Origin of the sequence: Mesorhizobium sp. M0968, assembly GCF_040319065.1 — a bacterium.
Classification (GTDB): Bacteria; Pseudomonadota; Alphaproteobacteria; order Rhizobiales; family Rhizobiaceae; genus Mesorhizobium.
This window is the reverse complement of sequence record NZ_JAMYNL010000015.1, coordinates 56972-113077: the sequence shown is the minus strand read 5'-3', so window position 1 is coordinate 113077 and position 56106 is coordinate 56972. Positions and strand designations below refer to the sequence as shown.

The following is a 56106-nucleotide window of genomic DNA, read 5'->3' as shown; positions in this document are numbered from 1 at the left end:
GCATGCCTACCGGACGGCGAGGTCACCGTTTGCCCATTGCTGAGTGATGATCTCGGCTTCTTCGGCGAACCTGCCAGCCTCGATCGCTTCACGAATGTCGCGCATCAGCTGCTGGTAATAGGACAGATTGTTCCAGGTCAGGAGCATCGCCCCAAGCGCCTCTTGCGAGCGCACCAGATGATGCAAATAGGCCCGCGAATAGTCGCGTGCGGCCGGGCAGTCGCTTGCCTCATCGAGCGGACGCGGATCGTCGGCATGGCGGGCGTTGCGCAGATTGACCTTGCCGCGCCGTGTGTAGGCTAGGCCGTGGCGCCCTGCCCGCGTCGGCATCACGCAGTCGAACATGTCGATGCCGCGCGCCACCGACTTCAAAATGTCGTCCGGGGTGCCGACGCCCATCAGGTAGCGCGGCCGGTCAGCCGGCAGCTCCGGGCAAGTGATGTCGAGCATCTCCAGCATCACCGCTTGCGGCTCGCCGACAGCCAGCCCGCCGATCGCGTAGCCCTTCAGCTCCATTGCCTTCAGCGCCTGCGCCGAGCGCAGCCGCAGATCCGGCACGTCGCCGCCTTGCACAATGCCGAACATCGCCTTGCCGGGCTGCTCGCCGAATGCCGTCTTGCAACGCTCGGCCCAGCGCAACGACAACTCCATGGCACGCTCGATCTCGTTCTGCTTGGCCGGCAGAGCCGTGCATTCGTCGAGCTGCATCTGGATGTCGGAATCGAGCAGCCCCTGGATCTCTATCGAACGCTCCGGCGACATCTCGTAGGCGCCGCCGTCGATATGCGAACGGAAGGTAACGCCGTTCTCGGTCAGTTTCCGCAGCTTCGACAGCGACATCACCTGGAAGCCGCCGCTGTCGGTCAGGATTGGATGCGGCCAGCGGGCGAATTCATGCAGGCCGCCGAGCCGCGCCACGCGCTCGGCGCCGGGTCTTAGCATCAGGTGGTAGGTGTTGCCGAGGATAATGTCCGAGCCGACGCCGCGCACCTGATCCATATACATGGCCTTCACCGTGCCGCCGGTACCGACCGGCATGAAGGCAGGCGTGCGGATTTCCCCGCGCGGCATGGTGATTGCACCACGCCGCGCCCTGCCGTCGGTCGCCAGCACCTTGAAGGTGAATGCGTCAGTCATTGAATTCCCTAGCCATCGAACTCCTTGTCGAATACCGGCGCGTCCGGGGCCTGCTTGTCGAGTGATTGCCGGTAGCGGATGCAGCCGCGCATGAATTTCGGCCACGGCGGCACGGCAATCGCCGGGTCGGTCTTTTCGGGCAAAAGTGACCAGAGGTCGGGATGGTGCCAGCACAGATCATGGCCGGTGGCGTCGCGGTGTTGGCGGATGCCGGCGCGCAGTTTCCTGACCTCGGCGATCAAGGCTTCCCGGTCGAAGGTTTCCAGGTCATCGTCCATCGGTATCCTCCCTGAACAGAAGACTTGCGTCTCCATAGGAATAAAACCTGTAGCGATTCTCGATGGCATGCGCATAGGCCGCCCGCATCGTCTGCAAACCGCAGAAGGCCGAAACCAGCATGAACAGCGTCGAACGCGGCAGATGGAAATTGGTCATCAGCAAGTCTGCGGTCTTGAAACGATAGCCGGGCGTGATGAAGATGTCTGTCGGGCCTGACCATGCGGCCAGCCTGCCGTCCTCGCCAGCCGCGCTCTCCAATAAGCGCAGCGATGTCGTGCCGACGGCGATAATGCGCCCTCCTTTTGCTTTCGCCGCATTCAGCGCCTCGGCGGTTTCCGGGCTGACCGAACCGGTTTCGGCGTGCATCTTGTGGTCGGCGGTGTCGTCCGCCTTCACCGGCAGGAACGTGCCGGCGCCGACATGCAGCGTGACGAAACGGCGCTCTATGCCCTTGGCGTCGAGCGTCGCAAACAGCTCCGGCGTGAAATGCAGCCCTGCCGTCGGCGCGGCGACCGCGCCCTCCTCCCTCGCATAAATGGTCTGATAGTCGCTGCGGTCGCGTTCGTCGTCGTCACGCTTGGAGGCGATGTAGGGCGGCAGCGGGATGTGGCCGACTGCATGCAGCGCCTCGTCGAGGAACGGACCTGACAGGTCGAAGCCGAGCAGCACCTCGCCGCCTTCTCCCTTCTCGATCACGATCGCGTCGAGCTGGCCGAGAAGGCAGGAATTGGCGTCATGACCGAAATGGATACGATCGCCGGCGGCGATGCGCTTGCCCGGACGCATGAAGGCGAGCCAGCGGTCGGGCGCCATCCGCATATGCAGCGTGGCTTCGACCTGCGCCGCCGCCTCGCCGCGCCGCCTGATGCCTTTCAGCTGTGCCGGAATGACCTTGGTGTCGTTGAAGACCAGCACATCACCGGCCTTGAGCAGGGCCGGCAGGTCGCGCACCGTCCGGTCTTCGAGCCCCTCACCCGGCCTGACCACCAGCATCCTGGCACTGTCGCGCGGCTCGGCTGGGCGAAGCGCGATGCGCTCCTCCGGCAGATCGAAGTCGAAAAGGTCGACGCGCAAGAGATCCCCGCCTCAAGGTTCCGGGCAGGTCACCGCCCAGGCGCCGACACCGTCTATGCTCAATGTGCCGCCCATCGCGAAGCTGGACTGCTCGCTGGCCTTGACCAGCCGCAATTTGGCGACGATCGAGCTGAGGCCCTCATCAGTGAGATCGATCAGCATGCGCTCGTCGTCTTCGAATGCCTGTCCAACGATAACTTTCGTTGAGCCTGGCTGTCCGTCCGTGGTCCATGTCTTGCCGCCGGCATCCAGCCACACACGCGCCACCGCAATGACGGCCGTGTGTCCCATCAAAACATCAATCGATGCCGCGCCGCCGTCGGCGCTGCAGACGATCGATTCCGTCGCCAGCGCCGGAGTGGCCGCCGCGGCGAGCATAATTGCGATGGCCGCGACAGCCCGGCTGGTCATTTCACGTCGGCCGCGACCTTGAGCGATACGATCTTGTCAGGATCCTGCACCGGTTCGCCGCGCTTGATCTTGTCGACGTTGTCCATGCCTTCGATGACCTGGCCCCATACCGTGTACTGGCGGTTGAGGAAGGCGGCATCGTCGAAGCAGATGAAGAACTGCGAATTGGCCGAGTTCGGGTTCTGCGAGCGCGCCATCGAGCAGGTGCCGCGGCCGTGGTTGGCGTTGGAGAACTCGGCCTTCAGATCGGGTTTGTCGGAACCGCCAGTGCCGGCGCGCGATGGCGCGAAAGACGGCTTGTTGGAATTGCCGAACTTCACGTCGCCGGTCTGCGCCATGAAGCCGTCGATGACGCGGTGGAAGACCACGCCGTCATAGGCGCCTTCGCGCGCCAGCTCCTTGATACGGTCGACATGGCCGGGCGCCAGATCTGGAAACAATTCGATGACGACCTTGCCCTTGGTCGTGTCCATGATAAGCGCGTTCTCGCGGTCCTTGATTTCGGCCATGTCAGAAATATCCTTTTGAACAATTGAGGTTACTTGCCGTCCGCGGCGATGCGCACCTTGATCATGCGATCGGGGTCGGTCACCGTGCCGTTCTGCGCCTCGTCGCCTTTCTTGATGTGGTCCACCAACTCCATGCCGCTGACGACATTGCCAACGATGGTGTACTGGCCATCGAGCGGCGGTGCCGGCGCGAACATGATGAAGAATTGCGAATTGGCGGAATTCGGATCGTCGGAGCGGGCCATGCCGACCACGCCGCGCTGGTAGTGCTCGGTGCTGGAGAATTCGGCCGGCAGGTCAGGAAGATCGGAGCCGCCGGTGCCGACAGCGTCGGCATTGAAGCCGCTCTTCATGTTGCCGAACTTGACGTCGCCGGTCTGCGCCATGAACCCGTCAATGACGCGGTGAAAGGCGACGTTGTCGTAGGCGCCCTGGCGCACCAGCTTTTTGATCTGCGCGACGTGCTTCGGCGCAAGGTCGGGCCTCAGCGCGATGGTCACGTCGCCGTCCTTCAGCGTTACGATCATGGTGTTTTCCGGATCGGCGGCAAAGGCCGACACGGATGCGGTCACAAGACCGGCAAGCACGGCAAGCAAGAAGGCAAGCTTTTTCAGCTGCATGGGATCTTTCTCCGAATATCTTCGTTCATGCATGTCGTTACCCAAAGCCGGGTTCCACTTTTGGGTGACATGCATTTATTTCGCGAATTTGGCGGTGAGCGCGCCGGCCACGGCCGCCGGCACGAAGGGACGGATGTCGCCTCCCATCGAAGCTATCTGGCGCACAAGTGTGGCGGTAATGGTGCGCACTGAAGGGCTGGCGGGCAGGAACACCGTCTGCAGCTCCGGCGCCATGGTCTCGTTCATGCCGGCCATCTGCATCTCATAGTCAAGGTCGGTGCCGTCGCGCAGGCCGCGGATCATGATCGAGGCGCCATGCTTCCTGGCCGCGTCGATTACCAACCCGTCGAAGGCGACTACTTTGATACGCGCACCGTCGCTGCCGAATTCCGCCTTCGCGGCCGTTTCGATCAGGCCAACCCGTTCCTCGAAGGAAAATAACGGCTTCTTGCCGGGATGGATGCCGATCGCCGCATAGATTGTATCCGCCACGGCCAGCGACGCCTTCAGCACGTCGAGATGGCCGTTGGTCAGCGGGTCGAAAGAGCCGGCATAAAGGGCGATGCGTTCGGTCATGGCAGGTGCTTCTAGCGAGCCTCTCTCCTAAAGGCAAATCCGATAGCCAGCCCGCGCCGTGAACCTTTTGGCCGACGTGAACGACAGATGAATGTGCCGCTCACAACAGCTTCACGCAGTGTTCACTAAGTTGCAGCTGCAGGAGATGAAACCAAACACCCATCTAATCGTTGTTAGGCGCAGGAGAACACGCACATGCTGATCTACATGCTCGCCACCGCAATGACCGTCGCCATGCTGATCGCCACCCTATTCGGGTTGCATCAGGAAGCACAGCGCGTCCGCGCCAAGGCCAATACCAAGCGGTTCGAAGGCTTCGGCAACCGCAGGCCTTATCGCCGCTTCTAGATTGCGGGTGTCTTCACACGCCGGCCCACAGGGCTGGCGTCGTCGTGCCAAACTCACTCGACGGAAGTATCGGGCTCCCTACCATCGGCATCGGCAACAGCGCCGCTTTCAGCATTCTCTTCGATCTCTTCATCCGCTTGCGGTTCTGAAATTCGCTCCACCGAAACGACCTTCTCGCCCTCTGCGGTATTGAAGATGGTAACGCCCTTGGTGGCGCGGCTGGCGAAACGAATGCCGTTCACTGGAACACGGATAACGGTGCCGCCATCCGAAACCAGCATGATCTGATCGTCATTGCCGACCGGGAAGGTCGCCACCAGGCGGCCGATTTCGGCCGTTTTCGAGACGTCGGTGGCGCGAATACCCTTGCCGCCACGGCCAGTCAGGCGGAAATCGTAGGACGATGAACGCTTGCCGTAGCCATATTCCGTCACCGTCAACACGAACTGCTCGTGCGCCTTGAGGAATTCATAGCGGTCGTCGGAAAGCTCTGCCTCTTCGCCGACCTCTTCATTGGTGAGCTGGATTTCTTCCTCCTCGCCGGCCGCGATGTCAGCAGCGAGCCGGCGTTCGGCCACCACCCGCTTGAGGTAGGCGGCACGCTCCGCCGGCGGCGCATCGACATGCTCGATCACCGCCATCGAGATCACCCGGTCGCCATCGGCCATCGCAATGCCGCGCACGCCGACCGAATTGCGGCTCTGGAAGACGCGTACGTCGCTAACCGGAAAGCGGATGCACTGGCCGGAACTTGCCGTCAAAAGCACGTCGTCATTGTCGGTGCAGGTCTCGACGCCGAGGATCTCGTCGCCTTCCTCGTCCAGCTTCATGGCGATCTTGCCGTTGCGGTTGACCTGGACGAAGTCCGACAACTTGTTGCGGCGCACGGTACCGCGCGTGGTGGCAAACATGACGTCGAGCTCGCCCCAACTCGTCTCATCCTCCGGCAGCGGCATGATCGTGGTGATGCGCTCGCCCTGTTCGAGCGGCAGCATATTGATCAGCGCTTTGCCGCGCGATTGCGGGTTGCCGATCGGCAGGCGCCAGACCTTTTCCTTGTAGACGATGCCGCGCGAGGAGAAGAACAGCACCGGCGTGTGCGTGTTGGCCACGAACAGCCGGGTGACGAAATCCTCTTCCTTGGTCGACATGCCGGAGCGGCCCTTGCCGCCGCGGCGCTGCGCCCGGTAGAGCGACAGCGGCACGCGCTTGATGTAGCCGGAATGGCTGACCGTGACGACCATGTCCTCGCGCTGGATCAGGTCCTCGTCTTCCATGTCCGCCCCGCCCTCGGCGAGCTCGGTACGGCGCGGCGTGCCGAACTCGTCGCGCACGGCGATGAGCTCGTCCTTGACGATCTGCTGGACGCGGGCGCGCGACGAGAGGATGTCCAGGTAGTCCTTGATCTCGTCGCCGATCGTGTTCAGCTCGTCGGCGATCTCGTCGCGGCCGAGCGCGGTCAGGCGCTGCAGGCGCAGTTCGAGGATGGCGCGCGCCTGCTCCTCGGAGAGATTGTAGGTACCGTCCTCGTTGATGCGATGGCGCGGGTCGTCGATCAGAAGAATCAGCGATTCCACGTCGCCCGAAGGCCAGCGCCGCTCCATCAACTGCTCGCGCGCCGTCTGCGGGTCCGGAGCGCTGCGAATCAGCTTGATGACTTCATCGATGTTGGCAACAGCGATGGCAAGGCCGACCAGCACATGGGCGCGGTCGCGCGCCTTGCGCAGCAGGAACTTCGTGCGCCGGCTGATCACCTCCTCACGGAAGGCGACGAATGCCTTCAGCATGTCGGTCAGAGTCAGCAATTCCGGCTTGCCGCCGTTCAGTGCCACCATGTTGGCGCCGAAGGACGTCTGCAGCGGGGTGAAGCGGTAAAGCTGGTTGAGGATGACATCGGCGACCGCGTCGCGCTTCAGTTCGATGACGACGCGGTAGCCCTGGCGGTCGCTCTCGTCGCGAATGTCGGAAATGCCTTCGATGCGCTTGTCGCGCACCAACTCGGCCATCTTCTCGATCATCGACGCCTTGTTCACCTGATAGGGAACCTCGGTGATGACGATCGATTCACGATCGTTGCCGCGCGCCTCGACGTTGACGCGGCCGCGCATGACGATGGAGCCGCGGCCGGTCGAATAGGCGCTGTAGATGCCGGAACGGCCAAGCACGATGCCGCCGGTCGGGAAATCCGGTCCCGGAATGATCTCCATCAGCGCCGGAAGGTCGATCGCCGGATTATCGATGAGGGCAATGGCGCCGTTGCAGACCTCGCCCAGATTGTGCGGCGGGATGTTGGTGGCCATGCCGACGGCGATACCGCCGGAGCCGTTGACCAACAGGTTCGGAAAGCGCGCCGGCAGGACTTTCGGTTCGCTGCCCGACGCATCGTAAGTGTCCTGGAAATCGACGGTGTCCTTGTCGATGTCTTCCAGCAACTCATGCGCGACCTTGGTCAGCCGCGATTCCGTGTAGCGCATCGCCGCCGGCGGATCGCCGTCGATCGAGCCGAAATTGCCCTGCCCGTCGATCAGCGGCACGCGCAGCGACCAATCCTGCGCCATGCGCACCAAAGCGTCGTAGATCGAGGCGTCGCCATGCGGATGGTATTTGCCCATCACGTCGGCGACCGGGCGTGCCGATTTCACATATTTGCGGTTCCAGTGATAGCCGCTCTCATAGGCGGCGTAGAGGATGCGGCGATGCACCGGCTTGAGGCCATCGCGCACGTCCGGCAGCGCGCGGCTGACGATCACGCTCATGGCGTAATCGAGATAGGAGCGCTGCATCTCCTCGATGATGGATATCGGCTCGATGCCGGTGGGGCCGCCGTCGGCGCCGCGCGGTGTCTTTTGGTCGGTCAAATCGGATCACAATCTAATCAGGAATCACTTGGTGCTTATATAGGAAGCCAGCCTGAAACTCCAACAATCGCGGCAGTTTTCCAGTGTGGTTTTTAGCGGCAAATTCAAAAGGATAAACCAATTGCGACGATATGGCCGTGCACCCTTTCACGGGCGTCGCCGGCGGGCGCGATAAGTACCCGGCGCCTCGCCCATCAGCCGCCGGAAACGGCGATTGAAGGTTGATAGATCGTTGAATCCCGCCGAAAAGGCAATCGCCGAAATCGTCTGATCCGACGTCCGCAGCCGCACGGCTGCCCTGTGCAGCCGCGCTCTCAGCAGGAATTGGTAGGGCGTCATACCGGCAACGTGCCGGAAGGTGCGCAGGAAATGGTAAGGGCTGGTGGCGGTCTCGTCGGCGAGTTCGGCAAGCGAGATCGGCCGGTCGGCATCGACTTCGATGCGCCGCACCGCTTCGGCGACACGCTTCTGGTCTCGGCGGCTCGGCGTCCGTCCCCGATCCGTAGCGCTGCAAGCCGCTGTTGCCGCGGCACCGGCAATGCGCAGGGCGAGTTCCTCGAACGCGCCGGTGTCGGCCATCTCGCGCGCCGCCTCCGCTTCGGCAAGCAGCGGCACCAGCGCCGGCAAGGGCGGCAGGCGCGGCGTGCCGAAATCGAGCGTCTTGGCGCCCGGCACGTCGGCGACGATCCGCTCCATGTAGGCCGGTCCGAAATGGAAGGAGAGGCAACGGTCGCCGGCGCCATGCTCGTGCCCGCATTCGTAGCATGTGCCGGGATTGCCGAGCAGGAGCGCGCCTGGCGCCAGCATCGCCGTGCCCTCGCGCGCACGATAGCGGAAGGTGCCGTTGGTTACGGCGGCAACGCAGAAATCCCGATGCTCCTCCTCGAATGGCCTGTCGGCGGCGCTGGCGGTGCAGATGACATCCGACACCTGCCAGCCTCGGCCCGACGCCAGCCTGTGCGCGCTCGTCGTCATCGCCGAAACATAGCAACTTTTCCCAAGCGCAGAACCCCTGTCGGCCTCTATGCTTGCCGGTCTCCTGACAAGATGAGAGCGAAGCCATGTCCAATTCCTTTGCCAAGGTCCTGCACAGCGATGGGCCCGTACCGGCCCTTGCCGAGAAACTGAATCTTTATGGCCGCTTCGTCGGCGCCTGGACGTTCGACGCCACGCGCCATCTCGAGGACGGTCAGGTGCTGACCGGGCGCGGCGAAGTGCATTTCGGCTGGGTGCTCGAAGGCCGCGCGATCCAGGACGTATGGATCCTGCCTGCCCGTGACGCCGGCCCCTCGCCCTCGCTCGGCAAATGGACCTTCTATGGCACGACGTTGCGCGTCTACGATCCCGGCGTTGACGCCTGGCACATCTTCTGGAGCGATCCGCGCAATCAGTACTACAGCCGCCAGCTCGGCCGTGCCGAGGGCGATACCATCATCCAGCAAGGCGCAGACGGCACCGGATCTGCTGTGCGCTGGAGCTTTTCGCGCATCACCGAAAATTCGTTCCGCTGGCTGGGCGAACGCTCACAGGACGACGGCGCCACCTGGCGTCTCGAAGTCGAGTTTCTGGCGCGCCGCACCGCCAGCCCCTGATCCGCACGGTTTCCACTGGCTCCGCTTTGCTCTACCAATCCCGTTATCCGGCTTTGCCGGCGGGGAGGGTCAGCATGCCGAGCTTCGACAGCCTGTTCAACGCCTTCGTCACCATACTGGTGACGATCGATCCGCCCGGCCTGGCGCCGCTCTTCCTCGCCGTTACCCGCGGCATGAACCGCGAGGAGCGCAACCAGGTCTCCGTGCGCGCCTCGGTCATCGCCTTCCTGGTAATGGCGTTGTTCGCAATCGCCGGCGCGTCGATCCTGTCAGTCTTCGGCATCACTCTGCCGGCCTTCCGCGTCGCCGGCGGCTTTCTGCTGTTTTTCATCGCCTTCGAAATGGTGTTCGAGCGCCGGCAGGACCGCAAGGAGAAGATCGGCGACGTCGCCATCACCAGGGACATGATCCACAACATCGCCGCCTTTCCGCTGGCGATCCCGCTTATTGCCGGTCCCGGCGCGATTTCGGCGACCGTCCTGCTCTCAAGCTCGTTTCAGGGTTTAGGCGCGCAGACAGCGCTTGTCGGCATCATCGCCATCTGCCTCGTCATCACCTACCTGGTGTTCGTGCTGTCAGAGCGCATTGACCGTATCCTCGGCCAAACCGGCCGTTCGATCCTGACAAGGCTGCTCGGCGTCATCCTGGCGGCGCTCGCCGTACAGTTCGTCGCCGACGGCATCAAGGCGCTGATGGCGACGTAGGAACAGCCCTACTTCGCTGTCGTTTCAATGACTTCGAAGTCGTGGGTAATCTCGGCAGTCTTGGCCATCATTGCCGAGGCCGAGCAGTATTTCTCGATCGAAAGCCCGATCGCCCGCTTCACCTTGTCGTGTGATAGCGCCCGGCCCTTGACGACAAAATGCATGTGAATGCGGGTGAACACCCTGGGATCGGCTTCTGCACGGTCGGCATCGAGTTCGACCACGCAATCTTCGACCGCCTCGCGCCCCTTTTCGAGGATATGGACCACGTCATAGGCGGAGCAGCCGCCAGTGCCGATCAGCACCAGTTCCATTGGGCTCGGCCCCGGCGTCTTGCCCTCCGGCCCGAACGCAGTGCCTAGCACCAGCTTGTGCCCATTGGCGGACTCGCCAACGAAAGTGCGCTCCTCGACCCATTTGACCCTTGCCTTCACCTGATACGTCCTTTCACCGCTCAAACGCACAACGTCCCGAAAATCCAAGACAGATTTTCGGGACGCCATTTCGTGACCAAGGTGCCGGCGCTTTTCGCCGCAAGGGCAGTCCGCCCCGAGAAATCAGAACGGGATTTCGTCGTCCAGCTCGCGCGACGAACCACCGCCGCCGCCCTTGTTGGCGCCACCGCGATTGAAACTTTCGCCCGGGCCGGACTGGCCGAAATCGGAACCGCGGCTCGCACCACCACCGGCATAGTTGCCGACTTGGCCGCCGCCCTCGCCCCGCGCATCGAGCATCTGCAGCTCGCCGCGGAATTTCTGCAACACGATTTCGGTCGTATAGCGGTCATTGCCGGTCTGGTCCTGCCATTTGCGCGTCTGCAGCTGGCCCTCGACATAGACCTTCATGCCCTTCTTCAGATACTGCTCGGCCACCTTGGCGATCTGGTCGTTGAAGATCACGACATTGTGCCACTCGGTCTTTTCCTTGCGCTCTCCGGACGTCTTGTCGCGCCAGCTTTCCGACGTCGCGATGCGGATGTTGACGACCGGGTCACCCGAATTCAGGCGGCGGATTTCAGGGTCCGCCCCGAGGTTGCCCACCAGAATGACCTTGTTGACGCTACCCGCCATGATACTTCTCCGCGCTCATCCGAAACCGAATTTTTGTCGCCGCACCTTACAGGCTATGGACAATCCCTGCCTGCCGTCGCTGCCTTTTCCCACAAGGTTTTTGTTCTCTTTTCGTTCTACAGGAGAGGCCCTGCACTGTCAATAGTTGTCAGTAAGAAGTAGTGTCTTGGCGTCGAATTTCCACAGACCATGGGATCGAGGCGAACGCATGAAGATGGTTGCGCATGACGATCAGCCGCAAGAAGAGTGGCGGACGGGAGTAAAGACCCGCATGCATGTCTCGGCCTGCAACGGCGCAACTCAACTTTGCATATTCGAACAATGGGTCGAACCCGCGGTTGGCGCCCCGACACATTGGCACCCGGTCGAGGAAGTGCTTACCGTCATCGCTGGCAGGGCCGAGATGTGGATCGACGAAGAGCATCTCGTCTTGACTGCCGGACAGTCGCTTGTTGTCGCCGCGCACAGGCAACATGGCTTCCGAAACGTCGGCTCCGAATTGCTTCATATTCATGCTGTGCTCGCGTCACCAGTTTTCGAGGCGACGTTCAACGGATCCCCCGACATGGTGAGACGCTGGCTTCCAGCGAGTTTGTAAAACCTCGCCTGTCTTAAAAAACACCGCTTGTCTTAAAAAACACGGCTTGCCAAACCGATAAGTATTGACTTATGCTTTCGGCATGATCGAAGCAGACATTTTTCGGGCACTGGCGGATCCAACGCGTCGCGCCGTCTATGAGCGGCTCGCCGACGGCGAGATGACGGTGTCGGAACTGCGCACTGGCATACCGGTATCGCAGCCGGCGGTATCGCAACATCTCGCAGTGCTGCGCGGCGCCGGCCTCGTGGTGGAGCGCCGGGCCGGTCGCAACGCCTATTACCGCGTCGATCCGAAGGGGCTTGCGCCACTGCTCGGCTGGATCGAACGCTACCGTGCGTTCTGGCCAGAGCGCATCGAAAGGCTCAAGACGGTTTTGAAGGACATGGACCAATGACCAGCCGAGGCAAAGAACGCGCCGAAATGGCCGCAGACAAGATCGAGTTCGAGTGCGAGCTGCCCGAACCGCCGGAAAAGGTGTGGCGGGCGCTGACGGTGCCGGACCTGCTCGCGGCCTGGATGATGCCGAACGACATCAAGCCCGAAATCGGCAACCGCTTTGCCTTTAAAGCGCCGAATGCGCCGATCGAGTGCGAAATCCTCGACGCGGATCCCGGACGGCTGCTGCGCTATTCCTGGCGGGAGCGCCCGGCGCCCGGCGATACGCAGGTGCCGCCCGGCAGCCCCCTGGACAGCGCAATGAACGACAGCCCAGTGGACAGCATCGTCACCTTTACGCTCGACCGCACCGTTTCCGGCGGCACGCATCTACGCATCGTCCATGACGGTTTTGCTCGGGCAGCAGTGCCGGAGATCGCGATGGCAGGCGCCGGTTGCCGGCTTTCCTTTGAAGCGCGCACTCCCAGGCACAAGCAGATCGCCGCAAACACCCCGCGCCTCTTCCTGCGCGCGGCCTGAACGACAACAGTCAACGGAGACAACCGATGAGCGGCCTTGCCAATCTGGTGCCGATGGTGATCGAGCAGTCGAGCCGCGGCGAACGTGCCTTCGACATATTTTCGCGGCTGCTGCGCGAGCGCATCGTCTTCATCAACGGGGCGATCGACGACGGCACGTCGGCGCTGGTCTGCGCCCAGCTTCTGTCGTTGGAATCCGACAATCCCGACAAGGAGGTCTCGCTCTACATCAACTCGCCGGGCGGCGTGGTGACCAGCGGTTTCGCCATCTACGATACGATGCAGTATATCAGCTGCCCGGTCTCCACGGTTTGTATGGGCTTCGCCGCCTCGATGGCCTCGTTCCTTTTGATGGCCGGCACACCGGGGCGGCGCATCGCGCTACCCAACACCAGCATCGTGCTGCATCAGCCTCTCGGCGGTTTCCAGGGCCAAGCCTCCGATATCCAGCGCCATGCCGAGGGCATCCTTCGCACCAAGCGTCGCATGACCGATCTTTACGCCCGCCATTGCGGCCGCACCTACGAAGAAGTGGAACGCACGCTCGACCGCGACTTTTTCATGACCGCGCAGGAGGCCAAGGATTGGGGCCTCGTCGACCATGTTTTCGACACTCGCAAGCAGGCCGCATGAACGAGCCGGGCCGGCGGACGGAACTGAGGAGATTGAGCGCCCGCAATTTCAGCGCCATCGGTCTGGTCTTGCCGCTATCGCGGCACTATAGTCCGGCGATGACCGCCAGCAGCTCATCCAGCCTTTTATGCCTTGCCATCGCTACCGTTGCCGGCACGAACATGCTGGTGGGTATGGCACTTGCCCAAGATAATTCGACGTCTTCGCAAAAGGGCGCTCTGCCCGGTGTGACCAGCGATTATCGCATCGCCGAGCCAGCGCCGCGGCCTGAGCCTGACGATATGGCTCTAGGCAGCGGCAACGGCACCTTCAAGATTGGCGATACCGACGTTCGGATTTCCGGTAGCATCACCATCGATGTCGCTGCCGGCGGGATCAGGCCCTCCAGCCGCTAAGTTCGCCTGATGTGAACCACAAATATTGCGCTTCAAACGAACAGCCCCGCCATTGCTTTTGCAACTGACGGGGCTTCTTGGATCTGAAATCCAAATTGCCGGGAGTATACTGCCGGCTTTTTACTTCGGATGCTTCGCGGCGTTCAGCCGACGATCCGACTAGCAGTCTCTGATTGTTGTGGGATCGGCAGGTCAACGTGGGCAGGTGGCGCTAAACGTCTGACCTGGCTACTTATACCTGCCGCGGCTCCAGCGACACGTGGAGCCTCAAGGAACAATCCGGTGGAGTCATGCCTCTGCTCTCCTTCTGTTCGTTGCGACTGTCGTCGAAGCGCTCATCGCATAACCCGCGGCGTCTCGCAGGCTAGCCCCAGGCCGCGAGGCCATCGAAAGACGGCCGGCTTCGTTGACGTGTGGATTCTGCCCCCATGACGCGGGGACGTCAACCTTGAATAGCCGGGTTGCCGAAAAATGTGATCGCGAGACGCTTTGTGAAGCCGGCTGCGCGGGCAGCTTTTGTCAGGAGCGCGTTCGGCCTTTGTTCTTTCCGCTTGCCCGTTCGCGCGAAAGGCGGTTAAACGCTTTGGTCGAGAGTTGTGGCGTCTCTCGAAAAGGCGGCGAAATTACCTACATAGGGGACGGTCGGGAAAACCCGCCCATCCCACGAATTCCAGATTCTGAGGCGGCGACCGGCGATGGCCGACCATAAATATCTCTCCATTCGCGGGGCACGCGAACACAATCTGAAGAATGTCGATCTCGATCTGCCGCGTGACAGCCTGATCGTCATGACCGGCCTGTCGGGGTCGGGCAAGTCGTCGCTTGCCTTCGACACCATCTACGCCGAGGGCCAGCGCCGTTACGTCGAGAGCCTTTCGGCCTATGCACGGCAATTCCTCGAAATGATGCAGAAGCCGGACGTCGACCAGATCGACGGCCTGTCGCCGGCCATTTCCATCGAGCAGAAGACCACCTCGAAGAACCCACGTTCGACGGTCGGCACCGTCACCGAGATCTACGATTATATGCGGCTTTTGTTCGCCCGCGTCGGTGTACCCTATTCACCGGCCACCGGCCTGCCGATCGAGAGCCAGACGGTTTCGCAGATGGTCGACCGGGTGCTTGCTGTCGAGGAAGGCACCCGGCTGTTCATTCTGGCGCCGATGGTGCGCGGCCGCAAAGGCGAGTACCGCAAGGAACTGCTGGAGCTGCAGAAGAAGGGTTTTCAGCGCGTCAAAGTCGATGGCGTCTTCTATGAGATCGCCGACGTGCCGGCGCTGGACAAGAAGTACAAGCACGACATCGACGTCGTCGTCGACCGCATCGTCGTGCGCGGCGATCTGGCGACGCGGCTCGCCGATTCCATCGAGACCGCGCTGAAGCTGGCCGACGGGCTGGCGGTGGCGGAATTTGCCGACAAGCCGCTCGACGCCAGCCAGACCGGCGAGGATTCGGTCAACAAATCGAAGAACGAGACGCATGAACGCATGCTGTTCTCGGAAAAGTTCGCCTGCCCGGTGTCCGGCTTCACCATTCCCGAGATCGAGCCCAGGCTGTTCTCCTTCAACAATCCGTTCGGCGCCTGCCCGACCTGCGACGGGCTCGGCAGCCAACGCGCCATCGACGCCAGCCTGGTCGTGCCCGACGAGAATGTCTCGCTGCGCGCCGGCGCCGTCAGCCCGTGGGCGAAGTCGACCTCGCCCTATTATGCGCAGACGCTGGAAGCGCTGGGCATTGCCTATGGCTTCAAGCTCGGCGACAAGTTCAAGGATTTGAGCGAGGAGGCAAGGCAAGCCGTCCTGCACGGCACCGGCGAGCGCGAAATCACTTTCCATTATGATGACGGTCTGCGCTCCTACAAAACGACGAAAACCTTCGAGGGCGTCATCCCCAATCTCGAGCGCCGCTGGAAGGAAACCGAATCCGCCTGGATGCGCGAGGAGATCGAGCGCTTCATGTCGGCCACGCCCTGCCCGGCCTGCCGCGGCTATCGGCTGAAGCCCGAGGCGCTCGCGGTCAAGATCGCCGGCAAGCACATTGGCGAGGTCACCGAGCTGTCCATCCGCAAGGCCGACCAGTGGTTCACCGGTCTGCCCGCTTCGCTCAACGACAAGCAGAACGAGATTGCGGTGCGCGTGCTCAAGGAAATCCGGGAGCGGCTGCGCTTCCTCAACGATGTCGGTCTCGACTATTTGACGCTGTCGCGCAACTCCGGCACGCTTTCAGGCGGTGAGAGCCAGCGCATCCGTCTGGCGTCGCAGATCGGCTCCGGCCTGACCGGCGTACTTTACGTGCTGGACGAGCCGTCGATCGGTCTGCACCAGCGCGACAACGCCCGCCTGCTCGACACGCTGAAGCATCTGCGCGACATCGGCAACACGGTCATCGTCGTCGAGCATGACGAGGACGCCATCCTGCATGCCGACTACGTCGTCGATATCGGCCCGGCGGCCGGCATCCATGGCGGCCACATCATCGCCCAGGGCACGCCGCAGCAGATCATGGCGACGCCCGCTTCGATCACCGGCAAATACCTGTCGGGCGAGCTCGAAGTAGCGACGCCGGCAGCGCGGCGTGAGGCCAAGAAGAACCGCCGGCTGAAGGTCGTCGGCGCGCGCGGCAACAACCTGAAGAACGTCACCGCCGAAATCCCGCTCGGCACGTTTACCGCCGTCACCGGCGTATCCGGCGGCGGCAAGTCGACCTTCCTGATCGAGACCCTGTTCAAGGCGGCGTCGCGCCGCATCATGGGCTCGCGCGAGCATCCGGCCGAGCACGACCGCATCGAGGGGTTGGAATTCCTCGACAAGGTCATCGACATCGACCAGTCGCCGATCGGGCGCACCCCGCGCTCCAACCCCGCCACCTATACCGGCGCCTTCACGCCGATCCGCGACTGGTTCGCCGGCCTGCCGGAGGCCAAGGCGCGCGGCTACCAGCCGGGCCGCTTCTCGTTCAACGTCAAGGGCGGCCGCTGCGAAGCCTGCCAGGGCGATGGCGTCATCAAGATCGAGATGCACTTCCTGCCCGATGTCTACGTCACCTGCGACGTTTGCCACGGCAAGCGTTACAATCGCGAGACGCTCGACGTCCTGTTCAAGGGCAAATCGATCGCCGACGTTCTCGACATGACGGTCGAAGAAGGCGTCGATTTCTTCGCCGCCGTGCCCGGCGTGCGCGACAAGCTGGAGACGCTGAAACGGGTCGGCCTCGGCTACATCCATGTTGGCCAGCAGGCAACGACTTTGTCGGGCGGCGAGGCGCAGCGCATCAAGCTCGCCAAGGAACTATCACGCAAGGCGACCGGCAAGACGCTCTACATCCTCGACGAGCCAACCACCGGCCTGCATTTCCACGACGTAGCCAAGCTGCTCGAAGTGCTGCACGAGCTGGTCGACCAGGGCAACACGGTCGTCGTCATCGAGCACAATCTCGAGGTGATCAAGACGGCTGACTGGGTACTCGATCTTGGCCCCGAAGGTGGTGACGGCGGCGGTGAGCTGGTGGCGTCCGGCACGCCGGAGGACATCGTCCGCGAAAAACGCAGCTATACCGGGCAGTTCCTGAGGGACTTGCTGGAGCGGCGCCCCGGAGGCAAGCGCGAAGCGGCGGAGTGATGGCAAAGAACGGTCTCATCACGGTCCAAAGCCGCTTCGGCGTGGCCGAAACGATCGATCGCCTGGTCGGGACTGTGGAACGTGCAGGATTGCTGGTCTTCGCCCGCATTGACCACGCCGCCGGTGCGCGCATTGTCGAAGCTTCCCTGCGTCCGACCCAGCTTCTGATTTTTGGCAACCCGAAAGGCGGCACGCCGCTGATGCAGGACCGGCAGCTTGCCGGCATCGATCTGCCGGTCAAGGCACTGGCTTGGGAGGATAAGCAAGGCAAGGTCTGGCTCTCCTACAATGACGCGCACTGGCTCGCTGAGCGCCACGGCTTGGGCGACGCCAGTCGCAATGCCGTCGCCGCGATAGCGGCCGGCATGGACAAGGTGATTGCGGCCGCTGCCGGCGCGGGCCAGTTTTGATCATGAGAGCCGCTCGGGCCGATGATCTCCCCACGGTGATCTCGCTTACCACCGACGCCTACGCGCCCTACACTGCCCTGTTCGGAGCGCCGCCGATCCCCGTCGCCGAGGACTATGCGCCGCGCATAGAACGCGGCGAGGTCTGGCTTTCGGAGCAGGACGGACAGCCGGCCGGCTTGATCGTTCTCGAACGACATGCGGACCATACAATGATCTTCAGCGTCGCCGTTGCGCCCGCCTTTCAGGGCAAGGGTTTCGGCATCGGGCTGCTCGACTGGGCCGAGCAACAGACGCGCTTGTGGAGCTTGCCTGAAATCCGACTCTACACCAGTGCCAGAATGGAACGGAACGTTTCGTTGTATAAGGCCTACGGCTTTCGCGAAACGGGTCGCCGGCCCAATCCATATCGGCCAGGATGGACGGTCGTCGACATGGCGAAAGCCGTCGAGACGACCGCCATCGCGTGATCCTTTTCTGCAAACCGGGAGGACGACCATGACTCAATCAGGAACAATCCGCGCCGGCATGGGCGGCTGGACCTTCGAACCGTGGGACACGTCCTTCTACCCGGACAAATTGTCGAAGGCCAAGCAACTGCATTATGCCAGCCGGCAGGTGCCCACTATCGAGGTCAACGGCACCTATTATTCGAGCTTCAAGGAGCCGACCTTCGTCAAATGGGCCAACGAGGCGCCGGATGGTTTCGTCTATTCGCTGAAGGGCAACCGCTTCGTCACCAACCGCCGTGTGCTCGGCGAGGCCGGGGAATCGATCATGCGCTTCCTCGGGTCGGGCGTCGCGGCACTCGGCGACAAGCTCGGGCCGATCCTGTGGCAGTTCGCGCCGACCAAGAAATTCGACCCGGACGATTTCGAGGCCTTCCTCAAGCTGTTGCCGGAAAAGCAGGACGGCGTTGCGCTGCGCCACGCCGTCGAGGTGCGCAACGACAGCTTCGTCGTGCCGGAGTTCGCCGCCTTGGCGCGAAAGCACAAGGCCGCCATCGTCTATGCCGACCACGCCAAATATCCGGGGATTGCCGACGTTGCCGGCGATTTCATCTATGCGCGGCTGCAGACCGGCAGCGACGACAATCCCGATTGCTATACGCCAAAGGCGCTCGACGAATGGGCGGCGCGCGCAAAAACCTGGGCGGAAGGCAAGGTGCCGGCCGACCTATCGCGCGCCGATCCTTCAACCGACGCGCCGGTCAAGCCACGCGATGTGTTCGTCTACTTCATCACCGAGGGCAAGGTCCGCGCTCCATTCGGCGCCATCGCGCTGATGAAGCGGGTCGCAGGCTGACGCCCCCGCTGTCGGTGATCTGCCTGGCCGGGTCCTCAATTACCGGCTATGCGGCGCGTTCGTCCGGACGCCGATCAACCCTGACGATCTCGTTGAAAGCATCGAGATCGATATAGAAGACCTTGGTGATCTCCGCGATGAGTTCGTCGTGGTCATACCCCTGCGATTTCAGAATGTTGATGGCTGTCAGGATATCGACGCGCTCCGTGAGCCGTCGTTTCTGGTAGTCCTCGACATAGCGCTCCATCGTCTGGCCCTGGCTCCCAAGCACCCGAAATGTTGGACGACAACAGATCGCTGGAAGGGCTTGCGCGCAAGCGTGCCGGCGCGGCCCGCGCCTTCCCCTGATCTGCCAAATTGGAACTGGTACGGAAAGCGGCCGACTCACCAAGGCCAAGCAAAATCTAGCACGCAATCTTCGGCGCGCCAGAGTTGCAAACCAATGGAATCAATAAGAATTCAGACAGTCAGGAATTTGCGGACGTCCGCCCGGTCGAGATCCTCGGCTGGGCCGGTATGGACGATCTGGCCGCGGTCCATGATGTTGACCTCATCGGCCAATTCCCGGCAGAAGTCGAGATATTGTTCGACCAGAAGCACGGCAATACCGGCCTGGTCGCGCAGATAGCGGATAGCGCGGCCGATGTCCTTGATGATCGAGGGCTGGATGCCTTCGGTCGGCTCGTCGAGCACCAGCAGCTTCGGCCGCATCACCAACGCCCTGCCGATGGCAAGCTGCTGCTGCTGGCCGCCGGAGAGATCGCCGCCGCGGCGCGCGAGCATCTGCTTCAGCACCGGAAACAATTCGAAGACGTGACCGGGAATGTTGCGATCGGCGCGCCTCAACGGCGCAAAACCCGATTCGAGGTTTTCCCGCACCGTAAGCAGCGGAAATATCTCCCTGCCCTGCGGCACGAATGCGATGCCCGACCGGGCGCGATCATACGCCGCGCTCCGGTCGAGCGCCTTCCCCTCGAAGGCAACGCTTCCGCTCGTCAGCCGGTGATGGCCGACGATCGATCTCATCAAACTGGTCTTGCCGACGCCGTTGCGGCCGAGCACGCAGGTGATCTTGCCGGCGCCGGCCTTCAGCGAGACGCCGCGCAGCGCCTGGGCAGCGCCGTAGTGCAGCGTGGCATTGGAGACTTCGAGCATGGTCAGCGCTTTCTCCAACGCGTGAAGAACGAAAGGTCGAAATGATGGAACGGAACGCGCCAGACCATGTTCATCTCCCCAGATAGACTTCGACGACGCGCTCGTCGGCCGAAACGAAGTCGAGGCTGCCCTCGGAAAGCACCGAGCCTTCGTGCAGGCAGGTAACCTTGACGCCGAGCTCGCGCACGAAATGCATGTCGTGCTCGACGACGATGACAGAATGGTCGCGCGCGATGTCCCGGAGCAGCCGCGCGGTTTCCTCGGTCTCGGCGTCGGTCATGCCGGCAACCGGTTCGTCGACCAGCAGCAGCTTCGGATCCTGCGCCAGAAGCATGCCGATCTCGAGCCATTGCTTTTGGCCGTGGCTCAGATTGGCGGCGAGTTCGTCACGCTTGTCGCCAAGCCGGATGATGCCGAGGATGTCGTCGATCTGCCGCACGTCCGCGGCCGAGCGACGATGGAACAGTGCCGGGAAGATCGAGCGCGGGCCATTCAGCGCCAGCATCAGATTGTCCTCGATCGTGTGGCTTTCGAAGACGGTCGGCTTCTGGAATTTACGGCCGATGCCCATCATGGCGATTTCGGCCTCGTCGTGTTTGGTCAGGTCGACCTTACCGTTGAAGAAAACTTCACCCGCGTCGGGCCGCGTCTTGCCGGTGACGATGTCCATCATCGTCGTCTTTCCGGCGCCGTTGGGGCCGATGATCGCCCGCATCTCGCCCTTGTCGAGCACCAGCGAAAGGTTGTTGATGGCGCGAAACCCGTCGAAGGAAACTGACACGCCGTCGAGATAGAGTATGGTGTTGCTCTTCGACATCAGGCCATCACTCCGCCGGCTGCGGTTCGGCGCCGGAGGCCGACCAGTCGCCCGGCCTTCTCGCCGCCGAGCGGTCAGTTTTCGGCGGCACCGGCGCATCGGGATCGATGCCGGCTTCCTCGGCAACCGAGGCCGCCCGCAGCGCCTTGGCGTTGCCGCGCCAGGAATCCCACATGCCGATGATGCCCTTGGGCAGGAACAGCGTGACGGCGACAAACAGTCCGCCCAGTGCAAACAGCCAGAATTCAGGCAGCACGCCGGTGAACCAGGATTTACCGGCATTGACCAGAAGCGCGCCGATGATCGGCCCGACGATGGTGCCGCGCCCGCCGACGGCCGCCCACACCACCACCTCGATCGAATTGGACGGCTCGAATTCGCCAGGGTTGATGATGCCGACCTGTGGCACGTAAAGCGCACCGGCGATGCCGGCCATCACCGCCGACAGGGTGAATGCGAACAGTTTGACGTTCTCCGCCCGCCAGCCGAGAAAGCGTGTGCGGCTTTCGGCGTCGCGCACCGCCATCAAAAGCTTGCCGTACTTGGAACCGACGATTGCCCAGGTGACGAAGACGGCAAACGCCAGCATGACGGCGCTGGCCGCGAACAGCGCCGACCGCGTCATGTCGGCCTGCACGTTGAACCGTAGAATGTCCTTGAAATCGGTCAGGCCGTTATTGCCGCCGAAACCCATGTCGTTGCGGAAAAACGCAAGCAGCAGCGCATAGGTCATCGCCTGGGTGATGATCGACAGATAGACGCCGGTGACGCGGCTGCGGAAGGCAAACCAGCCGAAGACGAAGGCGAGCAGGCCGGGCACCGCAAGCACCATGACCGCGGCAAACCAGAAGTGGTCGAAGCCATACCAGAACCATGGCAATTCCTTGTAGTTAAGGAACACCATGAAATCCGGCAGCAGCGGATTGCCGTAGACGCCGCGCGAGCCGATCTGGCGCATCAGATACATGCCCATCGCATAGCCGCCGAGTGCGAAGAAGGCGCCGTGGCCGAGCGAGAGGATGCCGCAATAGCCCCAGACGAGATCGAGCGCCAAGGCGAGCAGTGCATAGCAGAGGTATTTGCCGGTGAGCGCGACGATATAGGACGGCACGTAAAACGCACTTGTCGGCGAGACCGCAAGATTGAGCAGCGGCACGACGATTGCAACCGCCAGCAGGATGAAGATGGTGATGGCGACGCGGCGGTCGGCGCCGGCGGCAAAGAAGCGTCCCGTGATCATGCTTCCACCGACCTGCCCTTTAGCGCGAACAGACCGCGCGGGCGTTTCTGGATGAACAGGATGATCAGCACCAGGACGACGATCTTGCCGAGCACTGCTCCGGCATAAGGTTCGAGGAACTTGTTGACGATGCCGAGCGAGAAAGCGCCGACCAGCGTGCCCCAAAGATTGCCGACACCGCCGAAAACGACGACCATGAAGCTGTCGATGATGTAGCCGCGGCCGAGATTGGGCGAGACGTTGTCGATCTGGCTGAGCGCGACACCGGCGATGCCGGCAATGCCGGAGCCGAGTGCAAACGTCAGGGCGTCCACCCACGGCGTCCTGATGCCCATCGAGGCAGCCATGCGGCGATTGGCGGTGACGGCACGCATCTGCAGCCCCCAGGGCGTGCGTTTCATCACGTAGAGCAGCACCGCGAACACGCCGAGCGCGAATACCAGGATCCAGAGCCGGTTCCAGGTCACGGCAAGCTGCCCGATATTGAACGAGCCGGACATCCATGACGGGTTACCTACCTCCTGGTTGGTCGGCCCGAAGATGGTGCGTACGGCCTGCTGCAGGATCAGCGACACACCCCATGTCGCCAGCAGGGTTTCCAGCGGCCGTCCATAGAGGAAGCGGATCAGCCCGCGCTCGATGACAAGGCCGACGAGCGCCGCCACCAGGAAGGCCAGCGGCAGGGCGATGACCAGCGACCAGTCGAACAGGCCGGGAAAGGAATTGCGGATAACCTCCTGCACGACGAAGGTCGTGTAGGCGCCGAGCATGACCATCTCGCCATGCGCCATGTTGATGACGCCCATGACGCCGAAGGTGATGGCCAGGCCAATCGCCGCCAGCAGCAGCACCGATCCAAGCGATATGCCATACCAGATATTCTGGCCGGCATCCCACAGCGCCAGCGTCGAATTGATGTTGGCGATCGCCGCGGTCGCCGCGTCCTTCACCGCACCTTCGGAATTGGCCTCTACCGACGTGAGCAGCGACACCGCATCGCGGTCGCCGCGCGCACCGATGAGCGCGATAGTCGCCAGCTTGTCGGCCTCTGGCCTGTCTGAAACGAGAACCGACGCGGCGCGGGCCTGTTCGAGCAGCGCCTTGACGTTTGCCACGCTCTCATTGGCGATCGCGGTGTCGAGCGACTCGATGTTTGCCGCGTCCGGCGTCTTGAACATTGTGTCGGCGGCGGCAATGCGCACGGCCGGATCCTTGGAGCCGAGCGTCAGCGTGCCCAACGCATCGCGAATGACGCGGCGCAGCGTGTTGTTGACCTTGATCTTGGTGATTTCGGCCTTGGCAGCTTCGCCCGACCTTTCGCCGGTGAGCGTATCGAGCAGCTCGATACCGTCGCCGCTCTCCTTGCCGACAAAGACCAGTGAATCGGCCTTGCGGACGTAAAGGCTGCCCTCCGCAAGCGCGGCAAGCGGCCGTTCTACGGCCGGATCGCCGGAAGCCGCAAGCTCGCGCACCACGGCTTCTATCGCCGGAAAATTGGCGGCGGTGGCGAATTTGGCGATGACCACGCGCAGATCTGCTTCGCTGGCGTTCGACGGCAGCAGCGTCCCCAGGAGAAGGAGCAGCATCAGGCCAATCGCGCGGATCAGGATCATTGGTTTCTGGTGGCTCTTGAAGATTGAATGTCGCCTCCGGGCAGGCTGGAGGAGGAGCCTGCCCGGAGGCTTGCGGGTCTGGGAGGACAGACCGGGAGGATCAGTTGGTTCCCTTGCCGCCGCATTTGCCGGTGGCAACATTGAAGTTGCCGCAGGACAGAGGCGCGCGCCAATCGGAGATCAGGTCCTTGGAGTCAGGCAGGTAGTCGGACCACTCGTCGCCCATCACCAGGCCTGGCGTCTGCGAGACGGTTTCGAACTGGCCGTCGGCCTGGATTTCGCCGATCAGCACCGGCTTGGTGATGTGATGGTTCGGCATCATCGTCGAATAACCGCCGGTCAGGTTCGGCACCGAGACGCCGACCATGGCGTCGATGACCTTGTCCGGATCGGTGGTGCCGGCCTTCTCGACCGCCTTCACCCACATGTTGAAGCCGATATAATGGGCTTCCATCGGGTCGTTGGTGGTGCGTTTGTCGTTCTTGATGAATTTGTGCCAGTCGGCGATGAACTTCGCGTTCTCGGGCGTGTCGACGCTCTCGAAATAGTTCCAGGCGGCGAGATGGCCGACCAGCGGCGCAGTGTCGAGACCGGCAAGCTCTTCCTCGCCGACCGAGAAGGCCATGACCGGGATGTCCTCGGCCTTGATGCCCTGGTTGCCGAGCTCCTTGTAGAACGGCACGTTGGCGTCGCCATTGACGGTCGAGACCACGGCGGTCTTCTTGCCGGCCGAGCCGAACTTCTTGATCGCCGAAACTTCGGTCTGCCAGTCGGAGAAGCCGAACGGCGTGTAGTTGACCATGATGTCTTCCGCAGCGACGCCCTTGGCCTTCAGATAGGCCTCGAGGATTTTGTTGGTGGTGCGCGGGTAGACGTAGTCGGTGCCTTCGAGAACCCAGCGCTTCACCGAACCGCCGTCCTCGCTCATCAGATAGTCGACCGCGGGAATGGCCTGCTGGTTCGGCGCCGCACCGGTGTAGAACACGTTGCGTTCGCTCTCCTCGCCCTCATACTGGACGGGATAGAAAAGGATGTTGTCGAGTTCGCTGAACACCGGCAGCACCGATTTGCGCGACACCGAGGTCCAGCAGCCGAACACCGCCGCGACCTTGTCCTTGGAGATCAGCTCGCGCGCCTTTTCGGCGAACAGCGGCCAGTTGGAAGCCGGATCGACGACCACCGCCTCGAGCTTCTTGCCGAGCAGGCCACCCTTGGCATTCTGCTCTTCGATGAGCATCAGCATGGCGTCCTTCAGCGTCGTCTCCGAGATCGCCATGGTTCCCGACAGCGAATGGAGGATGCCGACCTTGATGGTGTCGTCGGCCGCCTTGGCGGGAACGCTCATCAGCAGGCCGGCGGTGACCACGCCGGCCGAAAACATTTTTGTTATTGTCGAGAAACTGCCCCTCATACTTTTAAACTCCCAAGCTGGTTAACTGCATCGGAACAGACCATGCAACGGCTGTGCCAATCACCGGCGAAAGATCGGAGGGTTTGAGATTTCCCAGCCCTGTCAGTCGGTTAATGTATTAGCCGCAGGAGATGAACCTCGCCTGCCAGGTTTGAAATGAGAAAAGATCACTCGTATCAGCCTAAGTTTTACTCATATACAGGCCAATGCCCGAATTTTGAGCAGCATCATATGAGCGCTGGCGAGGATTGCAGCGCCGCAGCGAAATGGGGCAAGTTCGAACCCTTAAACGAGCGACGCCATGGCCTTCCGAACGTCTTGCATTTTCATCACCATGCTTCTGCTGGCGACGACGACCGTAGCGCGCGCCGGCTTCAGCGACGGCAAGCTGCCGGACGGCTCCTATCATTGCGAAGTCTATCTGCTGGGCATGTTCCTCAGCCTCGGCGACATCACCATCAAGGGAAACGTCTATAGCGGTCCGGTTAGCTTCGGCACCGCGCCGCAGAGTTATAACTACCAGATGGATGCAGACGGGGTGATTACCTGGCTGGGTCCGCTGGGCGGCTACACCAGCGGTGGCAACTCGATCTCGCTTACGCAAGCGACGCTGGAAAGCGGAACCACCCCGTCCTTCGACATCATCATGAAGCAGCCAGACGGCGCCTTTACCGCCTCGACCTGCACGAAGCGTTGAAAAGGAACCTGGCGAGGTTCCGTACTCCGAAGTAGAAGCCGCCTAGCTCTCCGCTGCCATGTCGAGCGCCAGCCGGGTCATATCGGTGAAAAGGCCCTGGCGTTCGGAATAGTCGGTCTGCTCGCCGGTTGCCACATTGTCGACGACGGTCAGGATGGACAGCGCCCGGGCGCCGAAATCGGCCGCAATGCGGTAGAGTGCGCTGGTTTCCATATCCACGGCGAGCGCCCCCTGTGCCTGTGCTTCGGCAAAGCGTTCGCGCCCCAGCGGATGATAAAAAATATCGCTGCAGATGGTCAGTCCGGCCCGATGGTCGATGCCGAGTTCCGAAGCGCGGGCCAACGCCTGGGCCAACAATGCAGGATCGGGGCCGGCATCGGCACGATAGAGACCAAAAACCTGGCCGCTCTCCGCATTTTCGCCGCGCACCGATTGTGCGATCACCAGGCTGCGCAGCGCCATCTCGGCGGTCAGGCCACCGCAGGTGCCGGTGCGGATCAACGTTTTCGCACCGTAGAAGTCCAGCAGCTCGTGCACGTAGACCAGGAATGACGGGACGCCGATGCCGGTGGACTGGATGCTGACAGGCTTGCCGCGAAACAACCCGGTAAAGCCGAGCGCGCCGCGGCGGCGGTTGACGCAGCGCGGCGCTTCCAGAAAGGTCTCCGCCATCCATTCAGCGCGCTGCGGGTCGCCCGGCAGCAGCACCGTGCTTGCGTAGTCGCCTTTGCTAGCCTCGTTGTGTGGCGTCACGGCATGCTTTCCAAAACCCGTCGCCCGTTTCGCCTGTAATCATGGCAGTCTCACGACATTGCGCAAGCGGAGCGTTGGAAGGGTCAGGATTCCAGCATGTCCTTTACGATCGTGGCCAATTGCTTGAGCGAAAACGGCTTCGGCAAGAAGCCGAAATGCGCGTCGGCCGGCAAGTTCTTGGCGAACGCGTCTTCGGCATAGCCGGACACGAAGATAAACTTGATGTCGGGCTGCCGTTTGCGCAATTCGCCAAGCAGCGTCGGGCCATCCATTTCCGGCATCACCACGTCCGACACCACGACGTCGACCTTGCCGCCGAGCGCTTCGTAGACTTCAAGCGCCTCGACGCCCGACGACGCCTCGTGGACGGTGTAGCCGCGCGATTTCAGCGCCCGCATGCCGCCCATGCGCACGGCGTCCTCGTCTTCAACCAGCAGCACCGTGGCCGAGCCCGACAGATCCTTGGCTGAGTCGGTGATCTTGGCAGGGGCGGCCGGCACTTCTCCAGCCTCGCCCGCCTTCCTTGCCTCCGCAATGTGCCGCGGCAGGAAGATGCGGAACACGGATCCCTTGCCGACTTCGGAATCGCAGAAGATGAAGCCGCCTGTCTGCTTGATGATGCCATAGACCATGGACAGGCCGAGTCCGGTTCCCTTGCCAACCTCCTTTGTCGTGAAGAAGGGCTCGAAGATCTTTTTCAGCACATCAGGCGCGATGCCGCTGCCGCTGTCCTCGACCTCGACCAGCACATAGTCGGCCGGAGTAAGTTCGCGGTAGGAAAAGGTCTTGCACTCTCCGGCGCTGACGTTGCGGGTGCGCACCGTGAGGTCGCCGCCGGCCGGCATCGCATCGCGCGCATTGACCACCAGATTGACCACCACTTGCTCGAACTGCCCGATATCGACCCTGACCGGCCACAGGTCGCGGCCATGGTCGATCTTGAGCTTGATATCGTTGCCGACCAGCCGGGCAAGCAGCATTCTGAGATCGGCGAGCACGTCGGTCAGGTTGAGCACCTCCGGCCGCAGCGTCTGCTTGCGCGAGAAGGCCAGCAACTGCCGCACCAGCGAGGCCGCCCGGTTGGCATTCTGCTTGATGTTCATGATGTCCGGGAATGACGGATCGGACGGCCGGTGGTTGGTCAACAGCAGGTCCGAGGCCATGATGATGGCGGTCAGCACATTGTTGAAATCATGCGCGATGCCGCCGGCGAGTTGGCCGACCGCCTGCATCTTCTGGCTCTGCGCCATCTGGCCCTCGAGGGCCTTTTGCTCAGTGGTCTCGACGGCATAGACGATGGCCGATTCCTCGGCGCCCTCGCCACCGGTACCGTCTGCGACCGCGTTGACGTAGAAGCGTATGTGACGCTCCTCATTGCCGGGCAGCACCGTATCGATCGGCTCGATGTCAGCCTGTTGCTGGCGTGCCTTTTCGAAGGCCGCGGCGAAAGCCGGCCGGTCGCGCTCGTGGATCACCGTATCCAGCCGCACACGCCGATCGACCGCGTCGCGGTCGACGACCGAGGAAAACAGCGACAGGAATGGCGCATTGGTGCGCAGGATGCGGCCGGCATGGTCGACGCCGGCTATCGCCATCGGCGTCGAGTTGAAGAACCGCGTGAAGCGTATTTCCGATGCGCGGAGGTCGGCCGAAGCGTCCTCGCCTTGCGTCCGGTTGAGCACGATGGTGCGAGTCGGGCCGTTGAGACCCTCTCGGCTGGCCGAGACACGATGCATGAAGCGCACCGGCAGCGCCTCGCCGGTCATCGTCGTCAGATCGAGGTCGATAACGGCATTGCGCGTGGTACCAGCGTCGGCCTTGACCGAACGGACCAGCGCCATGCCGTCGCCGGCGACGATCTCCGGCAGCGTGATGGCGCCGGGAGTGAAGCTGGCCAGGTCGATGCCCAGCCACTCCGCAAGGGTCGCGTTGATATAGGTGACGCGGCCTTCCTGGTCGGCCGAAAAGAAACCGGCCGGCGCATGGTCGAGGTGATCGATCGCCTTTTGCAGGTCGAGAAAGAACCGCTCCTGCTCGGCCCGTTCCTGCGAGATGTCGGCAAGCTGCCAGGCAAGCATGGGCAGCCGCTGGCCGGGAACGCTGAAGGCGCGGGCCCGAACGCGGTACCAGCGAGCGCCGGGTTCGGCGCCTGGCCGAATGGACTGCGCGAGCCGAAACTCGCCGTCGCCAGGCTGGCCGTCACGCAGGCCTGACGCCAGCCGGTATATGGTCACCGAGGCCTCGGGAACGTCTGAAAGCAAACCTTCGACGGTCTTGAGGTCGGCGGCCGACTCGGCACCCGTCATATCAGCATAGGTCCGGTTGGCGTAGATGATACGGCCTTTGGTGTCGGTGACCAGGAGACCTTGCGACATCGAATCGACGAAAGCTTTCGACAGTTCGTCGCTTGTCGAGCGCGGCGTGATGTGCACGAAGCCGATCGCAGTGGCGAATAGAAAGCCGACGCCGATCATCGCCAGCACGCCAAGCATGCCAAGCAGGAATGGATCGCCAAGGCGCTCGCGGAAAAGGCCGAAGACGATCGCTGCCCCAGTCAGGACGACGATGAAGACGATGAGCCGGGTGACCGCTCCCGGTCGCGTGTTCTGGTCGACGATAGGTACCGGATAGAAATCGCCGCGCGCTTCCTTGGCCATGTGCCCCCTGCTCGTGAATTCCGGTGTCGGTTGAATCATATTCTCAGGGTTGGGAAAAGGCCCGGCTGCAGATGTCCGCTAAAAATGACGCCGTTCGGCTCCCGGCGTTTCAAGCTGTTCACGAAGCGTGAAAGGCAACTTGCGGTGGCCTGCCGCAACAGTCTAGTGTCGCTTCTCTTCGAAAGCTGATTTTGGGGGAACCAATGCTGCAATGGCTGGATGGCGTGGCGGGTCCTGGTTATGCCGCAGCAATCCTATGGACGTTTGCAGTACTTGTCCTTCTGCTCATCATTCTTCTTATCATCAGGCTGATCCGCAGCCTGACGTTCGGGACATTCGTCGCCGGCGGCAGGAACCGCAAGACGCGGCTGGCTGTCATGGATGCCACAGCGGTCGACAGTCACCGGCGGCTGGTGCTGGTGCGCCGTGACGATATCGAGCACCTGCTCTTGATCGGTGGTCCGACCGACGTCGTCGTCGAGCGCGACATCAGGCTCTCGGCGTTGCGGCGCCCGGCATTGACCGGAGACAACGGCCACCAGCCGGCAGCAAGGTCTGCTTCGACCACAGCCGCGCCGGTGAGGCAAGCGCCACCGCAGCCGGCAAGCGTAACCGCGACCCCTGTCCGAGCCCGCCAGACGGCGACGATGCCGGCAACAATGCCGGCGCCGGCGCCGAAACCGGCATCGAACGTCACGCCGTTGCCAAGTTATGGATCCGTCAACGCCAGTGCCTCGCGGCATGCGCAGCCGCCGGCAAGACAGGACTCCCCGGCAAGATACGAGCCGCCGGCACAGCACGAGTCGATTGACGATGCGCTGATGAAGGAGCTGGAGGTTTCCCTCGACGAGCCACGCTTCAGCCAAACGCCGAGCAAGCCGGTGGCGAAGGCATCACCCTCTCTCGACGACGAGATGACGAAGCTCCTCGGCGAGTTGTCCAATCAGAAAAGATAGGCCGATAGCGAACGGCCAATGAAAATGGCCGGAAAACCGGCCATTGTGAACGCTTTACCGATGCCGCTGTTTTTCCCGGCGATTCAGTCGTCGCGGTAGACCTTCTCGCGCCGCTCATGGCGCTCCTGTGCCTCGATCGACAAGGTGGCGATCGGGCGCGCGTCGAGCCGCTTCAGCGCGATCGGCTCGCCCGTCTCCTCGCAATAACCGTAAGTGCCTTCGTCAAGGCGCTGGAGGGCCGAATCGATCTTGGAGATGAGTTTTCGCTGGCGATCGCGGGCGCGAAGTTCGATGGCGCGGTCGGTTTCTGAGGAGGCGCGATCGGCGAGGTCGGGGTGGTTGGCGTTTTCCTGCTGCAGGATTTCGAGAGTTTCGCGCGCTTCGCGCAAGATGTCGTTCTTCCAGGTGACGAGCTTCATGCGAAAGTAGGATTTCTGCCGCTCGTTCATGAACGGCTCGTCTTCGGAGGGTACGTAATCGGCGGTAACGATGTCGTTCATTCGACTCACCCAACAAACCCCAAATTTGGCGCCTATATATTCGCGGACCGAAAGCTGCACAAGGTCAATCGACGACAGTTTCACGCAATTGTTAGTCTCGGACAAAACGGCATCGGCGATGCCCTTTTTGCGAAGAATACGACCGAATCCGTACATGATTCGCTATGCTTGAGGGGCGCTTGCCATTGCGCACGGAGCTCTTCTGATGGCAAATCCTGCGGCGTGCTGACGGGTTCGGTGCCCGGCACAACGGGGATCCGGTGACCAGACTGTACCTGCTGAGGCATGCGAAGGCCGGCTGGGCGCTGCCTGGCGTGGCTGACTTCGACCGCCCGCTCGATCCATCCGGCTTCGCCGATGCCGAAGCGATGGGCGTCCTGATGCGTTCCCGCAAATACGCACCGGCCCTCACCCTTTGCTCAAGCGCCAAGCGCGCCCGCCAGACGCTGGAAAGCCTGGCTGGCCACACGGACACGGGCCGGGTGCTGTTCTGTGACACCCTCTACAGCGACGATGCCGCCGCGTACCTCACTGCCATCCGGCAGAATGGCGGGCTGGATGCCTTGCTCGTCATCGGCCACAATCCGATGATTGAGGATCTCGCCATGGCGCTCTCGGGCGACGGCGACGAGACCGCGCGGGCCATGCTGAACCACGGCTTCCCGACCTCCGCACTTGCGGTGGTCCGGTTCAACGGCAGACTTGCCGAGGCTGCGCCAGGCACCGGCTATCTCGAAGCCTTCCTGACGCCTGCCGATATCTGAGGCCATTTCAAAGCCGCGCATCAAAGCCTATATCGGATCCTGACCGGCCCGCGAGAACAGATTTGCCATCAGCGCTGACGACTTTTACCGACGAGGCGAAGATTGCCTTGGATACGTTGTCAGGCCGCGCTGCCGGGCTTTTCGCTCCGTCACTGCGTCTTGGCGTGACCGGGCTGTCCCGCGCCGGCAAGACGGTGTTCATCTCGGCCCTTGTGCACAATCTCGTCCATGGCGGACGCTTGCCGCTGTTTGAGGCACAAAAATCGGGGCGCATCGCCAGGGCTTTTCTCGAAGAGCAGCCGGACGACGCGGTCCCACGCTTCCAGTACGAGGATCACATCGCAGCTCTTGTCGACGATCGCGTCTGGCCGGATTCGACGCGTGCGATTTCCGAACTGAGGCTCACCATCGAATACGAATCGGCCTCTGGCTGGAGCCGCATGTTTTCCGCCGGCAAATTGTCGGTCGACATCGTCGATTATCCCGGCGAATGGCTGCTCGACCTGCCGCTGCTCGGCAAGTCCTACGCCGATTTTTCGCGTGAGGCCTTCGAGATGGCCGTGTTGGCGGTGCGTGTCGACCTTTCGCGGGAATGGCGGGCGCTCTCCGATCCGGTCGACCCCAACGCCGAGGCCGACGAGATGACGGCGCGCCGTCTCGCTGAGAGCTTCGCGGCCTATCTCAAGGCCTGTAAACTCGACGAGCGGGCGCTTTCGACCTTGCCGCCCGGCCGCTTCCTGATGCCCGGCGATCTTGAAGGCTCGCCCGCTCTCACCTTCGCGCCGCTGCCGAATCTGGGCGGCCGGCGCGCCCGCTCGGGATCGCTGCAGGCTATGATGGAGCGGCGCTACGAGGCTTACAAGACGCATGTCGTCAAACCGTTTTTTCGCGAACACATCACGCGTCTCGACCGCCAGATCGTGCTGATCGACGCATTGCAGGCATTGAATGCCGGCCCCGGTGCGATGGCCGATCTAGAGCGCGCGGTCACCGAAATCCTGTCCTGTTTCCGGCCCGGCCGGGGCAATTTCCTGACCGACCTGTTTTCGAGGCGTATCGACCGTATATTGGTGGCCGCGACCAAGGCCGACCATCTGCACCACGAAAGCCACGACCGGCTGCAGGCGATCGTGCGGCGGCTAGCCGACCGAGCCGTGGCGCGGGCGAATTTCACCGGCGCCGACGTCAACGTCGTCGCTATGGCTGCCATGCGCGCGACCCGGGAAGGCACGGTCAAGCAGGGCCGCGAGACTTTGCCGGTCATTATCGGCATGCCGTTGCGCGGCGAAAAAATCGATGGCGAAACCTTTGACGGAAAGACAGAAACAGCCATATTTCCCGGTGACTTGCCGGAGAAAGTTGATGCGGTGTTCGATGTTTCCGAATCGACCCGCCGGCAGAACGATGACGACCCCGCGATCCGCTTCGTGCGCTTTCGCCCGCCGAAACTCGAGCGCACCGCCGAGGGCGTCACGCTGTCGCTGCCGCATATCAGGCTCGACCGCGCGCTGCAGTTCCTGATCGGAGATCATCTCGCATGAGTGCGCCCCGCAGACCGGCGGCCTTTCGCATCGAGCCGGAGCCCCAGCAGAAGGAAGATTCGACGGCTCACCATACTGCGTCCGGGGCCGCGCCGGCGCGAAAGCCGCGTACCGTGACGGCGGATCTTGCCGTGGTCACACCGGCGGAGATCGACGTCTTCGACGAGCCTGATATCGTCGCCGCCGAACCGCCGCCGGCGATTGCGCCGCGAAAACGTTCGCTGCTTGGCAGCCTGTTCTTCGGCGCGCTGGGCGTTCTAGTTTCGCTCGCCGTCGGCCTCTGGACCGACCAGCTGATTCGCGACCTGTTCGAGCGCGCCGAGTGGCTGGGCTGGCTGGCTGCCGCTATGGCCGCGATCGCCATCCTGGCGCTTCTGATCATCCTCGTGCGCGAATTCATGGCGATTGCCCGCCTTGCCGAGGTCGAAAAGTTGCAGAAGCGGGCGCTCGATGCAATTGCCCGTGACGATCCGAAGGCCGCCCGCGCCGTGGTCGACGAGTTGTCGGTCTTTGTCTCGGCCAAGCCTGAAACCGCGGCCGGCAGGCGCTCGCTGGCCGAATTGCGCGGCGAGATCATTGACGGCGGCAATTTGGTGCGCCTGGCCGAGACCGAGATACTCGGCCCGCTCGATGCCCGCGCCAGGGTGATGATCCTCGAAGCGGCGAAGCGCGTCTCCCTGGTGACCGCGGTCAGCCCCCGCGCGCTGGTCGACGTCGCTTATGTCGTGTTCGAAGCCGGCCGGTTGATTCGCCGGCTGTCGGAACTTTATGGCGGCCGCCCCGGCACGCTTGGCTTTTTTCGCCTGGCGCGCAGCGTTCTGGCCCATCTCGCGGTCACCGGGTCGATCGCCGTCGGCGACAGTTTCGTCCAGCAGATCGTCGGCCACGGCCTTGCCGCCCGGCTCTCGGCCAAGCTCGGCGAAGGCGTCGTCAACGGCATGATGACTGCGCGCATCGGCATTGCAGCGATGGAAACCGCAAGGCCCCTGCCCTTTTACGCGGTCAGGCGGCCCGGATTGGGCGATTTCCTCTCCGCGCTGACCTCCTTTGCAGCAAAGAAAGAAAAAGAAACATCCGCTTCCGGAACGTGACTATTGCCTTGGGGTGACAAAGCATTAACCAATCTTGTCCATGGTCGGAAGCGTCCAAACCAGTCTCTTTGTTGCCGGGTGTCGTCGATGAAAAGCGTTATTCTGTCCAGCGGGCTGCCCGTGGCGCTCGCGCTTGTCGCAACCGTCGGCATTGCCGGAAAGACCTCGGCGGCGGAACCGGACAAGCAGTTCTTTCGGTCGGTCGAAGGCAAATGGGTCGGCCCCGGGGAAATCGTTGCCGGCAAATACAAGGGCACGAAATTCACCTGCAGCTTCATCGGCTCGACGCCTGACGGCAAGGTCGGCATGTCGCTCGACGGCGGCTGTCGGGTAGGCATGTTCACCCAGCAGATGTCGGCAACGATCGAACACAAGGGCCGGCAGGGCTACAAGGGTAGCTTTATGGGCGGGGCCGCCGGCTCCGGCCTCGACATTATCGGCGGCAATGTCGTCGATGCGCACAAGGTGGTTTTCACCATCAATCGCAATCAGTTGCGCGGCGTGATGCAGGCGCTTGTCCCCGACGACAATTCGATGACAGTGACCGTTGCCGTGCGCGTCGACCAGCAGCTGGTCCCGGTCATCGGCATGAAGCTGAAGCGGATCGATGCAGTCGAGGTCGGCTCCATAACTCCGAACTGAGCTTTCAGCGTGAGAAGGGCGGCGGCCAAACGGCGCCGCCCTCTTTTGATTTGCAAATAAGTGCTCAGCCTTTGATCGCGGCAATCACCTCGTCATAGGCCTTGCAGGCCGCGGCTGCTGTCGTGCCGCCCTGATACTTGGTTGTCACCGCCTGAAAGGGCCGCGACTTGATCGTCGCTCGCCCTTCACTGGCCGAAGCCGGGTCCTTAGCGCCGGATTGCTGGAACAAGCAACGCGCGGGAGCCCATTATCCTGTTCAGTGCGCCTGCAATATCGCCTTCACAACGCGCCGGATTCGCACTGTTCGATCCGCCCCGAAGCCCCTATCTTGGCCGCTTGTTGCAAGAGAGCGGAACGGCAGGCATGGCGGCAGAGGCATCAAGCGGCGATCTGATCCAGGTGGTGGCGCTGCTTGCCGCCGGCGTCGTTGCGGTGCCGATCTTCAGGCGTATCGGACTTGGCTCCATCCTCGGCTATTTGACGGCCGGCGTCGTGATCGGTCCGTTCGGGCTGCGCATTTTTTCCGAATCGGAAGCCATTCTTCATGTCGCCGAACTCGGCGTCGTCATGTTCCTGTTCATTATCGGGCTGGAGATGCAGCCGTCACGGCTATGGGGCATGCGCCGCGAGATCTTCGGGCTTGGCGCGCTGCAGGTCGGCGTCTGCGCGGTCCTGCTGACCGGCGTCGGCCTGGCGGGAGGTTTCCCGATCGCGCAATCCTTCGTCGCCGGCGCCGGTTTCGTACTCACCTCGACGGCAATCGTCATGCAATTGCTGGAAGAACGCGGCGACCTGGCCACGCCCAAGGGCCAGCGCATCGTCTCGGTCCTGCTTTTGGAAGACCTGGCCATCGTGCCGCTGCTGGCGCTGATCGCCTTCCTCGCGCCGGGCGGCGCCGACATGAGCCTGTCGGATCGGTTGACGGAGGTCGGCATCGGCCTTGCCGCGATCGTCGGGCTGGTGCTTGCAGGGCGCTATCTGCTCAATCCGTTCTTCCGTATCCTGGCGGATGCGCGCGCCCGTGAGGTGATGACCGCAGCCGCCCTTCTGGTCGTGCTCGGGTCGGCGCTCGCCATGCAGCTTTCCGGCCTGTCGATGGCGATGGGCGCCTTCCTGGCCGGCGTGCTTTTGTCGGAATCGACCTTCCGCCATCAGCTGGAGGCGGACATCGAACCGTTCCGTGGCATTCTGCTCGGACTGTTCTTCCTCGCCGTCGGCATGTCGCTCGACCTGCATGTGGTCGTCGTCAACTGGCAGCTCATTGCCATCTATGTCGTCGCCTACATGATGATGAAGGCGATCGGCATCTATATCGTCGCCCGCATTCTCAAAACCGGCCACCGGGAAGCGCTCGAGCGCGCGGTCTTCATGGCGCAAGGCGGCGAATTCGCCTTCGTCCTCTATTCCGCAGCGGCGGCTGTCGGTATCATCGATAGCCAGGCCAATGCGATGCTGACCGCCATCGTCATCATTTCCATGGTGCTGACGCCCTTAGCGATCATAGCATTGCGGTATCTGACGCCACGCGACGAGCAGTCGCTTGAAGGCGTCGATGTCGCCGAAGGCCTGACCGGCAGCGTGCTGATCATCGGCTTTGGCCGGTTCGGCCAGATCGCCAGCCAGCCGCTTTTGTTGCGCGGGATTGATGTGTCGATCATCGACAATGAGGTCGAGATGATCCAGGCGGCGGCCGATTTCGGCTTCAAGGTCTATTACGGCGACGGCACGCGGCTGGACATCCTGCGTGCCGCGGGAGCCGGGCGCGCACGCGCCGTGCTGATCTGCGTTGACAAGCCCGATGCCGCCGTGCGCATCGCCGAGCTCATCAAGGCGGAGTTTCCGTTGCTGACGGTGCTGGCGCGGGCTTTCGACCGCGGCACGGCATTGCAGCTCATTCGTGCCGGCGTCGACTATCAGCTCCGCGAGACGTTCGAATCGGCGCTTGTCTTCGGCGGCTCGACACTGGAAGCTCTCGGCGTCGATCCGGAAGAGGTCGCCGAGGTAGTCGAGGACGTCCGCCGCCGCGATGCTGCCCGTTTCGAACTTCAACAGGCAGAAGGCATCCGCGCCGGGCGGCGCTTCCTCAAAGGCAATATCGGCACCCCCATCCCGACGCCGCTCAGCACGCCACGGCGCGTGGGCCAGGCGCTCAACGAGGAGACCGCCGGCGTGCTGCAGAAATCCGAACCGGCCGATTAAACGTTGGAAAGACGCGAATGATGAACGAACTGGACGACCGCGCTGTCTCCATCACCAGATTCTGGCGCGACGCCGGGGAGGACGCGTGGTTCGAGAAGAACGACGCCTTTGATGCCGACTTCCGCACCCGGTTTCTCGATCTGCACTTTGCCGCCGCCCGCCGCGAATGCGACGGCTGGTCCGAACACGCCGAAGGGTCGCTGGCACTGATGATCCTGCTCGACCAGTTTCCGCGAAACTGCTTTCGCGCCACCGGCCACATGTACGCCACGGACCCGCTGGCGCGGCATTTCGCCGGGAAAGCGATCGCTGCCGGCCATGACCTGGCACTCGACGAAGAGCTCCGCGTTTTTCTCTATCTGCCCTATGAGCATTCGGAGGACCTCGCCGATCAGCTCAAATCGGTAGAGCTTACCGCCGCCAAAGCCCCGATCTATCTGAAATATGCGATCGAGCATCGCGATATCATCCAGCGCTTCGGCCGCTTTCCGCATCGAAACAGGATGCTTGGCCGCGAGACGACACCGGACGAACAAATGTTCCTCGACGGAGGTGGGTTCTCCGGCTGATTTCAGGCACCGATGGCGACAGCATCAGGTTTTCCACCAATCCCGGCCTGACGCCAGCCGTTCAATGCCCGATGTGTCGACGGCGGCCAGCCGCTCCGATACGCTCTTGCCGTCGACCACAAGCTCCGGCGCAATTTCTGCCAGCGGCGCCAGCACGAAGGCGCGCTCCAGCATGCGCGGATGCGGCACCTCCAGTCCGGTCTCGTGGATGATGCGGTCGCCGAACACCAGAATGTCGATATCGATCAGGCGTGGACCCCAGCGCTCCTCGCGCACCCGCTTCAGTTTTCGCTCGGCGTCGAGGCAAAGGTCGAGCAAAGCCCGTGGCGCGAGCGCGGTCGAGATTTCGGCCGCCGCGTTGAGGAAATCCGGCTGATCGAGCTTGCCCCAGGGCGGCGTGCGGTAGAGCGACGAAACGGCAACGACGCGCGTTCTCTCGTTGGCATCCAGAATGCCCAGTGCCGCAGCCATTGACTTCGCCGGATCACCGAGATTGCCGCCAAGGCTGAGATAGACGGTGTTGTTGTTGTTACTATTCTGGCCAGACAACGGTCACCTCGACATGATCGAGCACACCCGGCACCGGGGCGTTCGGCTTGCGCACGGTGATCTCGGCCTTTTTGATCTGCGGAAACCGCGCCGTCAGCGCCCTCGCCACTTCGAGCGCCAGCGCTTCGATCAGAAAGCGCCGTTCGCCGGTAATGATCTTCTCGATGACCGCAAAGGCGATGCCGTAATTGACGGTGTCCTCGATGGAATCCTCGACCAGCGCCCGCCCGGGATCCACCATGAGTGCCGCATCGACATAAAAGCGCTGGCCGAGCGTCTCTTCTTCGTCCAGCACACCGTGCCGGGCAAAGAAGGCGCAGTTCTTCATGCGGATGACATACATGGCTCAGCTTTCCCCGATCTCACGTGCCAGCATAGCATCGGCGATGGCCAGCGCATCCACGTTGATTGCGACATCGTGGACGCGAAAGAGATGCGCGCCTTTGAGCCTCAGGATGACGCTGGTGGCCGCGGTCCCGGCGCCTCTTGCGGCTGCGTCGCGGCCGGTGACGGTGCCGATAAAGCGCTTTCGCGATGTGCCGGCCATCAGTGGAAAACCCAGCGCATGAAGTTCGGAAAACCGTGCCATCAGGTCAAGATTTTCCGCTGCCGTCTCCTTGGCAAAGCCGAAGCCCGGATCGAGCACGATATGATCGTCGGCAACACCGCTCCGCCGCGCGATTTCCAGCGACTTCCTGAGGAAGAAGAGCTGATCGGCAATCACGTCGGGCAGTTTCTGCCGGTCCCGTCCCGTGTGCATGACGACAAGGCCAGCGCCGGTTTCGGCCGCGACGCGGGCAATGCCCGGTTCGCGCTGCAGGCCCCAGACGTCATTGACGATATGCGCGCCGGCTTGGACGGCAAGCCGGGCCGTATCCTCGCGATAGGTATCGACCGAGATCAGCGTTCCGCCGGCCTTCACCAGCGCCTCGATGACGGGCAGTATGCGGGTTTGTTCCTCCTTTGCGGAGACCGCAGACGCCCCGGGACGTGTCGATTCTCCGCCGATGTCGATGACGGAGGCCCCCTCCTCGACCATGCGGCGCGCCTGGGCCACTGCTTTTTCCGGCGCATCGAACAGGCCGCCGTCGGAAAAACTGTCCGGCGTGATGTTGAGGATGCCGACGACCACGGCCTTGCCGCCAAGGTCGACATGGCGTCCGTGCGCCAACTGCCATCGCCCTGTCATCATTGCCCATCAACCATGTTCGATCCCCCGGCGTGGCGGGGGATCAATTCCGTTGCGCCGAGGACGGCGGTAAAGCAAGGTGGGGAAAGAGGCAACACGATGAAACGATCCCTCCTCTGCGCCCTGATGCTCGCTCTGACCGCATTCCCGGCCGGCGCTGCAACGCTCGTCAAGACATATAGTTATTTCCCGATCGGCGGCAGGACGCTCGACGACATCGAGACCCAGCTGTCGAAACTCGGGCCTCAGGTGAAAAGCACCGGGTCGCGGCATCCGGGAGCTACCCAGATGGCGTTCACCACCCGCGTCAGCTATGCGCAAAAGCCGGGCTCGTGCTGGATTGCCGACGCTGTCGTCACCGTCAAGGTCAAGGTCATCCTTCCTGAGTGGCGCCGCCCGCGCAAAGCCGATGCCGGCGTCAGGCTGTTCTGGGATACGTTGTCCGCCGACATCAAGCGCCATGAGGAACGCCACGTCGAGATTGCCAAGAACCACGGCCGCGAACTAGAAGACGCCTTGAAGGCGAGCTACCCGGAAAAGACCTGCGAACTGGCAAAGGCCGAGGCCGCAAAAATCACTGCGGCCATGCTTGCCAAACACGACCAGGACCAGATGCGCTTCGATCGTGTCGAAAGCGCCAATTTCCAAAGCCGCATCCTGCGGCTTTTGCACTATCGCATCGAGCGCATTGAGAACGGCCGGCTCGCTCCCGGCTGAACTCCGCGTCGTCGGACAAAGCCAATTTTGCCGAAACATAGTGCCAGCTTCGGAAAACTTTCGAGCCGCTGTCGAAATCGGCCTATAGCGAACGACATATGCCAGTTCGCAGGGATCAGCCTCCGGCAACGCCAATCGGCGTACTAGATGCTTCCCAGCCCGTCGCGGACGTGCACGCAGGCATAATGGATGAACGGATATGGACCAGGCTGTCGACAAGCAAACGATGGTGGAAACCAGCGCGCCGCTGACCGAAACCGAGAAAAACGCCATCATCGGGGGCGTGCTTTTGTCGATGTTGCTGGCGGCACTCGACCAGACCATCGTCGCGCCGGCGATGCCGACGATGGCACGTCTGCTCGGGCATGCCGAATATCTGCCATGGATCGTGACCGGCTATCTTCTGACCGCGACCGCCGTGGCGCCGCTCTACGGCAAGATCTCCGATATTTATGGTCGCCGGCCGACCGTCTATGCTGCAATCCTGATCTTTCTCGCCGGCTCGCTGGTCAGCGCCACGGCCCCCAACATGCTGGTCCTGGTTGTCGGCCGGGCGATCCAGGGCGCCGGCGGCGGCGGTCTGTTCGCCCTGACGCAGACCGTGATCGGCGACCTCGTGCCGCCGCGCGAGAGGGCCCGATACGCCGCCTGGATCTCGGGCACATGGGCCGTCGCCAGCATCGCCGGGCCGCTGCTCGGCGGCACCTTCGCCGAACATCTGCATTGGTCGCTGATCTTCTGGATCAACATTCCGCTCGGCCTGCTGGCCATGGCGATCATCAACAACCCGCTCAAGAAGCTGCCGATCGCGGCAAAACATCACCGCATCGACGGCGTCGGCGCGCTGCTTCTGGTCGCGGCCACCTCGCTGCTGCTGCTTGCCTTGAACTGGGGCGGCAGCGAGTATCCGTGGCTGTCGCCTGAAATCCTTGGACTGCTCGCCTGCTCGGCGGTGTTCTGGAGCGCGTTCGCGCTACGGCTCATGCGCGCGGTCGAACCGCTGATCTCGCTCGAAGTGCTCGGCAATCCGATCGTTCTCGCTGGCACATTGTCGATGTTCCTGCTGCAGGCCGCCAATGTCGGCTTGTCGGTCTATCTGCCGGTCTACCTGCAATCGGTCGTCGGCCTGTCGGCCAGTCAATCGGGCACCGCGCTGCTTGGGCTGATGCTCGGCACGGTGGCCGGTGCGACCTTCAGCGCGCGAATGATCCCGCGCTTTTTCCACTATAAGCGCATTGCCATGATCGGAACTGTTTTCTCGATCCTGTGCCTCGGCGTGCTCAGCCTGGTCGCCGGGCATGCCTCACTGTTGCTCGTCGAGGTGTTGACGACCTGCGTAGGCCTGGGCACAGGCACGACCTTTCCGGCTGCCACCGTCTCGGTCCAGAACGCCGTCGATCGCATGCACCTTGGCGTGGCGACCGGCGTTCTCACCTTCCTCCGCTCGCTGGGCAGTGCGCTCGGCGTCGCCATGCTTGGTGCCGTCGCCCTTGGTTACGGCCTGCCGCTGGCCAGCGAAGGCACGCAGCCGGCCGGCCATATCGCCTCGGCCATGCCGTTCGTGATGATCTTTCTTGCCGCGGCCGCGATCTTGCTGTTGTCGCTCATCACGCTCTGGCTGATGCCGGAGAAAACGCTTCGCGGCCATGCCGAAGCTGTGGCTCCAGCCCTGGCGGAGTAGACCGGCTCGACGAAAATATGGCGAGGTTCAGTCGACCACGCCGAGCTTCTTGTGCAGACTGGTTGACGAGGTCGTATACTGAAAAACGATGCGCTCGCCGGGGCTGACGATGCGCTTGGCCGCTTGCGCCATCAAGGCGACCTCATGGAAGCCCGACAGGATCAGCTTCAGCTTGCCGGGGTACCAGTTGATGTCGCCGACGGCGAAGATGCCGGGAACCGACGTCTGGAATTTTTCGGTGTCGACCGGGATCAGGTTCTCGTGGAGGTTGAGCCCCCATTCGGCGATTGGGCCGAGCTTCATCGTCAGGCCGAAGAACGGCAGCATCCGCGTGCAGGGCACTTCGACATCGCCCTCCGGCCCCTTGATCGTGGCCGAGACTAGCTGGCCGTCGCTGCCGGTCAGGCCAGTCACCTGTCCAACCTGGAATTCCAGCTGCTTCATCTCCTGCATGGCATACATCTTGTTGACACTGTCGGGCGCTGCGCGGAATTCGGGCCGCCGGTGCACCAGCGTCACGCTCTTGGCGACCGGCTGCAGGTTCAGCGTCCAATCGAGCGCCGAATCGCCGCCGCCGACGATGACGAGGTCATGGCCGCGAAAGTCCTCCATCCGGCGCACCGAGTAGAACACGCTCTTGCCTTCATAGGGTTCGATGCCTGGAATCGGCGGCCGCTTCGGCTGGAACGAACCGCCGCCGGCGGCAATCACCACAATTTTGGCTTCGAACACCTCGTTTTCGTCGGTAATGACGCGGAAGCTGCCGTCGTCCAGCCTTTCCAGGCTCGAAACCATGCGGCTATAGGTGAATTCGGGCTTGAACGGCGCGATCTGCTCAAGCAGCTTGTCGACCAGGCCTTGCGCCGAGATCGAGGGCCAGCCCGGAATGTCGTAGATCGGCTTTTCCGGGTAGAGTTCGGCGCATTGCCCGCCGGGCCGGTCGAGTATGTCGATCAGATGGCACTTCAGGTCGAAGAGGCCGAGCTCGAATACGGCAAACAGGCCGACAGGCCCTGCCCCGACAATGAGTACGTCCGTCTTGGTGATAGCGGTCATGAAGCATGCGCCTTTATGGGAAAACGGCGCGACACTGCATGACCATTGGTCCGCTGCCAAGCGGCAGCCGCAAAAATCGGCTTCAGCCCTGGCGGGCCGGCACGCGCACGACCAGCCCGTCGAGAGCGTCGCGCACCTTGATCTGGCATGACAGCCGCGAGTTCGGCTGGACCTCGTAGGCGAAATCCAGCATGTCCTCTTCCATGGCTTCCGGCTCGCCGACCTCCGCCGTCCAGGCTTCGTCGACATAAACATGGCAGGTCGCGCAGGCGCAGGCGCCGCCGCATTCCGCTTCTATTCCCGGCACCGCATTGCGGATCGCATTTTCCATAACGGTCGAGCCGTTTTCGGCATCCACGTCAAAATGCGTGCCGTCATGGGCGATGAAGGTCAGCTTGGTCATTTGTCACCTGAAGGGAGTCTGAGCCGACATAATCACTCTGCCGGACAAGTCAACTGCGGCGCCAAAGCGCCGCTGTGTGGCGTTTTGGGAATAAGCGCTATCGGCTGATGGCGGCGACGAAGTCGCGCACTTCTTCGATCAGCGAGCCAAGCCGCTTCAGCGTGCTGGCGTCTTCGGGCCGGCATTCGATCGCGCTGGCGCAATCGGCAATGGCGAAGGCGCCGACCCCGCGCGCCGAGCCTTTGAGCCCATGTGCCAATAGCAGCCGCTGCCTGACATCCGCATCGACAATCTTGTCGCGCACCGACAGCGCCTGCTGCACGAACAGAGCCAGCACCTCCTGCTCGAGGCTCCGATCGCCCATCGTCTGGCGTGCAAGATGCGCCAGGTCGATCGGCCGCGCCCCGGCTGTCCCAGACACGTCGCCGCCGGGCATCGAGAAGGCAATGCCGTTTTCGCCACGTATCACTTTGAGACTCCGTTCTTCGACCGCCGCAAAAACTAGGCGTATCCGGTGGACAACGGGTTAATGATTGGCCCGGAAAAATGTCGCGATAACGGCGCCGGAATCACGGCTGTGTTAACCTTATATTTAAAGTTTTACGTATCGGGCGGAATGCATGTTTTCTTTACCCGGCTGTGTCATTACGATACGACAGGTCCATTTTCAGCCTCCTGCGCGGGACACGCTAGGCAGAATCAATAAGCACAACCATAAGTCCCGCGGCAGCTTGTACAGGGTAGCGAAGGCATGGCGAAGAAACCAACGACGACAAGAACGCTCGACAGCGACGTAGCCAGGGAACTTGAAAAGGCACTTGATATCGATCTGAGCGGCGATGCCGGCGGCGACTTCGACATGGCTGCATCCATGGAAGATCTCGAAGCGCAAATATCGCAAGCCGCCGACGAGCTGGCGCGCGAAGGTCGCAGCCAGAACGAAGCGCCTGCCCCGGACCAGACCCAGAACGCGGCACCTGCCGCCAATCAAGGCCAGATCGCAAATCCCGCGCCAAAGACCAAGCCGGCTGAGTTGCGTCCTGTCGCAACGCGCAATGGCTCCCAGCCGGCAGCTTTCTCGCCGGCCAACGACGATCGTCAAAAAGACTATAAGACGCTCCTGCACACCCTCAATCGCCGCGCCTCGAACACGATCTACTGGGTCGTGGCTTTCGTTTCGCTGGCCTGGATCGCCGGCGCTGGCGGCCTTGCGAACCTGTTGTTCGGACCTGGCATCTGGAACATCCGCACCTTCGATCAGTTTTTCGCCCGTCCGGAGCTGATCGGCCTGGCGGTCGCGGCAATAGTGCCCGTCATCCTGTTCTGGGCATTCGCAGTGATGATTCGCCGCGCTCAGGAGATGCGCCTTGCCGCGCAGTCGATGACCGAGGTGGCCTTCCGTCTGGCCGAGCCGGAAAATCTTGCCCAGGATCGCGTCATGATGATCGGCCAAGCGGTTCGCCGCGAGGTGGCAGCCATGGGCGAAGGCATCGAACGCACGCTTGCGCGTGCCGTCGAGCTCGAAACGCTGGTCCACAGCGAGGTGAACCAGATCGAGCGCTCCTATTCAGAGAACGAGTCCCGCATCCGCTCGCTGGTCGACGGGCTGGGCAGCGAGCGCGAAGCGGTCGTCACCCATGCCGAGCGCGTGCGCGCCTCGATCACCGGCGCCCACGAGACACTGAAAGACGAGATCAACGCCGCCAGCGATATCATTCGCGACAGCATTCTCAACGCCTCGACCAAGCTGTCGATGACGATCAACGAATCCGGCGACACGCTGATCGACAGGATCAACGGAAGCTCGATGTCGATCTTCGATTCGGTGGAAGGCCGGCTCGAATCGATCACCGATCGGCTGTCGACGTCGGGCGAGGCCTTCGCCAGCCTGCTCGACACCCGGATCGCCAAGCTGACGGACACCACCGACGGCCTGACGCGGTCACTGACCGACCTGCTCGACGACCGCACGAGCGGCATGGTGTCGCTGCTCGGCGGTGCCGCTCGCACACTCAATTCGGAATTCGAAGCCAGTCTCAACGGCATCGAGCGGACGCTTGCTGAACGTGGCCAGGCGCTGATCAGCGAGTTCCAGACCCGCGCCGAGGCGCTCGACACCGGCACGCAGAAGCTCAACGCCGCGCTGGAGGCTCGCGCACGCCAGATCAACGAGACGCTGGTCGAGCGCGCGCGCGAAATCGCCCACACCTTCCAGGATAGCAAGGAGACGCTGTCGGCGATGATCGATCAGGGCAAGACCCAGATCGGCGCCGACATGGCCGATATCATTTCATCGACCTCGACCATGCTTGAAGCCCGCGCCGGCGATTTCGCCGGGCGCATGGAAGCGGCGCGCCATGTCGTATCGCGTTCGTTCGATACGGACATCGAGCGGCTTGCCGATGCTCGCGCCGGCATCGAGGAAGCCGTCGAGAACCACAGCCGCAAGCTTTCCGAAAGCCGCGACCGGATGGCGGCGGCAATGCAGGCCGATCTGGCGAAGTTCGCCGAAGGTCGCGCCGAAATCGACGCAGCGGTGGCTAACCAGGTGCAGAAGCTAGCCGAAGGCCGCGGCCTGATCTCGCGCGCCCTTGAAGAGGATCTGCGCAAGGTCAATGAATCGCGCGCAGCGATCGACGCTTCGCTGGGCAGCCATCTCGAAAGCCTTGAAGAGGGTCGCAACAGGCTTGCCCAGGCCTTGAACGAAGACTCTGGAAAACTCGTGCAAGCCCGCACGATAATTGATGAAATGGTTGCCGGGCATGTCGGCAAGCTCGCCGAAGGCCGCAGCATCCTTTCGCGCGCGCTCGAGGCCGACCTCGGCAAACTGGCAGAGAGTCGCGCCAGCATCGACGGCCTCGTCGCCGGTCAGGTCGAAAAGATCGCCGAGGGCCGCGCCATACTCGCCAGTGCGCTGGAAGCCGACATTGCCGGCATCAATGGCCTCATCGAGGCCCATTCGGCGAAATTGGCGCAAGACCGCAGCGGGCTTTCCCAGTCACTCGATAACGACCTGTCCGACATCAGGAGCCTGATCGCCGATCATTCGGGCAGGCTCGCCGATGATCGCAGCCTGCTTTCGAAGACGCTTGAAGACGATCTTGCCAAGCTGGCCGAAAGCCGGTCGAGCATCGACGGGCTGGTTGCCGGCCAGGTCGAGAAGCTGGCCGAAGGCCGCGACATCCTCAAGCGCGCGCTGGAATCGGACCTGAACGCTATCAAGGGCGTCATCGCCGGCCAGTCCGAAAAGCTGGCGGAAGACCGTGGCCAGTTGTCGCGGGCACTGGAGAGCGACCTGCAGGCCGTGCGGGGCGTTGTCTCCGATCACATGAACAAGCTCGCCGAAGACCGTTCGACCCTTTCGAAGGCGCTCGAAGACGATCTCGCCAAGTTGGCCGAAAGCCGCTCGAGCATCGATGTGATGGTTGCCGGCCAGGTCGAAAAGCTGGCAGAGGGCCGCGACATCCTCAAGCGTGCGCTCGAAGCCGATCTGAGCACCGTCAAGGGCGTCATCGCCAGCCATTCCGAAAAGCTGGCGGAAGACCGTGGTCAGCTGTCGCGGGCACTGGAGACCGATCTCGAGACCGTGCGGGGCGTCGTCTCCGAACATATGAACAAGCTTGCCGAAGACCGTTCGGCCCTGTCGAAAGCGCTCGAGGACGATCTTGCCAGGCTGGCAGAGAGCCGTTCGAGCATCGACGGGCTGGTCGCCGGCCAGGTCGAGAAGCTGGCTGAGGGTCGCGACATCCTCAAGCGCGCCTTGGAAGACGATCTTGCCAAGCTGGCCGAAAGCCGCTCGAGCATCGACGGACTGGTTTCCGGCCAGGTCGAGAAACTGGCCGAAGGCCGCGATATCCTCAAGCGCGCCTTGGAGGCCGATCTCAACACGATCAGGGGCGCCATCGCCGATCAGTCGCAGCTATTGACCGATAATCGCGCGCAGTTTTCGCGTGCGCTGGAAGCCGATCTCGGCAACGTCAACAGCCTTGTCGCAACCCACGCAGAGAAGCTCGTCCAGGACCGCTCGACCCTGTCGAAGGCGCTCGAGGACGATCTCGCCAAGCTGGCCGAAAGCCGCTCGAGCATCGATGGGCTGGTCGCCGGCCAGGTCGAGAAACTGGCGGAAGGCCGCGACATCCTCAGGCGCGCGTTGGAAGCCGACCTGGAGAGGCTTGCAATGAGCCGCAGCGAGGTCGACGAGATTGTCGCCGGTCATGTCGGCAAGCTGAGCGAGGGCCGCGACATGCTGACCCGCGCACTGCAGGACGATCTCTCCAGGCTCGCCGAAACGCGCAAGGATGTCGACCGTTCGCTGTCCGGCCATATCGATCAGATCGCCGCCAGGAGCACCGACATCTCTGATGCGATCGCTGCGGACGTAGAAAAGATCGAGCAGGCGTTCAGCCGGCAGACAGGCATCATTGAAGAGCGCGCCAGCACAATGGAGCGGGCGCTGTCGACGGGTGTCGACAATGTGCGTAGTGTGCTCGAAAGAAGCGCGGTCTTCGTCGCCGGCGCGCTGCGCGAGAAGGTCATGGAAGTTACCAGCGCGCTGCATGAGCAGGCGGGCGCGGCATTCAGCGATGCCGACCGCAAGATCGCCGAGCGCGCCGAGCAGACCTCGGCCGCCCTGCTCGCCAGGGCGGAGGACATCGCCCGCACCTTTGAAGAGGCGGATCGTCGCCTCGCCGCCCGCGCCGAGGATACGTCGAGCGCACTGATTGCCCGCGTCGACGACACGTCGAACAGCTTGCTCGCGCGTGCCCAGGAAACGGCCGATCAGCTGGCAGCCAGAGCAAGTGAGATTGCCGGCACCTTCGACGCGGCGGACCACAGGCTGGTCTCTCGCGCCATCGAAACGGCCCAGTCGCTGGCGGCACGTGCCGGCGACATCCTGCGCAATTTCGAAACAGCCGACGAGCGGCTGGGCGTGCGCATCGGCGAATCCGCCGAAGCGCTCGCGGCACGTGCGTCGGATCTCGGCCGCATTTTCGATGCCGCCGACCAGCAACTTATTTCGCGCATTGCCGAGGGCTCCGAAGCACTTTCGGCCCGTGCGTCCGAGATCGGCCGCATCTTCGAGGAGGCCGATCATCGCCTGGTGTCCCGTATCGCTGACAGCAGCACCGCAATCGGCGAACATGCCGACACCATTGTCGGTGCCTTCACCAGCACCGAGCAGCGGGTTGCCGAACGCGCCAGGCAGACTGGCCAGGAACTCGCAGTCCATGCCCGTGAAATCGAGCAACTGCTTGCCGGTGCCGACGAACGCCTGGCATCGAGTGCTGCCGCCACTGCGGCCCGCGTCGAGGAGCAGGTCGCCAGCGTCGAGAACCGCCTCGCTTACTCCGCCGAGACAATGGGCCAAAAGCTCAACGAACAAGTCTCGGGTGCCGAAGCGCAACTGGTCTCGCGTGCCAACACCATCGCCGAAACCTTCACCGCGGTCGGCCAGCATATCGGCCAGAGCACCAATGACGCTGCAAAGACCATCGGTGCCAATACTCGCGAGCTCAGTACGATGCTTGCGGCCCGTTCGGCCGAAATATCGAAAATCCTGGACGAGACGGCGCGGCCTCTGGTCGAGCGCTTCGCCCAGGGCGGCTCCGAGCTGCAAAAGAGCATGGAAGAGGTCACCGAACGTGCGACCGAGAAGCTGCGCAATCAAAACGCCGCCCTCGTCGACGCCATCGCCAGCCGCACGGCCGAAACCCTGTCGGCCGTCGAAGGCGCGCGCTCGACGCTTGCCGACAGCGTTGCCGACCTCATCGGCCGCATGACCACCTCCAGCTCGCAGCTCGGTCAATTGATCGAGCAGGCTGCGACCAATCTCGGCCAGGTCGACGAACGCCTGACCGGGAGCACGCAAAGCTTCGCGGCGACCACGGAAAAGACCGCGCAGACCTTCGCCAGTTCGGCGCGTCTGGTCGATTCGAACACGACGCGGCTCACCGAGCTGTCGTCGTCGACCTTACGCGAGGTTGCTTCAATCGCCACCAAGTTCGACGAGCACAGCCGGTTGCTTTCCAGTGCCTCGGACCTGTTGAGCTCGGCCCAGAGCAATCTTGAGCACACGCTCGAAAGGCAATCGTCGCTGGAGGACCTCGCCGTCGGCCTTGTCAAGAAGTCGGAAGATCTCGAAAGGGTCATGCGCTCGTTCGAGAATTTGGTCGGCCAGACGCTGCAGAACGCCGAGGGCAAGACGCTGGAATCCGCCGACAAGATCCGTACCGCGATTTCCGAAGTGGTCGATTCGGCAACCAAGCGCTTTGCCGATGCGACCGAGGAGATGCGGCGTACCGCCGGCTCGATCAAGAGCGAGCTCGACCTCACCCGGGCCGAGCTTAAGAAAGGCGTCATCGAGATGCCGGAAGAGGCAAAGGAATCAACCACGGCTATCCGCCGTGCCGTTTCAGAGCAGATCAACGCGCTGAAGGAACTTTCTGAAATCGTTGCGAAATCTGGCCGCAGCGCCGACAGTTCGGAACAGCGCAACCTGCGTCCGGCGCCGCAAGCGCCTGCCGCACGCCCCGCCGAACCGCCACGTCGCCCGGCTCCGGCTCCCGAACAGCGCCGTGCACCGCAGGCGCCTTCGGGCGAGACGGCGCTGCGCGGCACGCTCGACCTCGAACGTCCCGCAGACCAAGCGCCGCGCCAGCGCGACCCCAACGGCCGCACGCCGCAGGGCGGTTGGGTGCGTGACCTCCTGACCGGTGCATCGCGCGAAGACGACGCCAAGCCGGCAGCGCCTGCCGAAGCGCCGCGCCCGGCTCCCGCTGCGCGTTCGCCGCTTCATGTCGTGGAATCGCTGAACTCGCTCTCGGTCGATATCGCACGCGCCATCGATCACGACGCCTCGATCGAGTTGTGGAACCGCTACCGGCGCGGCGAGCGCGACGTCTTCACGCGCCGACTTTACACGCTGAAGGGCCAACAGACGTTCGACGAGATCCGCCGCAAATATCAGTCAGAGGCGGAGTTCCGCGCTGCTGTCGATCGTTACTGCGACGATTTCGAAAAGCTGCTCAAGGACGTGTCGCGCAACGACCGCGACAACATCATGGCGCAGACCTACCTGACGTCGGACACCGGCAAGGTCTACACCATGCTTGCCCATGCCAGCGGCCGTCTGCACTAAGCGGCGGGACAGGAAAACAGAAAGTGCACTCTGCCCTTTCTGCTTAGACCCGATACTGAAAAAGATAGTCCGCAAATCTCCTGATTTGGTCGGATGTTTGCGCCCAGAGCAGAGGCCGGTATCTCGTGGCAATGCAGACAATTCGCGGTGATCTGCTTCAGCTTGCGCTCGACGGAACGTTCGATGTCATTGTGCATGGATGCAACTGCCAGTGCCAGATGGGCAAAGGAATTGCTCTTTCCATAAAGCAGCGTTTTCCCGAAGCATATGCTGCGGATTGCGCGACATTGAAGGGTGACCCAGCCAAGCTGGGAAGCATATCCGTTGCCGAAATCAAGCGAGGCAGCCGCATTTTCCATGTTGTCAACGGCTACACTCAGTTCCATTGGCAGGGCAAAGGCGTGAAAGCCGACTACCAGGCAATTCGAAAAGTCATGCAGGCCGTCAAAGGTAAATTCGCGGGCAAAAGAATCGGCTACCCGAAAATTGGCGCAGGGCTGGCTGGAGGTGATTGGGAAACCATAGCCTCAATCATCAACGATGAACTCGCGGGCGAAGATCATACGCTTGTCGAATACGCTCCGTGAGCTGCTTCGGTCTCCAGCCGCCTCACAGCAGCTAGCCCGGTTCAGATCACGGTGTCCGTCCAGCGGACGATTTGCCCGGCCGCATCGCCGAACGCGGCATCGAGCGCGCCGACATAGGCCTGGTTGCCATTGCCCGAAACGGGCGCGATGGCGCTAAACGTCTTCGAAGCGCGCACTTCACCGTTGCGGTCATTCAACAGGCGCACGAACAGCTCGACCTCGGCATGTTCGCCGCCATCGACACGCACCTCGAACGAGCGGATCTCGACGATCACCTGATAGTCGATCGCCAGCCCCTCGCCTGGCTTGCCGACGCCGGTGAAGCTGCCCGAGCGCTGGAACGTCTCTGCCAGCCGCGCCTGTACGATCATCGGCAGCCGGTCGGCCCATTGCGCGCCCTTGAGATACTGGATCGATCGCGGCGATGGCTTAATGACGATGTTCTGGCTGTCCAGCGCCTTGAGCGCCGATGGCTGAGCGATGAGTATCTGGCGACGGCTGTGGGCACGCGCTTCCAGCGACGGCGCCGAAAGCTCAAACGTATCCAGCGGCGCCGGCTTGCCGCCCAGCGCCGCGCAGCCGGCGAGCGAAAGCGCCAGCAGTGCCGCTCCGGTCTTGAACCCACTCGATCTGACGCTGCCTGAACTGATCGATTTCAAACGCGATCCCCCCCGGATCGTGGAAACAACGCGCATCCGCAAGCTATGTTCTTGCGGTGGGCGCAGGCCGAAGTCAACGGCGCACCCTGCCGTCGAACTGCCGGACCTCACCCTCGCCGCCGGACAGGATCCGCTGTGGATTGCGGCTGAGGTCGGTCACCGCCTCTTCGATGCGGTTGATCGAACGACGGCTGTCCTGGACCAGCGATTCGACGTTTTGCAGCCCCTGTCCCGAGAACCGCGCCAGATTGTCGGTGATGGTGCCGAGGCGGGCGTTCAGCGTGTCGGCGACCTGCTTGAACGATTTGAGCGTCGCCCTCGCATCGGCCATGACGCCGTCGGCCTGACCGGAGCCGAGCAGTTTGTCGACCTTGGCAAGGATACCGTCGACTCGCACCGAGGCATCGTTGAGGCGTCCTGCGAGCTGGTGCGCGTCTTTGATGGTTTCATCGATGTCGTCGGCTCGGTTTGCGAACTTGTTGGTCACCTTGGCGATGTCGGCGGCAGCCTCGTTGGCGTTTTCGCTGGCCTTCTGGATATTGGCCAGCGCGGTGCGAACCTCAGCCGGATCGATGCCGTCGAGAACGCCGTCGACCTTGGCCAGCGTGCCTTGCGTCTTCTGGGCGAAGTCGTTGATCGAGCCGACCGCGGTGTCCACGTTCTTGATGACCGTGTCGAACTGCTTGCTGGTTTCCTTCAGGTTGGAAGTGACTGTGTCGACATTGGCGACGATGCTCTTGATCTGGTCCTTGTCGACGGCGTTGAGTAGCCCTTCCGCCGCCTTCAGGGTGCCGTCGAGCTTGCCCGAAACACCCTTCAGTTCGTCCGCCAGCGAGCTGACGCTGGCCAGGAACTTGTCGACGCCGTCCGCATTCCTGGCCAGTGCATCGGAGAAGGTCTGGACATTGTTGACGGTTTGCGTCAGCGGCCCGCGAACATCCTTGGTGAAGCCTTCGAGCTCCGAAAGGACCTTGTCGGCGCGGGTGAAGATGTTCTGCGCCGTCTGCAAAAGGTTGGTGACCGCCGACGGATTGGCGACGATCTCGGCGACCTTGCCCTCCGCTTCCGCCTGGTCGAGAAGGTTCACTTCCTTGGGGTCGGCGCCCTTCAATTCGATACTGGCCTGGCCGGCGAGGCTGACGATCCCGATATCGGCCTGCGTCGACTTGGTGATCGGCGTATTCCGGCCGATCTCGGTGTCGGCGATGGCGGCGGTCGGATTGTTGAGGTCGATATAGACACGCTTGACCTCACCGACCCTGACGCCGTTGAACAGCACGAAGCTGCCGCGGCCAAGGCCGGAAGCCGAGCCCGGGATGCGCACGCGCAGCATCGCCGTCTCACCCCTGTCGCCGATCGCGGCCGTCCAATAGACGAAAGCGAAAGCCGCGAGGATCGCGGCCAGCGTGAAAATGCCGACAATGACGTAGTTGGCCCTGGTTTCCATTGCTCACTTATGGCTATGCGCGCGCCGCAAGATCAAGTTGCCGGGCGCGTTTTCCGCGGAAATAGGATTTTACCCAGGGTTCCTCGCTCCTGAGCATGTCGTCGATCGTGCCCTCGACCAGCACTTTCTTGTTGCCGAGCACCGCCACGCGGTCGCACGCCGTAAACAGCGTGTCGAGATCGTGCGTGACCATATACACGGTCAAATCCATCGTATCGCGCAGCTTGACGACCAATTCGTCGAACTCAGCCGCGCTGATCGGATCGAGCCCGGACGTCGGTTCGTCGAGAAAAACGATGTCCGGGTCGAGTGCCAGGGCGCGCGCCAGCGCAGCACGCTTGATCATGCCGCCCGAGAGCTCGGAGGGGAATTTCTGCGCCGCATCCGGCGGCAATCCGACCAGCTCGACCTTGAGCATGGCAAGTTCGTCCATCAGCTTCTTCGGCAAATCGAGATATTCGCGCATCGGCACCTGAACGTTTTCGAGGACCGTCAGCGCCGAAAAAAGGGCGCCATGCTGGAACAGCACGCCAAGCCGCATGTCGATGCGAAGGCGCTCCCTTTCGGTTGCCTTCTCGACGTCGACGCCGAACAGTTTGATTGTTCCCGATTGCTTGCGCGTCAAGCCAAGGATGGTGCGCAAGAGAACAGATTTGCCGGCACCGGAGGCACCGACGAAGCCGAGAATCTCCCCGCGCCAGATATCGAGCGACAGTTTGTCGAGAACGACCTGATCGGCGAACGACACCGTGACGTCGTGCGCCGACAGCACGATCTCGTCTTCTTTGGCTTTCGCCGCCACCTTGGTCGTGTTTGTGCCCGGCAGCGCCATCTCAGAACTCGATCGCTGCATAGAACATGGCGAAAAGCCCGTCGAGGATAATGACCACGAAGATCGACTTCACCACGGAGGCGGTCACATGCTGGCCAAGCGATTCGGCGCTGCCGCCAACCTTCATGCCCTCGACCGAGGCAATTATGCCGATGATCATGGCCATGAACGGCGCCTTGATCAGGCCGGCAAAGATGGTGCTGAGGTCGATTGCGACACGCAGCCGGTCGATGAACGCTGCCGGTGCAATATCGGAGTAGAGCCATGCTGCCAAAATGCCGCCGCCCAGTGCGGCAAAGTTGGCGATGATCGTCAGGCAAGGCAACGCGACGACCAGCGCGACGAGCCGCGGAAACACCAGCACGCCGATTGGATTAAGGCCGATCACCTTCAGCGCATCGACCTCCTCGCGCATCTTCATCGAGCCGATCTCGGCGGTGATCGCGCTACCGGAGCGGCCGGCGATCATGATCGCCGTCATCAAAACGCCGAGCTCGCGCAGGATCAGCACGCCGACCAGGTCGACGACGAAGATGTCGGCGCCGAAATAGCTGAGCTGATAAGCGCCTTGCTGGGCGACGATCGCACCGACGATGGCCGACATCAGCACGACTACCGGTATGGCGCCGACACCCATGCGATCGATCTGGTTGAAGATTGCCGCCATGTTGACGGCATGGCCACGGCCAAGCTTCATCTGCGAGCCGCGTATCGTGGCGCCGAGGATATTCATTGCGGCCAGGAAATCGTCGCGCATCTCATAAACGCGCCGGCCAACCGCCTCGAGCCCGCGAATGATGAAGTTGGGCGGCTTTGCCGGACCTGATTCGGGCTCGCGACGAACGGCGTCCCCGACGGCGCCAAGCAGGATCGAGGCTATCTCGCTTTGCCCCTGCATCGTGATCTCGACGCCCTTCTTTTCGAAGCTGCTGACCAGGCGGTCGATCAGCCACGCCCCGGCTGTGTCCATCTTCTCGATTTGTGAAAGGTCGAGCGCCAGCGTCTTGAAGCCGCTGCGCTTCTCGATCTTGCGCATCTCGGCATCGACCAGCGCCACGGTACGTGTCGTCCAGGTTCCCGAGAAAGCGCAGCCGAGAACGTCGCCCTCCTCGCCGATCGCGATGCGCGGCTGGTGGTCGGGCTCCTTGGCAGGGCCGCTTGCGTCGCGTTTGCGGATGGTCAACATGGCGTCCTGTTTAGCCTGACGGGGCCGACCTGTCGATTTGCCGACATCCTCCTTGTTGCACAGCCGGAGCAGAAAAATATGGCGCGTGTCATTTCGGTCGAGGCCGAGCGCTTTCCGATAGCCGGGACCTTTACCATTTCGCGCGGCTCGAAGACCGAAGCGGAGGTGATTTCCTGCGCTATCACCGAAAACGGCCGTACAGGACGCGGCGAATGCGTCCCTTACAAGCGCTATGGCGAAACCATGGAGGGTGTGCGCGACGCGATCGAGGCGATGCGCAGCGAGATCGCGCACGGCATCAGCCGCATCGCCCTGCTCGATGCCATGCCTGCCGGCGCGGCACGCAACGCCATCGATTGCGCGCTCTGGGACCTGGAAGCGAAGATCAGCGGAACACCGGTGGCGCATACGATACGAACCGTTCCGTTACGACCGCTCGAGACTGCGTATACATTGTCGCTCGCCGAGCCGGAGGCGATGGCGGCGCAGGCCCGCGCCAACGCCCAGCGCCCGCTACTCAAGGTCAAGATCGGCGGCGACAACGACATCGCGCGCATCCGTGCAGTGACGGCGGCAGCACCCGACAGCCGAATCATTCTCGACGCCAACGAGGGCTGGAATAACGACAACATCGTCGCAAACCTCGCCTTTGCCGCCGAGCACGGTATCGCCTTGATCGAACAGCCGCTGCCGGCGGGACATGACAGTATTCTTCGCCACATCGCGCATCCGGTACCGATCTGTGCCGACGAAAGCGTGCACGAGGCGAAGGACCTTGAAGCACTTGTCGGCCTTTACGACGCCGTCAACATCAAGCTCGACAAATCGGGTGGCCTGACCGCTGCACTCGTGCTTCGCGACCGCGCCCGCGAACTGGCTCTTGGTGTCATGGTCGGCTGTATGGTCGGCACATCGCTTGCGATGGCGCCGGCCGTGCTGTTGGCGCAGGATGCCGATTTCGTCGATCTCGACGGTCCGCTGCTGCTGGCCCGCGACCGCGTTCCCGG

Annotated in this window: 56 protein-coding genes (1 of these 56 running past the window's edge); 25 read left to right on the top strand and 31 right to left on the bottom strand. The window is 62.6% G+C overall.

The window, feature by feature from the left end:
• Window positions 1-6: 6 nt before the first annotated feature.
• From tgt to coaD, 7 genes are all read right to left on the bottom strand, one after another.
• Window positions 7-1137, bottom strand: coding sequence for a tRNA guanosine(34) transglycosylase Tgt (gene tgt, locus NKH67_RS23145; RefSeq protein ID WP_352502505.1), 1131 nt, complete (start codon window positions 1135-1137; stop codon window positions 7-9).
• Window positions 1138-1145: 8 nt separating this feature from the next.
• Window positions 1146-1415 (bottom strand): hypothetical protein, encoded by a 270-nt coding sequence (locus NKH67_RS23140; protein WP_352471691.1) that lies wholly within the window; start codon window positions 1413-1415, stop codon window positions 1146-1148.
• A complete protein-coding gene (gene queA, locus NKH67_RS23135) occupies window positions 1405-2490 on the bottom strand; it encodes a tRNA preQ1(34) S-adenosylmethionine ribosyltransferase-isomerase QueA (protein WP_352471692.1) in 1086 nt (361 codons plus the stop codon). Before queA ends, NKH67_RS23140 begins: the two co-directional genes overlap by 11 nt.
• Window positions 2491-2502: 12 nt before the next feature.
• Window positions 2503-2901: a hypothetical protein gene (locus NKH67_RS23130; protein ID WP_352471693.1), complete on the bottom strand. Its 399-nt coding sequence runs from the start codon at window positions 2899-2901 to the stop codon at window positions 2503-2505.
• Window positions 2898-3410: a peptidylprolyl isomerase gene (locus tag NKH67_RS23125; protein WP_352471694.1), complete on the bottom strand. Its 513-nt coding sequence runs from the start codon at window positions 3408-3410 to the stop codon at window positions 2898-2900. The genes NKH67_RS23130 and NKH67_RS23125 overlap by 4 nt, the downstream gene beginning before the upstream one ends.
• A 29-nt stretch (window positions 3411-3439) precedes the next feature.
• Window positions 3440-4030: a peptidylprolyl isomerase gene (locus NKH67_RS23120; protein WP_352471695.1), complete on the bottom strand. Its 591-nt coding sequence runs from the start codon at window positions 4028-4030 to the stop codon at window positions 3440-3442.
• Window positions 4031-4105: 75 nt separating this feature from the next.
• Window positions 4106-4606 carry a pantetheine-phosphate adenylyltransferase gene (gene coaD / locus NKH67_RS23115; RefSeq protein ID WP_352448768.1) on the bottom strand — a complete coding sequence of 167 codons (501 nt, stop codon included), beginning with the start codon at window positions 4604-4606 and terminating at the stop codon, window positions 4106-4108.
• A gap of 195 nt (window positions 4607-4801) precedes the next feature.
• Here coaD and NKH67_RS23110 point away from each other — a divergent pair, with 195 nt between their 5' ends.
• Window positions 4802-4954 carry a hypothetical protein gene (locus NKH67_RS23110; RefSeq protein WP_352502504.1) on the top strand — a complete coding sequence of 51 codons (153 nt, stop codon included), beginning with the start codon at window positions 4802-4804 and terminating at the stop codon, window positions 4952-4954.
• A gap of 53 nt (window positions 4955-5007) precedes the next feature.
• Here NKH67_RS23110 and gyrA read toward each other — a convergent pair whose 3' ends face one another.
• Together gyrA and NKH67_RS23100 are read right to left on the bottom strand one after the other, a co-directional pair.
• Window positions 5008-7812, bottom strand: a complete 2805-nt coding sequence (gyrA, locus tag NKH67_RS23105; protein WP_352471697.1) for a DNA gyrase subunit A — start codon at window positions 7810-7812, stop codon at window positions 5008-5010.
• Between the two features lie 147 nt (window positions 7813-7959).
• Window positions 7960-8787: a helix-turn-helix transcriptional regulator gene (locus NKH67_RS23100; RefSeq protein WP_352502503.1), complete on the bottom strand. Its 828-nt coding sequence runs from the start codon at window positions 8785-8787 to the stop codon at window positions 7960-7962.
• Window positions 8788-8873: 86 nt separating this feature from the next.
• Here NKH67_RS23100 and NKH67_RS23095 point away from each other — a divergent pair, with 86 nt between their 5' ends.
• Together NKH67_RS23095 and NKH67_RS23090 are read left to right on the top strand one after the other, a co-directional pair.
• On the top strand, window positions 8874-9404 hold the full coding sequence (locus NKH67_RS23095; RefSeq protein ID WP_352502502.1) for a hypothetical protein: 531 nt from the start codon (window positions 8874-8876) through the stop codon (window positions 9402-9404).
• Between the two features lie 74 nt (window positions 9405-9478).
• Window positions 9479-10108, top strand: a complete 630-nt coding sequence (locus NKH67_RS23090) for a MarC family protein (RefSeq protein WP_023674869.1) — start codon at window positions 9479-9481, stop codon at window positions 10106-10108.
• Between the two features lie 8 nt (window positions 10109-10116).
• Here NKH67_RS23090 and NKH67_RS23085 read toward each other — a convergent pair whose 3' ends face one another.
• Complete coding sequence (locus NKH67_RS23085) at window positions 10117-10542, bottom strand: OsmC family protein (protein WP_023674868.1); 426 nt, start codon at window positions 10540-10542, stop codon at window positions 10117-10119.
• Window positions 10543-10665: 123 nt separating this feature from the next.
• Window positions 10666-11178, bottom strand: a complete 513-nt coding sequence (locus NKH67_RS23080; protein ID WP_352448761.1) for a single-stranded DNA-binding protein — start codon at window positions 11176-11178, stop codon at window positions 10666-10668.
• Window positions 11179-11386: 208 nt separating this feature from the next.
• Here NKH67_RS23080 and NKH67_RS23075 point away from each other — a divergent pair, with 208 nt between their 5' ends.
• From NKH67_RS23075 to NKH67_RS23035, 9 genes are all read left to right on the top strand, one after another.
• Window positions 11387-11776: a cupin domain-containing protein gene (locus tag NKH67_RS23075; RefSeq protein ID WP_023674866.1), complete on the top strand. Its 390-nt coding sequence runs from the start codon at window positions 11387-11389 to the stop codon at window positions 11774-11776.
• 82 nt (window positions 11777-11858) lie between these two features.
• Window positions 11859-12173, top strand: a complete 315-nt coding sequence (locus tag NKH67_RS23070; protein ID WP_352448759.1) for an ArsR/SmtB family transcription factor — start codon at window positions 11859-11861, stop codon at window positions 12171-12173.
• Entirely contained in the window at window positions 12170-12694 is a 525-nt protein-coding gene (locus tag NKH67_RS23065; protein ID WP_352455703.1) for an SRPBCC family protein, read from the top strand. Before NKH67_RS23070 ends, NKH67_RS23065 begins: the two co-directional genes overlap by 4 nt.
• Before the next feature lie 26 nt (window positions 12695-12720).
• Entirely contained in the window at window positions 12721-13326 is a 606-nt protein-coding gene (locus NKH67_RS23060; RefSeq protein ID WP_352502501.1) for an ATP-dependent Clp protease proteolytic subunit, read from the top strand.
• Window positions 13323-13721: a hypothetical protein gene (locus NKH67_RS23055; protein WP_352502500.1), complete on the top strand. Its 399-nt coding sequence runs from the start codon at window positions 13323-13325 to the stop codon at window positions 13719-13721. Before NKH67_RS23060 ends, NKH67_RS23055 begins: the two co-directional genes overlap by 4 nt.
• 695 nt (window positions 13722-14416) lie before the next feature.
• Complete coding sequence (gene uvrA / locus NKH67_RS23050) at window positions 14417-17338, top strand: excinuclease ABC subunit UvrA (protein WP_352502499.1); 2922 nt, start codon at window positions 14417-14419, stop codon at window positions 17336-17338.
• Window positions 17338-17748 (top strand): DUF302 domain-containing protein, encoded by a 411-nt coding sequence (locus NKH67_RS23045; RefSeq protein WP_352502498.1) that lies wholly within the window; start codon window positions 17338-17340, stop codon window positions 17746-17748. The genes uvrA and NKH67_RS23045 overlap by 1 nt, the downstream gene beginning before the upstream one ends.
• Complete coding sequence (locus NKH67_RS23040) at window positions 17745-18215, top strand: GNAT family N-acetyltransferase (protein WP_352471705.1); 471 nt, start codon at window positions 17745-17747, stop codon at window positions 18213-18215. The genes NKH67_RS23045 and NKH67_RS23040 overlap by 4 nt, the downstream gene beginning before the upstream one ends.
• Before the next feature lie 28 nt (window positions 18216-18243).
• A complete protein-coding gene (locus NKH67_RS23035) occupies window positions 18244-19050 on the top strand; it encodes a DUF72 domain-containing protein (protein WP_352471706.1) in 807 nt (268 codons plus the stop codon).
• 46 nt (window positions 19051-19096) lie between these two features.
• Here the strand turns inward: NKH67_RS23035 and NKH67_RS23030 are convergent, their stop codons facing one another.
• The 6 genes from NKH67_RS23030 to urtA all read right to left on the bottom strand — a co-directional run bounded on the left by NKH67_RS23030 (window position 19097) and on the right by urtA (window position 25286).
• Entirely contained in the window at window positions 19097-19297 is a 201-nt protein-coding gene (locus NKH67_RS23030; RefSeq protein WP_352471707.1) for a hypothetical protein, read from the bottom strand.
• 212 nt (window positions 19298-19509) lie between these two features.
• Entirely contained in the window at window positions 19510-20205 is a 696-nt protein-coding gene (gene urtE, locus NKH67_RS23025) for an urea ABC transporter ATP-binding subunit UrtE (protein ID WP_292653442.1), read from the bottom strand.
• 70 nt (window positions 20206-20275) lie between these two features.
• The gene (gene urtD, locus NKH67_RS23020) at window positions 20276-21022 is read right to left on the bottom strand and encodes an urea ABC transporter ATP-binding protein UrtD (RefSeq protein WP_352471708.1); all 747 of its coding nucleotides are present in this window, start codon (window positions 21020-21022) and stop codon (window positions 20276-20278) included.
• Window positions 21023-21029: 7 nt separating this feature from the next.
• Window positions 21030-22262 carry an urea ABC transporter permease subunit UrtC gene (gene urtC / locus NKH67_RS23015; RefSeq protein WP_352471709.1) on the bottom strand — a complete coding sequence of 411 codons (1233 nt, stop codon included), beginning with the start codon at window positions 22260-22262 and terminating at the stop codon, window positions 21030-21032.
• Window positions 22259-23875 (bottom strand): urea ABC transporter permease subunit UrtB, encoded by a 1617-nt coding sequence (gene urtB / locus NKH67_RS23010; RefSeq protein ID WP_352471710.1) that lies wholly within the window; start codon window positions 23873-23875, stop codon window positions 22259-22261. Before urtB ends, urtC begins: the two co-directional genes overlap by 4 nt.
• Before the next feature lie 100 nt (window positions 23876-23975).
• Window positions 23976-25286 (bottom strand): urea ABC transporter substrate-binding protein, encoded by a 1311-nt coding sequence (urtA, locus tag NKH67_RS23005; protein ID WP_352455694.1) that lies wholly within the window; start codon window positions 25284-25286, stop codon window positions 23976-23978.
• Window positions 25287-25587: 301 nt separating this feature from the next.
• On the opposite strand from urtA, the gene NKH67_RS23000 reads away from it, so the two are divergent.
• Entirely contained in the window at window positions 25588-25983 is a 396-nt protein-coding gene (locus NKH67_RS23000; RefSeq protein WP_352502497.1) for a hypothetical protein, read from the top strand.
• Window positions 25984-26025: 42 nt separating this feature from the next.
• On the opposite strand, the gene NKH67_RS22995 is transcribed toward NKH67_RS23000, so the two are convergent.
• Both NKH67_RS22995 and cckA read right to left on the bottom strand, forming a co-directional pair.
• Window positions 26026-26736 (bottom strand): purine-nucleoside phosphorylase, encoded by a 711-nt coding sequence (locus NKH67_RS22995; protein ID WP_352502496.1) that lies wholly within the window; start codon window positions 26734-26736, stop codon window positions 26026-26028.
• A gap of 83 nt (window positions 26737-26819) precedes the next feature.
• Window positions 26820-29393, bottom strand: a complete 2574-nt coding sequence (cckA, locus tag NKH67_RS22990; protein ID WP_352502495.1) for a cell cycle histidine kinase CckA — start codon at window positions 29391-29393, stop codon at window positions 26820-26822.
• A 203-nt stretch (window positions 29394-29596) separates the two neighbouring features.
• Between cckA and NKH67_RS22985 the strand changes: the two genes are divergently transcribed.
• Window positions 29597-30349: a hypothetical protein gene (locus NKH67_RS22985; protein WP_352502494.1), complete on the top strand. Its 753-nt coding sequence runs from the start codon at window positions 29597-29599 to the stop codon at window positions 30347-30349.
• Between the two features lie 83 nt (window positions 30350-30432).
• Here the strand turns inward: NKH67_RS22985 and dksA are convergent, their stop codons facing one another.
• A complete protein-coding gene (gene dksA / locus NKH67_RS22980) occupies window positions 30433-30849 on the bottom strand; it encodes an RNA polymerase-binding protein DksA (RefSeq protein ID WP_023674847.1) in 417 nt (138 codons plus the stop codon).
• Between the two features lie 260 nt (window positions 30850-31109).
• On the opposite strand from dksA, the gene NKH67_RS22975 reads away from it, so the two are divergent.
• From NKH67_RS22975 to NKH67_RS22960, 4 genes are all read left to right on the top strand, one after another.
• On the top strand, window positions 31110-31613 hold the full coding sequence (locus tag NKH67_RS22975) for a SixA phosphatase family protein (RefSeq protein ID WP_352471715.1): 504 nt from the start codon (window positions 31110-31112) through the stop codon (window positions 31611-31613).
• A 62-nt stretch (window positions 31614-31675) separates the two neighbouring features.
• The gene (locus NKH67_RS22970; RefSeq protein WP_352502493.1) at window positions 31676-33154 is read left to right on the top strand and encodes a YcjX family GTP-binding protein; all 1479 of its coding nucleotides are present in this window, start codon (window positions 31676-31678) and stop codon (window positions 33152-33154) included.
• Entirely contained in the window at window positions 33151-34245 is a 1095-nt protein-coding gene (locus NKH67_RS22965) for a YcjF family protein (protein WP_352471717.1), read from the top strand. The genes NKH67_RS22970 and NKH67_RS22965 overlap by 4 nt, the downstream gene beginning before the upstream one ends.
• Before the next feature lie 87 nt (window positions 34246-34332).
• Window positions 34333-34887: a hypothetical protein gene (locus NKH67_RS22960; RefSeq protein ID WP_023674843.1), complete on the top strand. Its 555-nt coding sequence runs from the start codon at window positions 34333-34335 to the stop codon at window positions 34885-34887.
• Window positions 34888-34951: 64 nt separating this feature from the next.
• Here NKH67_RS22960 and NKH67_RS22955 read toward each other — a convergent pair whose 3' ends face one another.
• The gene (locus NKH67_RS22955; RefSeq protein WP_352471718.1) at window positions 34952-35116 is read right to left on the bottom strand and encodes a hypothetical protein; all 165 of its coding nucleotides are present in this window, start codon (window positions 35114-35116) and stop codon (window positions 34952-34954) included.
• Between the two features lie 134 nt (window positions 35117-35250).
• Between NKH67_RS22955 and NKH67_RS22950 the strand changes: the two genes are divergently transcribed.
• Window positions 35251-37086: a monovalent cation:proton antiporter-2 (CPA2) family protein gene (locus NKH67_RS22950; protein ID WP_352471719.1), complete on the top strand. Its 1836-nt coding sequence runs from the start codon at window positions 35251-35253 to the stop codon at window positions 37084-37086.
• A 20-nt stretch (window positions 37087-37106) separates the two neighbouring features.
• Window positions 37107-37655 (top strand): DUF924 family protein, encoded by a 549-nt coding sequence (locus NKH67_RS22945; RefSeq protein WP_352471797.1) that lies wholly within the window; start codon window positions 37107-37109, stop codon window positions 37653-37655.
• Between the two features lie 24 nt (window positions 37656-37679).
• On the opposite strand, the gene folK is transcribed toward NKH67_RS22945, so the two are convergent.
• The 3 genes from folK to folP are packed head-to-tail and all read right to left on the bottom strand — an operon-like array spanning window position 37680 to window position 39396.
• Complete coding sequence (gene folK / locus NKH67_RS22940) at window positions 37680-38204, bottom strand: 2-amino-4-hydroxy-6-hydroxymethyldihydropteridine diphosphokinase (RefSeq protein WP_352471720.1); 525 nt, start codon at window positions 38202-38204, stop codon at window positions 37680-37682.
• The gene (gene folB / locus NKH67_RS22935) at window positions 38188-38547 is read right to left on the bottom strand and encodes a dihydroneopterin aldolase (protein WP_352471721.1); all 360 of its coding nucleotides are present in this window, start codon (window positions 38545-38547) and stop codon (window positions 38188-38190) included. The genes folK and folB overlap by 17 nt, the downstream gene beginning before the upstream one ends.
• 3 nt (window positions 38548-38550) lie before the next feature.
• Window positions 38551-39396, bottom strand: a complete 846-nt coding sequence (folP, locus tag NKH67_RS22930; protein WP_352502492.1) for a dihydropteroate synthase — start codon at window positions 39394-39396, stop codon at window positions 38551-38553.
• A gap of 96 nt (window positions 39397-39492) precedes the next feature.
• Here folP and NKH67_RS22925 point away from each other — a divergent pair, with 96 nt between their 5' ends.
• Both NKH67_RS22925 and NKH67_RS22920 read left to right on the top strand, forming a co-directional pair.
• Window positions 39493-40110, top strand: a complete 618-nt coding sequence (locus NKH67_RS22925) for a DUF922 domain-containing Zn-dependent protease (RefSeq protein WP_352502491.1) — start codon at window positions 39493-39495, stop codon at window positions 40108-40110.
• A 199-nt stretch (window positions 40111-40309) separates the two neighbouring features.
• On the top strand, window positions 40310-41791 hold the full coding sequence (locus tag NKH67_RS22920; RefSeq protein WP_352502490.1) for an MDR family MFS transporter: 1482 nt from the start codon (window positions 40310-40312) through the stop codon (window positions 41789-41791).
• 27 nt (window positions 41792-41818) lie between these two features.
• Here the strand turns inward: NKH67_RS22920 and NKH67_RS22915 are convergent, their stop codons facing one another.
• The 3 genes from NKH67_RS22915 to NKH67_RS22905 form a co-directional block, all read right to left on the bottom strand.
• On the bottom strand, window positions 41819-42847 hold the full coding sequence (locus NKH67_RS22915; RefSeq protein ID WP_352502489.1) for an NAD(P)/FAD-dependent oxidoreductase: 1029 nt from the start codon (window positions 42845-42847) through the stop codon (window positions 41819-41821).
• A gap of 82 nt (window positions 42848-42929) precedes the next feature.
• Complete coding sequence (locus NKH67_RS22910; RefSeq protein ID WP_023674833.1) at window positions 42930-43250, bottom strand: 2Fe-2S iron-sulfur cluster-binding protein; 321 nt, start codon at window positions 43248-43250, stop codon at window positions 42930-42932.
• 97 nt (window positions 43251-43347) lie between these two features.
• Entirely contained in the window at window positions 43348-43716 is a 369-nt protein-coding gene (locus NKH67_RS22905) for an Hpt domain-containing protein (RefSeq protein WP_292660938.1), read from the bottom strand.
• A 285-nt stretch (window positions 43717-44001) separates the two neighbouring features.
• Here NKH67_RS22905 and NKH67_RS22900 point away from each other — a divergent pair, with 285 nt between their 5' ends.
• Window positions 44002-50388 carry an apolipoprotein A-IV repeat region-like domain-containing protein gene (locus tag NKH67_RS22900; RefSeq protein ID WP_352502488.1) on the top strand — a complete coding sequence of 2129 codons (6387 nt, stop codon included), beginning with the start codon at window positions 44002-44004 and terminating at the stop codon, window positions 50386-50388.
• 131 nt (window positions 50389-50519) lie between these two features.
• A complete protein-coding gene (locus NKH67_RS22895; protein ID WP_352448960.1) occupies window positions 50520-50975 on the top strand; it encodes a macro domain-containing protein in 456 nt (151 codons plus the stop codon).
• A gap of 41 nt (window positions 50976-51016) precedes the next feature.
• Here the strand turns inward: NKH67_RS22895 and NKH67_RS22890 are convergent, their stop codons facing one another.
• Genes NKH67_RS22890 through NKH67_RS22875 form a run of 4 tightly spaced genes read right to left on the bottom strand, consistent with a single transcriptional unit; the run spans window position 51017 to window position 55099 of the window.
• Window positions 51017-51670, bottom strand: a complete 654-nt coding sequence (locus NKH67_RS22890; RefSeq protein ID WP_352502487.1) for an ABC-type transport auxiliary lipoprotein family protein — start codon at window positions 51668-51670, stop codon at window positions 51017-51019.
• 37 nt (window positions 51671-51707) lie between these two features.
• Entirely contained in the window at window positions 51708-53081 is a 1374-nt protein-coding gene (locus NKH67_RS22885; protein WP_352455679.1) for an MlaD family protein, read from the bottom strand.
• Window positions 53082-53094: 13 nt separating this feature from the next.
• Complete coding sequence (locus NKH67_RS22880; protein ID WP_352502486.1) at window positions 53095-53913, bottom strand: ABC transporter ATP-binding protein; 819 nt, start codon at window positions 53911-53913, stop codon at window positions 53095-53097.
• A 1-nt stretch (window position 53914) separates the two neighbouring features.
• Window positions 53915-55099 carry an ABC transporter permease gene (locus NKH67_RS22875; protein ID WP_352502485.1) on the bottom strand — a complete coding sequence of 395 codons (1185 nt, stop codon included), beginning with the start codon at window positions 55097-55099 and terminating at the stop codon, window positions 53915-53917.
• 78 nt (window positions 55100-55177) lie between these two features.
• On the opposite strand from NKH67_RS22875, the gene dgcA reads away from it, so the two are divergent.
• Window positions 55178-56106 carry the 5' portion of an N-acetyl-D-Glu racemase DgcA gene (gene dgcA / locus NKH67_RS22870; protein WP_352502484.1) on the top strand. 55 nt of this gene lie beyond the right edge of the window, so only the first 929 of its 984 coding nucleotides appear in the window; it begins with the start codon at window positions 55178-55180; its stop codon lies beyond the right edge, outside the window.

What these genes read in the sequence shown, in the direction of transcription:
- NKH67_RS23110 (WP_352502504.1), top strand. Translation starts at nt 4,802, where the DNA reads ATGCTGATCTACATGCTCGCCACCGCAATGACCGTCGCCATGCTGATC.
- NKH67_RS23045 (WP_352502498.1), top strand. Translation starts at nt 17,338, where the DNA reads ATGGCAAAGAACGGTCTCATCACGGTCCAAAGCCGCTTCGGCGTGGCC.
- NKH67_RS22950 (WP_352471719.1), top strand. Translation starts at nt 35,251, where the DNA reads ATGGCGGCAGAGGCATCAAGCGGCGATCTGATCCAGGTGGTGGCGCTG.
- NKH67_RS23055 (WP_352502500.1), top strand. Translation starts at nt 13,323, where the DNA reads ATGAACGAGCCGGGCCGGCGGACGGAACTGAGGAGATTGAGCGCCCGC.
- dksA (WP_023674847.1), bottom strand. Translation starts at nt 30,849, where the DNA reads ATGAACGACATCGTTACCGCCGATTACGTACCCTCCGAAGACGAGCCG.
- NKH67_RS22880 (WP_352502486.1), bottom strand. Translation starts at nt 53,913, where the DNA reads ATGGCGCTGCCGGGCACAAACACGACCAAGGTGGCGGCGAAAGCCAAA.
- tgt (WP_352502505.1), bottom strand. Translation starts at nt 1,137, where the DNA reads ATGACTGACGCATTCACCTTCAAGGTGCTGGCGACCGACGGCAGGGCG.
- NKH67_RS23120 (WP_352471695.1), bottom strand. Translation starts at nt 4,030, where the DNA reads ATGCAGCTGAAAAAGCTTGCCTTCTTGCTTGCCGTGCTTGCCGGTCTT.
- NKH67_RS23035 (WP_352471706.1), top strand. Translation starts at nt 18,244, where the DNA reads ATGACTCAATCAGGAACAATCCGCGCCGGCATGGGCGGCTGGACCTTC.
- NKH67_RS23065 (WP_352455703.1), top strand. Translation starts at nt 12,170, where the DNA reads ATGACCAGCCGAGGCAAAGAACGCGCCGAAATGGCCGCAGACAAGATC.
- NKH67_RS23130 (WP_352471693.1), bottom strand. Translation starts at nt 2,901, where the DNA reads ATGACCAGCCGGGCTGTCGCGGCCATCGCAATTATGCTCGCCGCGGCG.
- folB (WP_352471721.1), bottom strand. Translation starts at nt 38,547, where the DNA reads ATGTATGTCATCCGCATGAAGAACTGCGCCTTCTTTGCCCGGCACGGT.
- NKH67_RS23000 (WP_352502497.1), top strand. Translation starts at nt 25,588, where the DNA reads ATGGCCTTCCGAACGTCTTGCATTTTCATCACCATGCTTCTGCTGGCG.
- cckA (WP_352502495.1), bottom strand. Translation starts at nt 29,393, where the DNA reads ATGGCCAAGGAAGCGCGCGGCGATTTCTATCCGGTACCTATCGTCGAC.
- NKH67_RS22985 (WP_352502494.1), top strand. Translation starts at nt 29,597, where the DNA reads ATGCTGCAATGGCTGGATGGCGTGGCGGGTCCTGGTTATGCCGCAGCA.
- NKH67_RS22925 (WP_352502491.1), top strand. Translation starts at nt 39,493, where the DNA reads ATGAAACGATCCCTCCTCTGCGCCCTGATGCTCGCTCTGACCGCATTC.
- NKH67_RS22900 (WP_352502488.1), top strand. Translation starts at nt 44,002, where the DNA reads ATGGCGAAGAAACCAACGACGACAAGAACGCTCGACAGCGACGTAGCC.
- NKH67_RS23070 (WP_352448759.1), top strand. Translation starts at nt 11,859, where the DNA reads ATGATCGAAGCAGACATTTTTCGGGCACTGGCGGATCCAACGCGTCGC.
- urtE (WP_292653442.1), bottom strand. Translation starts at nt 20,205, where the DNA reads ATGCTCGAAGTCTCCAATGCCACGCTGCACTACGGCGCTGCCCAGGCG.
- NKH67_RS23100 (WP_352502503.1), bottom strand. Translation starts at nt 8,787, where the DNA reads ATGACGACGAGCGCGCACAGGCTGGCGTCGGGCCGAGGCTGGCAGGTG.
- NKH67_RS23080 (WP_352448761.1), bottom strand. Translation starts at nt 11,178, where the DNA reads ATGGCGGGTAGCGTCAACAAGGTCATTCTGGTGGGCAACCTCGGGGCG.
- NKH67_RS23125 (WP_352471694.1), bottom strand. Translation starts at nt 3,410, where the DNA reads ATGGCCGAAATCAAGGACCGCGAGAACGCGCTTATCATGGACACGACC.
- NKH67_RS23095 (WP_352502502.1), top strand. Translation starts at nt 8,874, where the DNA reads ATGTCCAATTCCTTTGCCAAGGTCCTGCACAGCGATGGGCCCGTACCG.
- urtC (WP_352471709.1), bottom strand. Translation starts at nt 22,262, where the DNA reads ATGATCACGGGACGCTTCTTTGCCGCCGGCGCCGACCGCCGCGTCGCC.
- NKH67_RS22965 (WP_352471717.1), top strand. Translation starts at nt 33,151, where the DNA reads ATGAGTGCGCCCCGCAGACCGGCGGCCTTTCGCATCGAGCCGGAGCCC.
- NKH67_RS22885 (WP_352455679.1), bottom strand. Translation starts at nt 53,081, where the DNA reads ATGGAAACCAGGGCCAACTACGTCATTGTCGGCATTTTCACGCTGGCC.
- NKH67_RS23090 (WP_023674869.1), top strand. Translation starts at nt 9,479, where the DNA reads ATGCCGAGCTTCGACAGCCTGTTCAACGCCTTCGTCACCATACTGGTG.
- NKH67_RS22960 (WP_023674843.1), top strand. Translation starts at nt 34,333, where the DNA reads ATGAAAAGCGTTATTCTGTCCAGCGGGCTGCCCGTGGCGCTCGCGCTT.
- NKH67_RS22920 (WP_352502490.1), top strand. Translation starts at nt 40,310, where the DNA reads ATGGACCAGGCTGTCGACAAGCAAACGATGGTGGAAACCAGCGCGCCG.
- uvrA (WP_352502499.1), top strand. Translation starts at nt 14,417, where the DNA reads ATGGCCGACCATAAATATCTCTCCATTCGCGGGGCACGCGAACACAAT.
- NKH67_RS22910 (WP_023674833.1), bottom strand. Translation starts at nt 43,250, where the DNA reads ATGACCAAGCTGACCTTCATCGCCCATGACGGCACGCATTTTGACGTG.
- urtB (WP_352471710.1), bottom strand. Translation starts at nt 23,875, where the DNA reads ATGATCCTGATCCGCGCGATTGGCCTGATGCTGCTCCTTCTCCTGGGG.
- NKH67_RS23075 (WP_023674866.1), top strand. Translation starts at nt 11,387, where the DNA reads ATGAAGATGGTTGCGCATGACGATCAGCCGCAAGAAGAGTGGCGGACG.
- NKH67_RS23030 (WP_352471707.1), bottom strand. Translation starts at nt 19,297, where the DNA reads ATGGAGCGCTATGTCGAGGACTACCAGAAACGACGGCTCACGGAGCGC.
- NKH67_RS22890 (WP_352502487.1), bottom strand. Translation starts at nt 51,670, where the DNA reads ATGCGCGTTGTTTCCACGATCCGGGGGGGATCGCGTTTGAAATCGATC.
- urtD (WP_352471708.1), bottom strand. Translation starts at nt 21,022, where the DNA reads ATGTCGAAGAGCAACACCATACTCTATCTCGACGGCGTGTCAGTTTCC.
- NKH67_RS23060 (WP_352502501.1), top strand. Translation starts at nt 12,721, where the DNA reads ATGAGCGGCCTTGCCAATCTGGTGCCGATGGTGATCGAGCAGTCGAGC.
- NKH67_RS23140 (WP_352471691.1), bottom strand. Translation starts at nt 1,415, where the DNA reads ATGGACGATGACCTGGAAACCTTCGACCGGGAAGCCTTGATCGCCGAG.
- NKH67_RS22915 (WP_352502489.1), bottom strand. Translation starts at nt 42,847, where the DNA reads ATGACCGCTATCACCAAGACGGACGTACTCATTGTCGGGGCAGGGCCT.
- NKH67_RS22945 (WP_352471797.1), top strand. Translation starts at nt 37,107, where the DNA reads ATGAACGAACTGGACGACCGCGCTGTCTCCATCACCAGATTCTGGCGC.
- urtA (WP_352455694.1), bottom strand. Translation starts at nt 25,286, where the DNA reads ATGAGGGGCAGTTTCTCGACAATAACAAAAATGTTTTCGGCCGGCGTG.
- coaD (WP_352448768.1), bottom strand. Translation starts at nt 4,606, where the DNA reads ATGACCGAACGCATCGCCCTTTATGCCGGCTCTTTCGACCCGCTGACC.
- NKH67_RS22875 (WP_352502485.1), bottom strand. Translation starts at nt 55,099, where the DNA reads ATGTTGACCATCCGCAAACGCGACGCAAGCGGCCCTGCCAAGGAGCCC.
- NKH67_RS22895 (WP_352448960.1), top strand. Translation starts at nt 50,520, where the DNA reads ATGCAGACAATTCGCGGTGATCTGCTTCAGCTTGCGCTCGACGGAACG.
- folP (WP_352502492.1), bottom strand. Translation starts at nt 39,396, where the DNA reads ATGATGACAGGGCGATGGCAGTTGGCGCACGGACGCCATGTCGACCTT.